The sequence below is a fragment of the Mesorhizobium sp. M0045 genome (genome assembly GCF_040323385.1).
Lineage (GTDB): Bacteria > Pseudomonadota > Alphaproteobacteria > Rhizobiales > Rhizobiaceae > Mesorhizobium.
Genome location: NZ_JAMYUY010000008.1, coordinates 164,425 through 219,696, shown reverse-complemented (window position 1 = coordinate 219,696; position 55,272 = coordinate 164,425). Strand labels below are relative to the sequence as shown.

Genomic DNA, 55,272 nt, shown 5'->3' with positions numbered 1-55,272 from the left:
GGACCATTGTGGGCGCCGGAGTTGGGGTTGCCTTGCTCGCCGCCGTCGCCGGCTCTGCTTTCGCCGATGACACGCTCAAACTCACCGAGCTCAGCCCCGACGGCAAGGACGCCTGCTTCGGCCGCGTCTATGATGCCGCGCATCTCAAGTCGCATCCGCAGCAGAAGGTGACGCGCATCTTCTTTTACTACGGCCGCGACCCGGTCAGCCGGCCGAACGAGGAGCCAAGCGCCGGCATCGATTCCTCTTACAATGGCTTCATGGCGACGACGGTGCGCGGCGCCGGGGCGCCGGAATGGCTCGGTGGCTGGTGCAGCCATGAGTCCGAGGACGGCAAGACCGGCCCGATCCGCTGCGGCATGGACTGCGATCGCACCATGGCTTCGCTGAAGGTCGACGACAAAGGCCGGCTGATTGTCTCGGACGTGCAGCCCGACCTCTATCTCGACGCCGGCTCGGAAGACGAGCTCGGCAAGGCGGAGTACGAAAGGCAGGCGCTGGGCAAGGACGATAACGGCTTCAGGCTCGACCCGATGCCGGCCGCGACCTGCAAGGCGGAGTTCGCGCGCATCGACCCGATCGACCCGGCCCTTGGCCCGCCATTGCGCGAGCGACTGAAGCCGGACCAGGCCTTCTGCTACGGACGCGACTACGACGCCGCGCATCTCGGCTCGCATCCCGATCAGCTGACCCAGTCGATCAGGGTTTTCCGCGGACCGGTCGAGCTGGCGTCTTTCGCCAAGGAGGGCGATCCGGCCAATTGGCCAAGCGGCGCCGACATCGCCGTTTCAGTTACCACGCGGCAGAAATCGGCCAAGGTCACGCAGGTCTACAGCTGCCAGGGCGAGGGCGACCAGTGGCGCTGCGTGGCGAGCGCGAAGACGGGTGCTGCCTCCTGCGATATCGCGCAAAAGGAGGTCTTCCTTCGCCGCGGCGCCAACGGCACGATGATGCTGGCCAACCCGAACAGCGGCCTGCCGATCGTCGACCTGTGCTCGAAGGCGGCGGCAGGCGACACAATGTCCGACGACAAGGTCTACCGGCTGGAGCCGATGCCGCAGGCTGCCTGCGGGCTTTGAGCAGTTGAGAACCGTGATGCCGGCGGGACAGCGCCCCCCTCTGTCCTGCCGGACATCTCCCCCTCAAGGGGGGAGATAGGCAGCTTCGCCGACAGCGCTTGTCGTTGGAGATTGGCGAAGCCGGAAGCGACATCCAATCTCCCCACTAGAGGGGGAGATGTCCGGCAGGACAGAGGGGGGCGCGAAGGATCACGACTGAGCGATGTTTTTTCTGCGACGCCACCTCACGCGAACGGCACGGCCGTCGTGCCCTTGGGCAGTTTCGCCTCGTCGTCGGGTTCGACATGGATGATGACCCGCACGGAAGGGATTTCGGCCTTCAGCGCGTCTTCGATGCGGTCGCAAATGACGTGGCTGGCGCCGACCGACATATCGGCGTCGACAACCAGATGGAACTCGATGAAGGTGGCGCGGCCGGCGATGCGCGTCTTCAGGTCGTGGACCTCGAGCGCGCCCTTGCAATTGGCCGAGATGATGTCGCGGATACGGATATGTTCCTGGGTATCGACGGCGCGGTCCATCAGGCCGTTCATCGACGAGCCGATGACGTGCCAGCCCTGCCACAGAATGTTGAGCGCGACGATCACGGCAAGAGCCGGATCGAGAACCTGCCAGCCGGTCAGCACGGCGCCGACCAGGCCGATGAACACACCGACCGAGGTCGCCACGTCGGTCATGATGTGCCTGCCGTCGGCGACGAGCGCCGGTGATTTTTCACGTCGTCCGGTGCGGATAAGCGTCAAGGCCCAGACGGCGTTGATGACCGTTGCGACGCCGTTGACGGCAAGGCCGGTCCATGGCTGTTCGAGCGGGGCCGGATGCTGCCACGACCACCAGACCTCGTTGAGGATGAGCAGGGCGGCAAGCACGATCAGCACGCCTTCCAGGACGGCCGAGAAATACTCGGCCTTGTGGTGGCCGAACGGATGGTCCTGGTCGGCCGGCTTGTAGCTGACCTGGATCGCCCAATAGGCGGCCGCTGAGGCAATGACGTTGACGATCGATTCCAGCGCGTCCGAATAAAGCGCAACCGAACCGGTGACGTACCAGGCCACCAGCTTCAGGCCGAGCACGACGAAGGCGACGACGATCGACCAGAAGGCGAGGCTGGCGACCTTCTGCCTGGCGGCGGCTTTGTTATCCACCGCGGTCACTGGGGAAGAAATCCCAACACTGAGCCCTCGAATTTAAGCGGCCTTTTCCTTGGCCTTGCGCGGCAGGTGCGCGACAATGTTCTCGATGATGCGCATGCCGGCATTGTGGCCGAGCGTCATGATCGATTCCGGATGGAACTGCACCGCAGCGATAGGCTCCTTGCGGTGCTCGAAGGCCATGATGATGCCGTCTTCGGTCTCGGCGGTGACGACAAAACCATCGGGCAGCCGCACCGGATCGGCGAAGATCGAATGGTAGCGGCCGACGGTCACCTCCTTGGGCAGGCCGGAGAAGATGATGCCTGGCTTCGATACGCGGATGCGCGACGGCTTGCCGTGCATCGGGATGTGCAATTGGCGCAGCTCGCCGCCATAGGCCTCGGCCAGCGCCTGCAGCCCGAGGCAGACGCCGAAGATCGGCAGGTCGCGCGCACGGGCCCGCTTGATGGTGGCGGCGCAGTCGAAGTCCTTCGGTGTGCCGGGACCGGGCGACAGCACGACCAGGTTTGGCTTCAGCCGGTCGAAGATCTCGTCCGGCACCGGCGTGCGCACCGTCGAGACATTGGCGCCGGTCTGGCGGAAATAGTTGGCCAGCGTATGGACGAAACTGTCCTCGTGGTCGACCAGCAGGATATTGACGCCGTCGCCGACACGCGCGGTGCTGCGTTCGGTGCTGGCGGCGTTGCCTGATTTGGCGTCACGGATGGCGGAGAGCATGGCGGATGCCTTCAGTTCGGTTTCGGCTTCTTCTTCCTCGGGAATGCTGTCGAAGAGCAGCGTGGCGCCGGCGCGCACCTCGGCGATGCCGTCCTTGATGCGAATGGTGCGAAGCGTCAGGCCGGTGTTCATGTCACCGTTGAAATTGACCATGCCGATCGCCCCGCCATACCAGGCGCGCGGGCTCTTCTCGTTCTGCTCGATGAAGCGCATTGCCCATAATTTCGGCGCGCCAGTGACGGTGACGGCCCAGGCATGCGACAGGAACGCGTCGAAGGCGTCCATGCCTTCGCGCAGCCGCCCCTCGATGTGGTCGACGGTGTGGATCAGGCGGGAGTACATTTCGATCTGGCGGCGGCCGATGACGCGCACCGAGCCCGGCTCGCAGACCCTCGACTTGTCGTTGCGGTCGACGTCCGAGCACATGGTGAGTTCGGATTCATCCTTCTTCGAATTGAGCAGCTTCAGGATCTGCTCGCTGTCGGAGATGGCGTCGTCGCCGCGCTTGATGGTACCGGAGATCGGGCAGGTCTCGACGCGGCGGCCGTTGACGCGCACGAACATTTCCGGTGAGGCGCCGATCAGATATTCGCCCTCGCCGAGATTGATGAAGAAGGAATAGGGCGAAGGGTTGATGCTCTTCAGCTTGCGGGAAATCTCGGAGGGCTGGGTTTCGCAGCGTTCGTAGAACATCTGCCCCGACACCACTTCGAACAGGTCGCCGCGCTCGAAGCTCTTCATCGCCTTGCGCACCAGCTTGGCATATTCGCCGGGCTCGTGGTCGCCGCGCGGCGGGATGCGGTCGGCGGTCCTGAACGGCTCGACGATTTCGTCGCGCGGCAGGCCTTCGGTCGAGAAGCCATCGCCGGAATAGTCATAGCGGTCGGTCCAGGCCTTGGTCGAATAGTGGTCGACGACGAGGATCTCGTCGGGCAGGAACAGCACGAGATCGCGCTGGCTTGGCTTGCGCTCGAGCTTGTAGTCGACCGGATCGAACTGGAAGGCGAGGTCGTAGCCGAAGGCGCCATAGAGGCCGAGATTGGCATCTTCCTCGGTCTTGAACAAGGCGGTGATGGCGCGCAGCACGGTGAAGACGGAGGGAACGCGGCTGCGTTCCTCCTCGGTGAAGACACGGCCGGGCTTGGCAACTTCGAGGCGGACGAGTTTGTTCGACGTCTCGGCGATCGTGACATCGTCAAGGCCGGCAAGCACCGTGCCGATCACCGGCAAAAGCACCTCGCCGCGGCGGTTCAGCGCCTCGATGCGCATAGCGCGGCCGCGTGCCGAGATCACCACCGGCGGATCGATGATGGCGGTGTCCCAGCGCGTATAGCGGCCGGGATATTCGTAATTCGAGGAAAACACGGCGCCGCGGCGCGAATTCAGCCCGTCGACATAGCCATCGATCGCTCCCTCATACGGCCGGTCATGGCGCTGGCGGGTAATCGCCACGCCGCCCGCGGTGACGAAGCGCTCGGCTCCATTCTCCAGTATTTTCGTCGTCATTGCCGTCTCCATCAGCGTCTTTGGGGCAACGGACCCGGGAATGGCTTGAAAAAACAAATGGCCGCCCGGACATTCCGCTGCGGCCACCCTCTATTGTCACGCGAACGCGTTCGAACAGGCCGCTGTCAGCGAGCCCACCACCACACGGTCTTGATCGAACGCATATTCATGGCGATTCCCATAGCGGCGATTGGACGGCCGCGCAACTGGATTCAAATGAGGGCCTCAGTCCTCCAGCGTTCCCGACCTTGCATCGGCGCTCGTCCCGTCGCCGACCAGCTTCAGGAGGTCTTCTCCGGCGCGGATGATGCGGCGGGAGCGCCGCGTGAGGATGAGGCCCGCCTGCGGCGCCAACACTTCCGTGCGGCCGTCGGGCTCGCCGGGCGCGTGGACGATGGTGGCAAGGCGTGCACCCTTGGTGACGCGGTCGCCCGGCTTCACGTCGTAGAGGATCGCGCCCGAGCGGGGCGCCGGCATCATCTCGATGTTTTCGAGCGGCGCGACAATACCGGTAAAAAAACTGGGCCCAACGAAGCTGCCAAGCGCGGGCAGCGCCTGATCCTGGATGACGCCGCGCGCCACAAGCAGCCGGTAGAGCCCTTCGGCATCGGCGCCGGCCAGGGCGCGGTCGACATCGAGTATGCCGCGATATTCAACCGTGGTGGCGACACGCCGGTCCAGGCGCGCCACGTCGGCTGGAACGTTCTGATACGGCATGATCGAGGCGCCTTCGAAGGTGCCGTCGGGATCTTCGTGCCACAGCATCACCGCATCGACGCCCATGGCCGCTGCACAATCCGCCATGGCCGGCCACAGGCTGGTGTGGACGTAAAGATAGGCGAGGCCCTCATCGTCGCAATGCAGGTCGAGCACAATGTCGTGGCCGATGGAGAGCTGCAGCAGCCGCGTTTTCAGCCGCTGGTCGACCGTGCCGTGCATCGGCAGCAGGGCGACGTCGGGCGCGGCGAGCCGCGGAAAGCCGCGATTGAAATTGGTGCGCGTGCCCAGATGGAAGCGGCCCTGATGGTCGCCGTAAAGATATTGCGCGCGGCCGATCGGATTGGCCCAGGGCACGATGGTCATATTGCCGGTGATGCGGCCTTCGGCTTCCGCCTTGCTGAGCATCGGCATCAGCGTGTCGATGGCGACGACGCCCGGCAATTCGCCTGCATGAAGCGCCGCCTGCAGATAGGCGGAAGGCGCCGTCTTGTCCGACCCGGCGAAGCGGAAGACGGGGAATTCGTAGGAAACGCCTTCGCTGTCGCCGGCGATGCGTTCGATGGACTTCTGCATGCTGTCCTCCGTCAAGAGTTCGGAAGACATGCCCGTCGCCGGCGCGCTTGTCGATTGGTCCAGCCAGCGGCGCTATGGGCGCAATGAGCTTACTCGGCGGGATGCGCGAGGGGTCGCGCGATACGCCCGGTTCACACCAGCGGCTTCAATTCCTGGGCGATGGTCGGCAGAAGCTCCGAGACGTTCGGGTGGATGTGGACGGCGCGCGCCAGCGTGCTGACCGGCGCCTTGGCATACATCAGGTCGAGGACGCAGTGCACCGCCTCGTCGCCGCCCGGGCCGAGCACCGAACAGCCGAGGATCTCCCTGGTGTCGGCATCGACCAGGATCTTCATGAAGCCTTGCGTCTCACCTTTTTCGACTGCACGGCTGACGCGGGTCATTGGCCGCTGGCCGACCAGGGCGCGGCGGCCGGATTTCCTTACCGCTGTCTCGGTCATGCCGCAGCGGCCGAGTGGTGGGTCGATGTAGAGCGCATAGGCCTCGATGCGGTCGCTGACCTTGCGCGGATCGTTGTCGAGCAGGTTGGCGGCGACGATCTCGTAATCGTTGTACGAGGTGTGGGTGAAGGCGCCCTTGCCGTTGCAGTCGCCCATCGCCCAGATGCCGGGCACGCTGGTGCGCAACTGGTCGTCGACGACGATGAAGCCGCGTTTGTCGACCTCGACGCCGGCTTTGTCGAGGCCGAGATCGTCGGTGTTTGGCGTGCGGCCGAGCGCCAGCAGCACATGCGAGCCGACCGCAGCCGCCTTGCCTGGCGCGAAGGTCACGGCGATTTCGTTGCCTCGCCTGGCGAAGCGGATGTCGTCGGCGCCGAGATGGACGGCAATGGCTTCGTTTTCGAGGATCGACAAAATGGCGTCCGAGACGTCCTCGTCCTCGCGGCCGATCAGACGCGGGCTTTTTTCGATGACCGTGACTTCGGAACCGAAGCGGCGGAACATCTGCGCGAATTCGAGCGAGACATAGCTGCCGCCGATGACGATAAGATGGCGCGGCAGCTCGTCGAGATCCATCATCGACGAGTTGGTCAGGTAAGAAATGCCGTCGATGCCGGGCAGGTCGGGCACGGAGGCGCGCCCGCCGGTGTTGAGGAATATCTTTTCGGCGCTCAGCAGATCGTCGCCGACGCGCACCGTGTTGGCGCTTACGAAGCGCGCATGGCCGCGATAGAGCGTGCATTTGTCCATGCCGGCAATCCAGTCTTCGAGATTGCCGCGGGCGTCGTTGGAGACCTTGTCCTTGCGCGCCTTGATCGCCTTGTAGTTTACCCCGACGGGACCGGAGAGCGTCACCCCGTAATCCGCGGCGGAGCGGGCGAGATGCGCGGCATAGGCGCTTGCCACCATCGTTTTGGTCGGCGTGCAGCCGGTGTTGACGCAAGTGCCGCCGACCAGCTTTCGCTCGATCAGCGCCACGCTCATGCCGGCCGCATTCAGCCGGCCGGCGAGCGGTGGGCCGGCCTGCCCGGCACCGATGATGATGGCGTCGAATGCCTTTGCCATCATGCCACCGCCGCCACGATCAGAAGCCCGCCGGCGATCGCCACCGCGTCCTCGATGAAGGCGGCGGGCGGGTCCTTACCGAAGGCGGTGGCCAGGCGTTTGCGCGCCTCGGCGCCGCCCAGCGTGCCGATCACAGCACCAACGGCGCCGGCGATCAGGCCGCCTATGGTGGCGCCGCCGGTGGCGCCGATCACCGCGCCGGTGAAAGCGCCCAGGACGATGCGCGTGCCGAATTGCTGCGGCACCTTGCGGCTCGGCGTCGATGGCAGCTGGTCGGTGACCAGTTCGGCGATGGCCAGGATGGTGAAGATGCCGACGGCGATCCAGTGGCCCATGAAGCTCGCCCAGGTGCCGGCGACCGGCAACCAGCCAAGCCAAGCGCCCCAGGCGACCGCGGCGGGCGCAGTCATGGCGCGAAGCCCGGCAACGACGCCAATCAGGAGTGCAAGAATGTACAGCATGATCGATCCCCTCGATGGCCGGCTTGGGACAGGTCCGAGAGGGCAAGCTACCATAGGTCGGGTATTTGACCAGAGGTGGTGTCGCCGCCGGCGCTTCCGAATTTGCACCACTTGTGCTTTGGCAGAGATTGAAACTGGAGTTGCGGCCATGACGGCGAGCGAACGCACGAAAATGGCGGCGGGCGAGTGGTATCGCTGCCTCGATCCGGAACTGGAGGCGCTGCGCATTACGTCGCGCGACGCGGTGTTCGAGCACAACAGCCTACCACCGCGGCAGCGTGGCGATATCGGGCCTGGATTGCGGACGCTGCTCGGCGCTGCGGGCGAGGGCGCGCGGATCGAAGCGCAGTTCCACTGTGCCTATGGCTTCAACATCTTTCTCGGCGACCGCGTCTTCCTCAATGCCGGCTGCACCATCCTCGACACGGCGCCAGTGCGCATCGGCAAGGGAACGCTGCTCGGCCCCAATGTGCAGATCTATTGCGCCGAGCACCACAAGGAGACTGCTGGGCGGCAGGCAGGGCTGGAAATCGCCAGGCCCGTCGAGATCGGCGACAATGCCTGGATCGGCGGCAGTGCCATCATCCTCGGCGGGGTCAGGATAGGCGACGGCGCCATCGTCGGCGCCGGTGCCGTGGTGACGCGCGACGTGACGGCGAACACCACGGTGGTTGGTAATCCGGCACGGATAATCAGCAACGGCTGAGCACCTGTGCTTCTGTCGCCGGTCATGGCCTCGTTCTGATGGACATGGGCGGCCGTGTCACTTGGCCGGAGGTGGATGCAACCGTGTGTCGAGCGCAAACGCCTCCTGCGTCTTCATGGCGTATGCCCCTCTGGCGCGGCCCGCGTCGAAGATCAGGTTCCAGCTATGCTGTGATACGGCGCTCGGAATCACAACGAACCGGTGCCGTTGCAGAAGATCGTCGCCAAACGCCTGTTGTCCGGGGCTCGGAATGCCCGGGCGCAACCAGTTGAGGTTGGGCACGGCCGCGGGGTCGACGATATGCACATCCGCGACATCGCTGACGATCGCTGCCGTCATGACATGCGCTATCGTGTCGAGCGCCCTGAAGCCCTTATGGACCGCAACTTCGAGGATCGCAGTCGACGGATCGATCGAGCAGTAGACGGCTCGCACGCCCTTGCTGTTCCAGCGTCCGCCCACCCTGTATGCGCCGTCGCCACTATCCCATGCAGGCGCAAACGCGGCTTGATCGAGGCGCCATCCGATGAGGTCGGAGCCACCAAGCGCCGCCGGCAGAGGCGTCATACATAAACGCCATATTCAAGCCGTTCCAGATAGTCTTCTACAAGCTCGATCCCCGCCGGTGTCGCCAGAAGGTCGATTGGACGACGCTGGTCGAGCCCAATCGCCGGGCGCTCCAGCCATTGCTCTGCCTGCACCTGCGAACCGAACACGTCGGTCGCTTTCGACAGGATCTCCGCGAACTTCCAGGTTCGTCCGCTCTGGTCCTGACTGAGAGGCTTGGAAGGAGCATCCTTGCGGCGCTGGTAGGTGCGCAGGCTCATGCCGACGGCCTTCTCCAGCGAATCAGTCTTCTGGATGAAGACGAGTTGCCCGATAAGATGGTCCAGAGCTGAAGCCGGCAGGCCGTGCAGAAGCAACTCGTGGGCATCCAAAGCGCTGCTGAGGCGCCTTGCCAGAATGCGGCTGCCGCCTAGCAATTTCACCACCTTCTGAAGTTCATTGTTTTTTGCTGCTGGCGCAGCCTTTTCCAATGCCATCGCCACGGCGAGCCCTCTTCGCGTCATCTGTCGCTTTAATATATGACAGATGACGCAGAGCCTTTCAAGCACGACAGGATCGAGAGCAGGGCAATCGCTTCGAGAAAAAAGATAGCCTGCTCGGGCCAGATGGCAGTCCAACATCGGCAACTGAAGCGATTGCCCTGGAATCGAGCGCGAGCCGAATTTCACCTCGGCATGTGCGCCACGCGCTCCTCCTGAGCACCCTTCGAGAATTCGCGCCGGTACTGCGCCGGCGAGGTTCTGAGCCGCGCCGCGAAATGCTGGCGCAGCGAGGTGGCGCTGCCGAAACCGGCCTCGAAGGCAACCGTGTCCATCGATTTTTCCGTTGCTTCCAGCAGCCGCTGCGCCAGCTGGACGCGCTGGTCGGTCAGCCAGTCACCGAAACTGGTGCCGATCGTTTTCTGGAAACGGCGCGTGAACGTCCGGCGGGTGAGGCCGGCGTGACCGGCAACGCTGTCCAGACTGTGCGGCTCACCCAGGGTTTTGCGCACCGCTTCGAGAGCCTGAGTGAAGCGGTCCGCATTGCCGGTCCTGGCGATGGGACGTTCGATGAATTGAGCCTGCCCGCCCTGCCTATGCGGAGAAAGCACGATCTGCCGGGCCAGGCGAAGTGCCGCCTCCGCGCCGTAACGAGCCCCTACGACGTGCAAGCAGCAGTCGAGCCCGGCGGCGACGCCGGCGGATGTCACGACGTCGCCATTGTCGATGTAGAGCACTTCCGGTTCGACGAGAATGTCGGGATAGAGTTCCTGCAGCTGATCCGCGTAGGCCCAGTGCGTCGCCGCTCGCCGCCCCGAAAGCAGTCCGGTCGCCGCAACAGCGAACGTTCCCAAGCACAGCCCGACGATCAGCGCGCCGCGCTCGTGCGCGCCAAGCAACGCGTCGATCAATGCGGCTGGAGGCGAGCTCCCGAGATCCTTCCAGCTTGGCACGATGACGATGTCGGCGTCATCGAGCGCGGAAAGCCCGTGCGGGACGCTGATGGTCAGCCCGGCATCGGTGCGGATCGGCCCGTCCTCAATCACGCAGACCCGAAAGTCGAAGCGCGGCAGGCCGAGCTCCGTGCGATCCGCGCCGAACACGAGACACGGCACGGAGAGATGAAACGGGCTGATGCCATCGAAGGCGATGGCGGCAACGGCAGGATCGGTCATGGGAGCACCAACAGGAGTAACAGCCAATTGTCCCAATTCTTTCGAATAATGTCAATCGGGACACTTTTTGCAATCCGGTGCCGAGCTTATCGTCCACCCATCACTGTCCAACGGGAAAGGAAAACCCCATGTCGCAACCAGCCACAGGCAAAGCTCCACGCCGCGCCCTCATCGTCATCGATGTTCAAAACGACTATGACGGCGGCAACCTCGCCATCCAGCATCCGCCCTTCCGCGACAGCGTCGTCAATGTGGCGCGAGCGATGGATGCGGCCACCGAGGCAGGCGTCAAGGTGGTGGTCATCAAACAGTTGGCGCCGGAAACTTCACCGGTCTTCGCCAAGGGCAGCCATGGCGCCGAGTTGCACCCGGAAATCGCCAGGCGAAACCGCGACCACTACATCGAAAAGAACTTGCCCAGCGCCTTCACCGGCACCGACCTCGAGGAGTGGCTGCGCGCCAACTCTATCGATACGATCACGGTCATCGGCTACATGACGCATAATTGCGATCTGTCGACGGTCATCCACGCCGTGCATATGGGCTTCGAGGTGGAGTTCCTGTCGGACGCAACGGGGTCATTGCCCTACGCCAACAGCGCCGGCTACGCGTCGGGGGAGGAAATCCATCGCGTCATGACGATCGTCCTGCAATCGCGCTTCGCGGCCGTTCTCAAAACCGCCGAATGGATCGAGTGCCTGAAGACCGGCGTGGTACCCCAGCACGACACACCCTATGCCTCCAACCAGCGCGCGCTGGCGCGGAGCGCAGCGTAGGAGACCATTGCGGACAGGCAGAAGGGCGCCGCAGCGTTGCGGCGCCCTTTGCCGTACGAGCACTGATTATCCCTAAAACAGGCCTTCGATCTGACCGATTTCGTTCAGGAAGATCTTTTCCGACGATGGCGCTTTGGGCAGACCGGGCATGGTCATGACCTCGCCGCAGATGATGACGACGAAGCCGGCGCCGGCAGACAGCCTGACCTCGCGCACCGGTACGGTGTGGCCGGTCGGCGCGCCGCGCAGATTCGGATCGGTCGAGAAGGAATATTGCGTCTTGGCCATGCAGACCGGCAGGTGGCCGTAGCCGGCGTGCTCCCAGGCATGGAGCTGATCGCGCACCGACTTGTCGGCGATCGCTTCGGAACCGCGATAGATGCGCTGGACGATGGTGTTGATCTTCTCGAACAGCGGCATGGCGTCGGGATAGAGCGGGGCAAATTGCGACGCGCCGGATTCCGCCAATGCCACGACCCTTTTGGCGAGTTCCTCGATGCCGGCCGATCCCTGGGCCCAGTGCTTGCACAGGATCGCCTCTTCGCCCATCGAGGCGACGTAGTCCTTCATCGCCTGGATCTCGGCCTCTGTGTCGGAGTAGAAATGGTTGATGGCGACCACAGCCGGCACACCGAACTGGCGGATGTTCTCGATGTGGCGGCCGAGATTCGCACATCCCTTCCTGACCGCCTCGACGTTCTCCTTGCCGAGGTCCTCCTTCTTGACGCCGCCATTCATCTTCATGGCGCGAACCGTGGCGACGATGACCGCCGCTGCCGGCCTCAGGCCGGCCTTGCGGCATTTGATGTCGAAGAACTTTTCGGCACCGAGATCGGCGCCAAAACCGGCTTCGGTGACGACGTAATCGGCTAGCTTCAGCGCCGTCGTGGTGGCAACGACGGAGTTGCAGCCATGGGCGATGTTGGCGAAGGGGCCGCCATGGACGAAAGCCGGGTTGTTCTCCAGCGTCTGCACGAGATTGGGCTGCATGGCGTCCTTCAGGAGTACGGCCATCGCGCCGTCGGCCTTGAGGTCGCGGGCATAGACGGCCGACTTGTCGCGCCGATAGGCGACGATGATGTCGCCGAGGCGCTTTTCCAGGTCCTTCAGGTCGGTCGACAGGCACAGGATCGCCATAACTTCCGAGGCGACTGTGATGTCGAAACCGGCCTCGCGTGGGAAACCGTTGGCGACGCCGCCGAGCGAACAGATGATCTCGCGCAGCGACCGGTCGTTCATGTCCATGACGCGGCGCCAGACGACACGGCGGGTGTCGATGCCGAGCTCGTTGCCCCAATAGATGTGGTTGTCGATCAGCGCCGACAGCAGATTATGCGCGGTGGTGATGGCATGGAAATCGCCGGTGAAGTGGAGGTTCATGTCCTCCATCGGCACGACCTGCGCGTAGCCGCCGCCAGCGGCACCGCCCTTGACGCCGAAATTCGGTCCGAGCGAAGCCTCGCGGATGCATACGATGGCCTTCTTCCCGATGCGGTTGAGGCCATCGCCCAAGCCCACCGTCGTCGTCGTCTTGCCTTCGCCGGCTGGTGTCGGGTTGATGGCGGTGACGAGGATCAGCTTGCCGTCCTTGTTGCTCTTCACCGATTTGATGAACTCGGCCGAGATCTTCGCCTTGTCGTGGCCGTAGGGCAGAAGATGTTCGCTCGGAATGCCGATCTTCTGGCCGATCTCCTGGATCTGCTTCTTCCTGGCGCCGCGCGCGATCTCGATGTCGGACTTCACTTCGGCCATGACGGCTTCCCTCTGGATTGGACGGATTTGACTAGTGTGGTCGCAAGAACAGCCCGACATTGCAGGCGCGAGCATGTTCTACCCTTGTCGCTGCCGCGGCGTCAACTTTCATGCAACTATGTTTCCTGCGAAGAAAATACCTCTGCCGCCGGCCGCTCTGCTACAGGTTCTTTTTTGCGCCGGTTGCAGCGCCGTATAGAAGCCAGAGCAGGGGCGCTTCCGCCGTCTCAAAACAGCCGCCTAATACGCGAAAAGCGACAGAAGCAACGGCGCAAATTCACCAGCGCCGGCTGTGCGGAACGATCGGCTACTGCGTCAGCACGTTGCTGATCTCGACCATGTTCGAGCGCACCCTGAGTATGTAAAAACCCATCGTCGTCAGATGTGTCGGCAACAGCCAGCCGTCCTCGCGGCCATTGGCGATGATGAAGGGCTGGATGCGCAGCGCCGAGACGAATTGCGCGTCCATCGTATCCCACAGGTTCTGCAGGTGCTTTTCCTTGATGACGTCCTCGAAGTCGGCCTGTGCGCCCTTCATCAGCCCGTAATAGGCATAGAGCTGGCCATAGGCGAACCAGAAGCGATCGTCGGCGCGCGTGTCGAACCAGCCATTATTGTGGTTTTCGGCGCGCTCCTTGAGGATCGCCGAGGTCGAACCGATATCGGACGAGATGCGGTCGATATATTGCTTGAGATTGTCGGCGCGGGCATCGAACGTCGCCTGGCAGGCTGCGAGGCGGGCGTTGAAGGAGCGCAGCTTGCGCACCGCGTCGCGATAGTAGCTCGGCGTTGGCGTCTTGGGGCCGAACGGGTTCAGGCCGAAATACCAGGTTTCCTCGTCGAACTGCAGATTGCCGCGGGCGTCCTGCAGGTCGGCGTCGATCTGCGAGGTGGTGCGGACGCGGCCGAGATTATCGGCAAGCTCGGTCGCCGTACGCCGCACCGCCTGGTTGATGCCGCGCTGGAACGAAGCCTTGTTGTCCATGAACGGCGTGTGGTCCCAGTCGATGCCGAACAGGCCGAGCTTGTAGAGGATCATCGACGACACCCAGGCATTCTGGTTGACGTTGAAGTCGGTCAGGTCGGCAGCAACCTGGGCAATGGCTGAATTTCCGCAGGTCTTGGCCGTGTCGGTGCCGGCGCCGGCGGAAACCTGTTCACCGGCGGAGCTGTTGCGTTTTTCGAAAGTGTATTTGTCGACGTAATTCGGGTCGAAATTGTTCCACCACTGCGTGGCATAGAAGAAATTGACATAGAGGCCGATCAGCACGAGCACAGCCAGGCCGAGCACCGCCTTCAGGATCCAGCCGCGTTGCGTGTACCAGCGCCCCGCCCACAGGAACGGCCATAGAATCGCGCCGATGAGCAGGCCGATGCTGCGGCCAATCCACTGGAAAATCCGGGTGAAGAAATTCACGATCGGATCAAGCATGGCGATGTCACCCCCTCAGTCAGTCAAGCCGTAGAGGCGTGTGCGAAACGCCACCTTGTCCTTCAAATATGTGGTTTTCAGAACGTCCACAACATGCGATCGCCAGGCGTCGCTGAAGCCGTCATAATCCCTGTAGAAGCCCGGCTTGTTGAAGACGTAACGCGAGACGAAGTCCTGCGGCACGAAGTCCGAGATCAGCTGGTTGGTCAGCCAGGCGTCGGGATGGTCCGGCTTGGCGCGGATGACTAGAAAGCGCTGCTGCGGGAACACATCCTCGATCTTGAGATGGCCGAGCTGGGCGATCTCGCGCTTGGCGGCGTTGAGGAAGGGAAAATTGCCGTCCCTGGTGATCAGATCGGCATGGCCGTGGATCCAGGTCTGCAGCCAGACCTTGTCGACATCGGTCAGATTGCGGTCGGGCTCGGCGTCGCGGATCAGCGCGCGCACCACCATTTCGGCGCGATGCTCGAGATAGCCGGAGGTTTCGATCCATGAGGCGCGCGGCAGCTCGATGCGGCCGGTCGAGGCGAGGAACTTGAACACCTTGTCGGCATCGTGGATCGAAAGGTAACTCACCTGCCACGGCCGCGAGCGGCGGAAACCGGGCGCTGCCGGGTCGCTGATCACCGTCGTCACGTCGGGATCGACGAACACATAGAGCCCGCCGAAATGGCTGGTCCAATAGGCATTGTGACGGAAGATCACCTGGTCCGGCACCAGCGCATTCTCGCGGATGTCGCCGCAGATCTTCGCCAGCTCGACCATGTGGGCCAGCATGGCGTTGTCGCGCCAGGCATCCGGCTCCTGCTTCAGCCGGTCGACCAGCTTGCCGAGTTCGGCCGCCTTACCGAGCACATCCTCGGCCGAGAGCACCTTGAATTCCACCTGGTTGATAGACAGCAGGTCCTCGATGTCGTCGACCTTGGGGACCGAGTCCTCGATCTCGCCGTAGATGACGTCCTTGATCGTCAGCGCATCGATGGCGCGCTGGTTCTTCGACATGAATTCGTACATCAGCAGCGAGGTGTTGGAGAATGCCGTGTGCACCACCGGCAGGTCGATCTGCGACGGCGTCAGGATGATGAAGCGGCGGTTGACCTCGTTCGGATCGAGGTAGCTGTAGTCGCCGCATTCCTCGGCGACCTGCGGCGAGAAGCCGGTGCGATCGATCTCGAAGCTTTTCAACTTGGTCGGCTTCAAGCCGAAGGCCACCATCGCCTTGTTGTAGCGCTGGATGAGATGCGGCTCGTCGATCGTCAGCAGCCGGCCGTAGATCAGCTCGTTGTCGCGCAACAGATCGGGCTTCTTGGCGGGACTCATGCTTTCTTCTTCCCGTTCACGGGGAGAAGGTGTCCGAACGGCGGATGAGGAGCGCGAACGCTCCCTCTTCCCTTGTGGGAGAAGGTGGCCGAGCGAAGCTCGGTCGGATGAGGGGTGTTCCAGCTTGACGAATACCCCTCATCCGTCGCCTTCGGCGACACCTTCTCCCACAAGGGGAGAAGGGGGCGTCGGCGCATCTCACGCATTCCACAGCCCCTTCTTCTTCATCTCCTCGATCTCGCGGACGGCACGCTCCCGCAGGCGGGTGTCGCGGATCATCTTGGTCACCGCCGCATCGTCGGACTTGTCGGAATAGCGGAATTCGGAATCCGCATAGCGATTGATCTCCTGCATGACCATGTCCATCGAGAATGGCCCGCGCAGGTCCTCGATCATGGCTTTCTTGTCGTCGTAACCCTTGTGCATGAAGGCTTCCGGCTTTTCGAACCACTCGTCGGGCAATTCGATGTCCATGGCGCGCATCTTGATGGCATCGGTGACGTTCTTGATGGCGCGGCCGGTAAAGCGCGGTTCGGCATCCTTGATCATGTGCAGATAAGTGCCGATGTCGGCCATCGTCTTCGGTGCGCCGTTCTCCTTCATATAGCGCTCGTAGACCTTCATCAGCCCGTCTTCGTGCGGCTTTTCATGCTCCTCATAGGCTTCCATCACCGCGCGCTGGATCTCTTGCGCCGCATAGAGCTTGTGATCGCCGAGCGGGATCTTGTGGTTCTTCCCGGCGAGCAGGACGAAAATGTCGATGTAGTCGTCGCGGCTCTGCGGGCCATCGACCAGCCAGCGCGCGCCGGCGCGCTGGCGCAATGCGTCGTCGACGTTCTCGGGATAGTTGGAAAACATGCCGAACGAGCAGTTGCCGCGCACCACGGTGCCGGCACCCCCGAACGCGTCCATCAGGACGCCGGTGATTTCCTGCTGGCCGGCCGAGGCGCGATCGTCGGAGCGGCGTGCGGCGACCTGGTCGATATCGTCGATGGTGCCGAAGCCGATGACGCGCGGGTTCAGCACATTGTTGATGAACTGACGGCAGTTCTGGCCGGACTTGCCCTGGTAGGAGGAGATCTGGTCGACGCCGAAATTCTCGTAGGCGAAGGGATAGCCGGCGACCTGGCAGTAGCCGTTGAGAAGGCCGGCGATCATCTGGATCAGCGTCGTCTTGCCGGTGCCGGGCGCGCCGTCACCGATGAAGGTGAACAGGAAGCCGCCGAGCTCGACGAATGGGTTCAGCTCGCGCTCGAAGTCGTAAGCCATCAGCATCTTGGCGAGCTTGACCGACTGGTATTTGGCGATGTGGTTGCCGACGACCTCTTCCGGTTTTTTGAAGGTCATGACCAACGGTTTTGCCCGCTTGCCCGGCGCGACGTCGAAACCATCGAGCGTGAAATCGTCGACGTCGATGCGGATATGCGCGTTCTCGAACGGGCCGATGCCGTCGAAGCGGCCTTTTCGCGCCAAAAGCCCATCGATGGCAATGCGGGCAAAGGCACGCGCCCGGGTCATCAGGTCGGCGTCGTCCTTCGCGCCTGATATCGCCCTGTCGAGGCCGGCCACGATCGATTTCACCGCGTCCTGGGGCGTGTCGAACAGAAAGTCCGGCTCGGGCGTGTCGTTCGGCGCCTCGCCGTCGCTATCGATCAGCTGGAACAGATAGGAGGCGAAGCTGAAGGCGGAAACATAGGCCGAAGCCGACAGCAGCTTTTTGAATGTGGCGGCCTCGTCGCCTTCGAGCGGCGCGCGGGTGTTTTTCGCCTGCAGGCTTTCGAGGTCAGAGCCTTCGGCGAAGACATCGGATATTGCCAACGCAATGGCCAGCCCACGCCGGGCGCGAAACAGCAGCGTGTGCTGGGGGATGGTCAGCAGTTGGTCGTCGGGATGGACGGCGGCGACGGTTTTGGCGAGCTCGACCTCGCGCGTGCGGCGAACCGAGCCGACCGAAACGGTCGAGACGAAACGGCGGTTGGTGCCGGCAAGCGCGGTACCGGATTCGCGCGATGGGTCTTCCAGCACGACGATGCGGGTGATGAAACTTTGCGCAGTGGCGCGGTGCTTTTCGATTGCCGCTTCCGGGATGGTGGTCAGACCGGTGTCCATGGAGGATGCTCCGCGATTTGATGGTCAGACGTCGCTGATGACCTGCCCTTTGGACAGGATATGGACCTTGTAGCCCGAAAAGATCTTCTGCGCCTCGCCGGCGGCGTAAAGCGACTGATATGCCTCATGCGGAATCAGCGCGTGGTTCTCGTAGCTCGACACGCCCTGGCGTGCGGCCTCGAGATCGTCGGTGTCGATGAAGAATTCCTGCGTCGTCTTCTCGCTCGAAAACAGCCCCTTGCGGCCGGGTTTCTCGGCCTTGGAAAAGACCTCCTGGATGGTCCAGGTCAGCAGCCAGGCGTTTTCCGGCTTGCGCACTTTGGCCAGCACTTCGTTCACGGTCGAATTGTTGTCGGTAATGCCGGCAGAATAGAATGGGCCGAGCACGACGCGGCGCAGCTGCTTGGGATGCAGCGTCTCGAAATCCTTGTCGAGGTTTACCGCGATCGTCGCCGGTGACAGCGTGTAGGCGGAATTCTTCTCGGTGAAATCGTCGAAACGGTGGGCGAGTTCGGGATTGAGCAAGCCGTCGACCGGCAGCGGAATGTCGACCCTCTCATTAAGCTTGCCGCTGCTATCGACCAGCTGCCGGATCATGTCGTCGGAGGAATCCTCGACCGTCGCCATGTAGACCAGCGGCAGGTTGGCGCTGCCGTCGAAGCAGGCCCAGTGGACCAGATAATAGGGCCGCAGCGTCTTCGGGTTGACCGAAACCTTGGCCGTCTGCGCCAGCGTGAACGGGCCGAAGGTGGTCCCGCTCTTGACGTCTTCGAGGTAAAGCCGCTCGGCCATCGACTTCTGCAACGCTTCGGGAAATTCCTTGTGGCGCAGAATGAAGTCGGCCATTTCCTCGCGCAGCTCGCTGGCCGAAGGGATGACGGCGAGACGGCTGTCGGCCTGGAGGCGGTCGTTTTCCAGCTCGAGCAGGTTCTGGAAAACCGGAAAACCGCTTTCGGCGCGCGAGATGCGGAACGTCTCGGTGAAACCCAGCCGGTTGCGCCAGCACGAGAACGACTTGTCGAGCCGCGCAATATATTCGGCGACGACCTTGGCGACGATGCCGTGCCGATAGAGCGGCGAGCGATCGTCGCGCATGAACACTTCGAGGCCGCCAAGTGCCGCCGCGATCGCCGAGAAATAGCGCGCCGCGGCTTCGTTTTCGGGGGTCATGCTGCCAGCCCTTGGGAGCAGTGCACGTGCAGCAATTACGACTGCACGTAATTTGCCGAATTGTGCTTCTTCATCACATCGTCGAAGCGGCGGGCGAAGGCATCGTCGGCGAGCTTCTTGCGGCGCTGGATGTCGGCGGTGGCGACCATGTTCTTCTCGTGCATTTCAAGCAGATCGCCGATGTGCTTTTGCGAGGCGGCACCAATGCCGGCCATGGTCTCCTCGGCGGTGTTGTCGACCTGGCTGCCCAGCGTGTTGATCTTGTGGGCGACATCCTGCTGGGCGGCGGTCTTCAGCGAATCTTCCAGCGCCTTGTACAGCACGATGCGCTGCTCGGTGTCGATGGTCAGCTTGTTGATCAGCGTCGATTGCGCCGCGATCTGATTGTTGAGCGAATCGACGAAGGTCTGGAACATCGAGGTGTAGCGCTCCAGCGTCTGGCTTTCGGCCAGCAATTCCTGCTCCTTGGCCTGCTTTTCGTTGTATTCCGTGGCCAGTTTCGAGCGTTCGCCTTCAAGCTGCGTGCGCTCCTTCTGGCTGGTCGAGGCGGCGATCTTGTTCTCGATGTCGAGCAGCATCGGGTTGAGTTCCTCGATGCGCTTCTGCACGGTCTCGAGATTGGACATGGTTGTCTTGCGGCGCTCGATCACCTGCGACAGGCTGGCCTCGGAGGTCTTGTAGCGCGTGTCGAGAACCTGCTTCTGCGCCTTGAGGATGCCGACGATGGTGTCGGATTTCGCCAACAGCTCCTGCAAATTGCCGGCCAGCGACATGTTGCGGACGCGGTCGGTGCGCATGCGCTGTTTGCGCTGGCTGGAGAAGACGCCGACGAAATTCTCCCAGCCGGTGTAGTTCTTCATGCTCTCGAATTCGGCGCCGAAGACGTTGGTGGCGTCCTCCAGGCCGATGATCAGGTCGGCGATATTGCCTTCCATCACCTTCTGCTGCTTCAGCACGTCCTCGATGCGGGCATTCTCGATGTCGAAATTGGCGTCGCCGATCTTCTTGTCGGCGGTGGCGAGCGTGTCGAGCACGCTACCGGACTGCTCGATCTTGGTGCGCATGTCCTCTACGACCTGCTTGGTCTTGGCAATCTCGGCATCGAAATTCTGCAATGTCGCCATTGGGGCCTCCCGCTTCGGCATCGGTTTTCGTGTCGCAAACCGCCGTGACTATATGTGCCGGGTTTGGCGAATGAAAGACGGAAGACGGGCGACACCAGGAAACGAGGCAACTGGGGTCACGCTCAGGGCCTGGGATCGGCCTTGAGGTAGGCGATGACATTGGCGATGTCCTCGTCGCTGGCCAGGCCGGAGAAGGCCATTTTATTGCCGTGGACCTTCTGCCGCGGCGCGCGCAGGTATTCGGCAAGGTTTATTTCGTCCCAGACCAGGCCGGCGGCGCCGGCGTCCTTCATCCCCTGCGAGTAGCGGCTGAGATAACTGTCCGCGGTGCCGGCGGTGCGACCGACGACACCCAGCAGATGCGGGCCGACCTTGTCGCGTTCGCTCGTTGCCTCGTGACAGGCCATGCATCTGTTGAAGACCTTCTTGCCGAGAGCGGCATCGCCGTCGGCATGCGCGGCAAGAGCGCCGACGAAGAGGAAAGCAGTTGCAGATGAGATGGCTCGAAGCATGGGAACTCCCCGACGGCTCTGGCTGAGAGGTTTTGAAAATAGGAAGCAGGCCTTAACAAGCGCCGCACGATGACGCGATTGCCGAACGAATGTTGGCTGGGCGGTCGGATGGACGCAACGCGCTGGTCAGGTTTTGATGAAGCCGATGAAATCGTCGGGCAAGACGCGGCCCATTTCCTCTTCCCAATGGCGGCGGCAGAGTGAGACATAGACGTCCTTGCCGATCGCCACCTGTTCACCCTGTTTCGCCACCTTGCCGTCGGCCCCTAGGCGTACCACCATCGTCGCCTTGCGGCCGCAACGGCAGATTGTGCGCACCTCGCGCAGCTCGTCTGATATCGCCAGCAGGGCGCGCGAGCCGGAAAACAGCTTGCCCTGGAAATCGGTGCGCAGGCCATAGCACATGACCGGAATGTTCAGCCGGTCGGCGATGCGGGCGAGTTGCCAGACCTGATCCTCTTCGAGGAACTGCGCCTCGTCGACGAAGACGCAATGCACCGTGGCGTGGTCATGATGCTCGGCGACCCGGGCAAACAGATCGTCGCCGTCGCGGAACATCTCGGCCTCCGTCTCCAGGCCGATGCGCGACGAGATCAGCCCGGTATCGCCCTTGCGGTAGTGGCCGGCGATGAACAGCATCGTCGTCATGCCGCGCTCGCGGTAATTGTAAGAGGCCTGCAACAGCATCGTCGTCTTGCCGGCATTCATCGTCGCATAATGGAAGTACAGCTTGGCCATGCCGTCCTTTTAAGCCGAGTTGCAACAAAGCGGGGAGGGGGAGCGCCTACATTCCACCGGGAAAAGACGACTTCCATCCGTAAAGCGGCGGGCGTGTCGCCGATCGGCCAGTCTGCGCCGTTGTTCGTGATTGCCTTAGTGCTTGAAACCGCAGCAGAATGGTGTTTGGCTGACGGAACAAAGGTGGAGATAAAACCACCACTTCGCTTCACCGAGAACTGAAATGGGAGAATTTCTATGTCGCGCATGAGTTCATTCGTCGCCGGCCTCGGCCTGGCGGCTTTTCTATCCACGACTGGGGCCTTCGCCGGTGATGCGGAAAGCTGCAAGACGGTGCGGCTGTCCGATGTCGGCTGGACCGACATCCAGGCGACTACCGGCGTCGCCTCGGTACTGCTCACGGCGCTCGGTTACGAGCCGCAGGTGATCCAGCTTTCGGTGCCGGTGACCTATGCGTCGCTGAAGAACAAAGACCTCGACGTGTTCCTTGGAAACTGGATGCCGTCGATGACCAACGACATCAAGGACTATACCGCCGAAGGCTCGGTCGAGACCGTCAGCGAAAATCTCAGCGGTGCCGGCTATGGCATCGTCGTTCCGACTTATGTCGCCGATGCCGGTGTCAAGACGCTGACCGACCTCGGCAAGTTCAAGGACAAGTTCGACGGCAAGATCTATGGTATTGAGGCCGGCAATGACGGCAACCGCATCATCCTCGATATGATCAAGGACCCGAAGACCAATCTCGAAGGCTTCGAATTGGTCGAGTCTTCCGAGGCCGGCATGCTCACCCAGGCCGAGCAGTCGATGAAGAACAATGAATGGATCGCCTTCCTCGGCTGGACGCCGCATCCGGTGATGGGCGCCATGAAGATCACCTATCTCGAGGGGATGGGAGATAGCGGCTTTGGTGCTGCCACCGTGCATACCAATGTACGCAAGGGCTACATGAGCGAATGCCCGAACGCCGGCAAGTTCATCGCCAATCTGAAGTTCAACCTGGACATGGAAGGCGAGATGATGGACGCGATCCTGAAGGGCGCCGACGCCAATACCGCCGCCAGCGACTGGCTGAAGAAACACCCTGACGCGATCACCCCCTGGATTGCCGGCGTCACCACCTTCGACGGCGGCGATGCGGCGGCTGCGGTGAAAACGGCGCTCGGAAGCTGACCCGACCATCTGGCATGACGAGACAAGGGGCAGCCACGGTGGAAATGGCTGCCCTTTTTCATATCCTGTGACAAGATGACCGTGCGGCGAAGGACGGCGCCGGCAGAAGAGGGGCTAGATGGATCCGATCTCCAAATTCCTGGTCAGTTACAAGATTCCCATCGGGGCATGGGGGAAGGCGTTTTTCGGCTTTCTCACCGACAATTTCGACACCATCTTCAGGGCTTTTTCCAACAGCCTCAACTTCCTGCTCGACGGCATCGTCGACGGGCTGCTGTTGCTGCCGCCGGTTCTGCTTATCGCGCTGATCGCTCTGCTCGCCTATTTCCTGCAGCGCTCGAAAGGCCTGGCTTTGGCGGTATTCATTGGATTGCTGTTCATCCTCAACCAGAACCTGTGGAAGCAGACGGTGGAGACGCTGGTGCTGGTGGTCGCCGCCGCCGCCGTGTCGATGTCCATCGGCGTGCCGCTCGGCATCTGGGCCGCGCACAAGCCGAAGGTGTATCGCGTCATGCTGCCGGTGCTCGACCTGATGCAGACGCTACCGACCTTCGTCTACCTGATCCCGGTGCTGACCCTGTTCGGCCTCGGCAATGCGCCCGGCCTCATCGTCACCATCATCTTCGTCATTCCGACCTCGGTTCGGCTCACCCATCTCGGCGTCACCTCGGTGCCGAAATCGATCGTCGAGGCGGGCGAGGCGTTCGGCGCCACCAAACGCCAGCTGCTGTGGAAGGTCGAGCTGCCTTCGGCGCTGCCGACCATCATGGCGGGGCTGACCCAGTCGATTATGCTGTCGCTGTCGATGGTGGTGTTCGCCGCCCTTATCGGCGCCGGCGGCCTCGGCACCGAGATCAACCGCGCGCTCGGTTCGCGCCGGATCGACCTAGGGCTTGAGGCAGGGCTGGCCATCGTCGTGCTTGCCATCGTGCTCGACCGAATGACGCGCATCGGCGTGGGAGGCAAGAAATGACCGTCGCCGTCGATTTCAGAAATGTCGACATCGTCTTCGGCGCCGACCAGGCAGGCTCGCTGGCGCTGATCGACAGCGGCGCCACCCGCGCCGAGATCCTCGAACAGACCGGCAACGTACTGGGCTGCGCCGGCGCCAGCCTCACCGTGAACGAGGGCGAGATCTCGGTGCTGATGGGGCTTTCCGGCTCCGGCAAATCGACGCTGCTCAGGGCCGTCAACCGGCTGAACGTCGTCTCGCGCGGCCAGGTGCTGGTCAAGGACGGCGACGGCACGGTCGACGTCGTCACCTGCGACGAGGCGACGCTTCGGCGGTTGCGGCAGAAACAGGTGGCGATGGTGTTTCAGCAGTTCGGCCTGCTGCCGTGGCGCACGGTGGAGGAAAATGTCGGCCTCGGCCTCGAGCTCGCCGGCGTGCCTGAAGCCGAGCGCAAGGAGCGGGTGAACAAGCAACTGAAGCTGGTTCATCTCGACCAGTGGTCGAAGAAATACGCGCACGAGCTTTCCGGCGGCATGCAGCAGCGTGTCGGCCTGGCGCGCGCCTTCGCCACCGAGGCGCCGATCCTGCTCATGGACGAGCCGTTCTCGGCACTCGACCCACTGATCCGGACCAAGCTGCAGGACGAGCTGCTGCAGCTTCAGGCCGAGCTGAAGAAGACCATCATCTTCGTCAGCCACGACCTCGAGGAGGCGCTGAAGATCGGCACCCACATCACTATCATGGAGGGCGGGCGCATCGTGCAGACCGGTGCGCCGGAAGACATCGTGCTGCGGCCCGCCAACGACTATGTCCGCGACTTCATCGCCAATGTGAACCCTCTGTCGGTGTTGACCGCGTGGAACGTCATGCGCGACCGCCGCGACCTCGAACATGGCGAGAACGGCTGGGTGTGGCTCGACCGGCGCAAGACGACGCGCTTCAAGATCGACGAGCATGGGCTGGTGGCGGCGGCCGAGCGCGACGGCAAGCCGGCGGTATGGGTGTCCTGCGCCGATGTCGAAGCCCAGCCGGAGGAGACGGCGCAGGTGTTCTGGGCCAATCCCGGCACCTCGCTGAAGACCGTGATGCTGGCCATGCATCGCTCGCAGACCGCACCGGTGGCGCTGTTCGACGACCAGTCGCGCTTCGTCGGCGCCATCGGCGTCAGGGATGTGCTGAGCGCGGTGCTGCGAAGATAATTTCTCTCCTTGGCGAGAACCGAGACCAAACGCCGGCGCGAAGGAACGCCGGCTTAGCCCGATACCGCAAGCTAAACCGCCAGCGGCAATCTCAGTTCCGTCAACAGGCCGCCATCGGGGTGATTGGACAGGATGACCTCGCCGCCGGCGCCGCGGGCGATGTTGCGGGCGATGGTCAGGCCGAGGCCGAGGCCGCCGGTCTGACGGTTGCGCGACTGTTCCAGGCGCACGAACGAGCCGAACACGGCGTCGAGCTCGGCTTGCGGTATGCCCGGCCCTTCGTCATGGATCGCCAGCGTGATTGTCTTGCCTGACTGACGCAGGCTGAGATGCGCCCTCTTGCCATAGGTCACCGCGTTCTGGACGAGGTTGGTGACGCAGCGCCGGAGCGCGACCGGCCGCGCCATGCAGATCAGGCCGCGCGAGCGCCCGTCTTCATTCTCGAAGGAGACCTCGTCGAAGCCGTCGGCGATCGATGCTACCAGCGACCAGAAATCGATCCTCTCGCTCTTCTCCTCGGTCACCTCGAAAGTGGCGAAGTCGATGACCGAGCTGGCAATGCCTTCGATGTCGGCGAGGTCGTGCGCCAGTGCGGCGCGCACGGACGAATTCCTCAGCAGTTCGAGGCGCAGCCGCATCCTGGTCAGCGGCGTGCGCAGGTCGTGCGCCAGTGCGGCCGCAAGATGCTCTCGGTCCTCGACGTAGGCGCGCAGCCTCGCCTGCATGGCATTGACCGCCTTTGCCGCGGTACGCACCTCGCGGCTGCCGCTCTCAGCGATCGGCGGGCTTTTCAGGTCCTCGCCGATCCGCTTCACCGCGGTCTCCATCATCCGGTAGGGCGCCGTCAGCCGGCGCAGCGACCAGATCGAGGAAGCCACCACCAGCCCGGCGATCAAGGCATAGAGCGGCAGGCTATCGAAGCTCAGTATCGGCCCGGCCGGCGTGTTCGGCTCGGTGAAGTTCAGCCATTGGCCGTCGGCAAAGCGAAGCGAAGCCGTCAGCTTGTCGCTCTGGGCGAAATCGGCCGCCAGCACCAGCAGGTCGCGCTCGACCTGGCCGATATCGGGACCGGCGACCGTCCCACCGGGAGCGTCGGCTTCGTGCGTTGCCGGGTCGCGGCGGACCCGTGCATCGGTGATGCCGAACTTCGACAGCCGACCGACCAATATGTCTTCCAATTCGGCCAGCTCGTCGTCGCCCGCTATCGACGAGGTGACGGCGGGCGTGTCGGAGACGGTGAGCGCATAGGTGGCGTTGAACAGCCCGGAGGCCGTCGCCTTGCGCTGTTCTGGGGTGGCATCATGCATCAGCTGCACCAGGGAGAAGGCGCGGTCGTTCAGCCGATAGAGATCGACGACGTCATTGGCGGCGGCACGGTCGCGCGAAACGATGTAAAGGGTCGCGATCTGGCTGATCAGCAGGCCGGCGATGACGATGAGCAGCACCCAGACCGGCAGCGTTTGCGGCAGGATGCGTCTCATTCGGAGGTCGTCTCAGGCAGGAACTGGTAGCCGCCGCTGCGCACAGTCAGGATCAGTTTCGGCGTTTTCGGGTCGTCCTCCATCTTGCGCCGCAGCCGGCTGACCAGAATGTCGACGCTGCGGTCGAAGCTGTAGCCGCTGTCGCCGCCGGACAGCTCGATCAGCTGCTCGCGGCTCAGTACGCGCTGCGCGCTCTTGACGAAGGTCTGCAGGAGATTGAATTCGGCCATCGTCAGCTCGATCCTGACGTCGCCGGGCGCCATCAGCCGGCGGCGCGAACAGTCCATCGTCCAGCCGGCGAAATGGTAGATCTGCCGCGAGGCGGCGCGTCGCGGCTCGGCGGCGCCATTGCGTCTCAAGACGGCACGAATGCGGGCGAGCAGCTCGCGCGGATCGAAGGGTTTCGGCACGTAGTCGTCCGCGCCCATCTCCAGCCCAACCACGCGGTCGGTTGTCTCGGTAACCGCGGTCAGCATGATGATCGGCGTCGAATAATTGGCGCGCAACTCGCGGCAGAGCTCCAGCCCGCTCTTGCCGGGCAGCATGACGTCCAGGACGATCAGGTCGACCTGGGCGCGGCGCAGGATGGTCTCCATCTCGGTGCCGTCGGCGGCGACCGATGTATGCAGCCCTCGCTTCTGGAAGAATTCCTGAAGCAGGTCACGAATGCCCTTGTCGTCGTCGACGATCAGTATGTGGGGGTCGGATTTCACAGGAAACCTGTCATTTGTGGATCGCCCAAGCGGTGCTTCGGCCGTCAGCCAGACGATAGAATTCAGGCCATAAGTTGGCCAGTGAAGATCGGCGGCCCGATCCGGGCTGCCCAGAAACAATCCAGAAACAAAATTCTACAATCCGGAAAAACTGCCGAAAAAAATCAAGGTCATAAGTGGTGCCGTGGCGGTCAGGTCATCGGCTGCGACACGCGTTACGGGATTACGGATAGACCAATGCAAAGGTTCTCGATCAGTCTGATGGGTGCGTTGCTTTCCATTTCGCTCGTCACGGCTGCGGTTGAACAAGCCGATGCAAAACTGGCCGATGCAAAGGTGGCCAATGCAAAGGCGGCCGATGCAAAGGTGGCGACCACCCGCAGCGAGCGTTGCATCGATCTGAACCGCCAGTTTGACGAAGCCCTCGAAACCCATGCCGCGGCAACGCAGGTCACCGCGGCGAAAGCACTTCAAAGAAAGGGAAACCGGTTCTGCGCCAACAAGAAACAGGCACAGGGAATCCGGATGCTCGCGAACGCTTTGAAGCTGCTTGGAGTGACACCGATCGATCCCGTTCAGTGACACTCAATCCGATCTGCACAAAAAGGAAGTGAAGCCATGAAAAAGTCTCTCCTCTCCGCCCTCGGTCTTGCCATCGCGCTGGCCGTCTCGATGCCGGTTCTCGGCGCCAGCAGCGCCAATGCCGCGACCACCACCCCGGCTGCGACGACAACGACGACCGCTGCGCCGGCCAAGGCCGTGAAGAAGGTCGCTGCCAAGAAGACCGTCAAGAAGCACAAGAAGCACGCGGTCAAGGCAGCTCCGAAGGCCTGATCAAGCGACAGCTTTCTACCCTATGAGAAGACCGCTCCAGTTGCGATTTGCCTGGAGCGGTCGTCTTTTTTGTTGCGTGCAGACAATGGGGGCAGTCCCGGCCCACACCCCCGTTGAACGCCAGACGGCAGTTCCCACATAGGCACGGACTTTTGAACTGCGCCCGCCGGGAAGCCGCTCGCGCGCGGTTGAATGGACGACCGCTTTTGCCCATGTCAAAATGACCGCAAAGCCGTCGTACGCAATTGCCGGTCCAATGCCTGAAATCACGACAAAACCCCGTACCAGCACGAAGCCGAAAGTCGAACGGCCGAAGCTCTACAAGGTTATCCTGGTCAATGACGATTTCACGCCGCGCGAGTTCGTCGTGACTGTGCTGAAGGCCGAGTTCAAGCTCAGCGAAGACCAGGCGCATAGGATAATGATCACTGCGCACCGGCGCGGCGTCTGCGTTGTCGCCGTCTTCACCAGGGATGTCGCCGAGACCAAGGCGGCGCGGGCGACCGATGCCGGCAAGGCCAAGGGTTACCCGCTGATGTGCACGACGGAGCCGGAGGAGTAGGGCTCCTTTTCCCTTCTCCCCTTGCGGGAGAAGGTGGGCGAGCGAAGCTCGGTCGGATGAGGGGTGTTCCAGGGAACGCCGACGCCTCATTTCTTCCGGCACCCCTCATCCGTCTTGGCGCTTCGCGCCAATCCACCTTCTCCCACAAGGGGAGAAGGAAGGACGGTGCCGCTACCGCCCTTCGCGGTACCACATCGAGCCCATCGTCAGAAGCAGCAGGCCGAGGCCGAGGAAGCCGCCGAACAGCGGCACGCGCGAGACGGCCTTGAGCACGCTGTCGTCGGTGGTGCGCAGGCCGATCCAGTCATTGCCGGAGGCCGCGCCCGACGAACGGACTGGAACGATCGAGGGCAGCGTGACCGTGCTGGTGAGATTGCCAAGTGGCGAGGCCGGAGCCAGCCGGCGAACGCTGCCGCCGGTTGCCTCAGCCGGTGGTTTCAGCCGGTTCTCGGTGGAGACGACATCGGTGAATTCCGGGGCGTTGACCGGCCCGACATGGGCCAATGCCGTCAGGTCGCCATTGCCGACCTGGTAGAGACCGATTTCGCTGGTCTCGACGCTGCCGAGGAAGACACCTGGTTCGGATTTCTCGAGCCTGACGATCAGTGCCTTGCCGGATGGCGTGATGACTTGCGCCGGGCCGGGGTCGTCGCTCATCGTCTGGCGGCGGATTTCAAGCACCATGCCGCGGCCGTCGGCGGTCAGCCGCTCTTCCTCGAGTTCGGGCTCCTTCATCAGCCAGTGGGCGATGCGCCGGTAGAGTTGGACGTGGGGCCCACCGCCCTCGAAGCCGCGCGCCCACAGCCAGCCTTGGTCGGACAGAAGCATGCCGACGCGGCCTTCGCCCTTGCGATCGAGCAGCAGCAGCGGCCGGTTGTCGGCGCCCTTCATCACCACCTCGCCCTCGGGGTTCTCGACTCCGATGGTGCGGAACCAGCGGCTCCAGTGCGGCGGCTCGGTCGCGGAGCCGTCGAGCCCACGCGTTACCGGATGACGCTGGCCTGTATCGGTGAGGCGCGGGTAGAAGGCCTTGTCGATGACCTCGCCGGTCGGCATTGCCGGCAGCGCCGACATCAGCGGCGTGCGGGCGATCGAGCTTTCGCCGGCATATTCGGGGCCTGCCGCGATCAGCAGCGCGCCGCCCTTTTCGACATATTCGGAGATATAGTCGTAATAGAGGATCGGCAGGACGTCGCGGTGCTGATAGCGGTCGAAGATGATCAGGTCGAAATCCTTGATCTTCTCAACAAACAGCTCGCGCGTCGGGAAGGCGATCAGCGACAATTCGTTGATCGGCGTGCCGTCCTGCTTTTCCGGCGGGCGCAGGATGGTGAAGTGCACGAGGTCCACCGAAGCGTCGGATTTCAGCAAATTGCGCCAGGTGCGCTCGCCCGCATGCGGTTCACCGGAAACGAGCAGTACCCGCAGATTTTCGCGAATACCGTCGATCAGCGCGATGGCGCGGTTGTTGGTGTCGGTGAGTTCGCCCGGCTCGTGGTTGATGGCGAGTTCGACAATGTTGCGCCCGGCGCTGGGAATAGTCACCTGCAGCGGCATCGCCTGGCCGATGTTAGCGTGCTCGACCGATACCTGCTCGCCATTGACCGATACGCGGACATCGACCGGGCCGGTGTCGTTGTTGGTGGCGATGACGCGATAGGTCATGTCGAGCGGCTTGCCGACGAGGCCGAAGCGCGGCGCATTCTCGAAGCGAATGCGACGGTCCTTTTCATGCTCGTTGCCGGTAATCAGCGCATGCAGCGGGGCATTGAAGTCGGGTGTGCCGGACGGTGCGTCATGCACCTCGCCATCGGTGATCATGATGGCGCCGCCGATGCGCGATGGCGGCACGTCGCGGAAAGCATTTTCGAGCGAGGAAAACAACCGCGTCTCGGTGCGCTCGTCGGCGGCTTCGGCCTTGCCGGCTTCGACGACACGAACGTCGAACTGCTTGAAGCGGCCGAGACGCTGCTGAAGCCCGGCTAACGCCGCGTCGGTCTGCTTGGTGCGGTCGCCGATATCCTGGCTCTGGCTGCGGTCGACGACGACGGCGACGATGCTTTTCAGCGGCTCGCGCTCTTCGTCGAGGAACACCGGATTGAGCAGCGCCGCAGCCAGGGCAATCAGGGCTGCCAGGCGGAAAATCGCACCGCGCTGGCGAAACCAAAGGCCGGCCAGCGCCAGCAGCAGCAGCGGCACCAGGACCACTGCGAGCAGCGGCCAGGTGATGAGCGGTTCGAAGGAGAGCGACCAGTTCATGGTCTACTGCCCCAGCCGTTCGAGCAGCACAGGGACGTGCACCTGATCGGACTTGTAGTTGCCGGTCAGCATGTACATCATGATGTTGACGCCGGCGCGCAGCGCATAGATGCGCTGCATCGGATCCGAAGGCACCGTCGGCAATAGCGGGTCGCCATTCTCGTCGACCGCCCAGGCGCCGGCGAAATCATTCGCGGTGATCATGATTGGCGAAACGCCGTCGCCGGTGCGCACCGGGCGGTTCTCGGTGTTGCTGGCTTCGAGCGATGCCTCGACCCAAAGCGGGCTGCCGGCAAAACGGCCAGGAAACTCCGGAAGAATGTAGAAGGATTTGGTCAGCACGTGGTCCGACGGCACCGGTTCCAGCGGTGGCACGTTGAGGTTGCCGAGGATGTCGCGCAGCCGCTCCGTAGCCGGGCTGGTCGAATCCGCACCAATGCCATTGGCGAACTGGTCACGGGTGTCGAACAAGACCGTTCCGCCCTGCTGCATATAGGCGTCGATGCGGGCGATGGCGGCCTCGCTCGGCATCGGGGCCGAGGGATCGATCGGCCAGTAGATCAGCGGGTAGAAGGACAGTCCGTCCTTCGAGATGTCGACGCCGGCGGGTGCTCCGGGTTCGAGCGCGGTTTTTTCGATAAGAAAGCGGGTCAGCCCTTCGAGCCCGGCGCGGCTGATCGAATCGACACCCGGTTCGCCGGTCAGCACGTAGGCGATCCGGGTCTTTGAAATGTCCCCGATCGCCTCTGTATCTCCCGGTTTGGCGTCGTCGGCACGCGCGACGTCCGCTTGGCCAATCAAGGCGCCGAGCGCCATCAGCAGGACGGCTGCCGTCGCCGCAGCGCCGGCACGGCGCGGCCGGCGCGACAACAGGCCGCCCATCCAGAATACGGCAAGCGTGTCGAGCACCATCAGCACCAGGGCGGTGGTGACAAGCGGACCTTTGAGGTTGCGCTGCTCGTCGAAGGCATACTGGATGGTGGTGACCGGCACCGTGATTTCAGGCCGGGCCAGCGGCGTGAATGCGCTGTCGCCACCGAGCAGATTGTGAGCGAACACTCCCGTTTCCGAGCCGTAGAGGCCGGGCGGGTTTTCCAGCGTCACCGCCAGCGGGCCGGCGCCGGGCACCAGAGGCCTGGCATCCGGTGTTGGCGGCACCAGCGTGCCGTCGGCAGCGATCATGCGATAGGGTGCCAGCGACGTGGCGGCTGCCTCGGCATTGGCCACCGCCGAGCCCTGGTTGCGCGACAATTGCACGATGCGCCGCAGCATCTCGACGAAGCTGCCGGAGATCGGCAGGTTGGACCACGTCGCCTCGGGGGTGACGTGGAACAGTACGAGGGTGCCCTTGTCCTTCTTCATCCCGGTCACCAGCGGCGTGCCGTCGGCAAGCGTGGCCCAGGTGCGCTCGACAATGTCGGGCGTCGGCTCGGCCAGCACCTGCCTGGTAACGGTGACCTCGGTTGGCGGCGCGAGGTCGGCGAAGGGACCGGTCTTCGGGAATTCGGTGACCGGCTGCGGCGCCGTCCATGACAGCGCGCCGCCAAGCGATCGCTCGCCGGTGCGCAGCCGGACCGGCAGCAGATCGTCGTCATTGCCGGCAGCGGCCAGCCGCGAACCGGCAAAACGCACCAGTGTGCCGCCCTTGTCGACCCAGTCGACCAGCCTCTGCCGCGCCTGTTCCGGAATGGTGCCGACATCCGCCATGACGATCATCGCCGGTTTCTGGTCGAGCAGTTGCGGAATGGCGTCGGCGAGATCGACGCTCGACGGCTCGACGAGATCGGCGAAGGGCTGCAGGGCGCGGCGGATGTAGTAGAGCGGCGACAGCAGCGGTTGCGCCTGATCGGCCTCGGACTGCGACAGCAGCCCGACGCGGCGGCGTTTTGAGCTCTCATCGAGCACGCGGACGGCACCGGCCTGGCGCTCGCCATCGAGCGCGATGTAGGCGAAGTCGTTGCGCAGTTCGAACGGCACCGCCATCGTGCCGGTTGCGGTGGTTCCGCCCGGGGCAAAGGTCAGCGTCGCGTCGGCAATGCGGCGGCCCTTGTCGTCGAACGCGCCGGCCGTCACCTGTGCAGGTGCCGGGTCGCCCGGTGCGCGGATGGCTGTCAGGGCGAAGCCGTCGACCTGGTTGTCGGCGCCGGTCAGGCCGGTCAGCGACAGCCGGTCGGAAACGGCCCAGACAATACGTGCCGCGTTCTTTGACAACAACGTGTTGAAGGCGGCTTCGTCGCCTTGCGCCGCCAAGCCATCGGCGAGCACTGCGACGCTGGCGCCCGGCAGCGAGTCCAGGGCTGATGCGACGCGGGCGTAGACGGCGGGGCGGTCGGTCGGGATCGGCCGCGGCTTTGCCGCGCGCAGCCGGTCGAGCGCGGCAGCGGCATCGAAGGGACCGATCTCGGCATTCGGCTTCTCGGCGGTGAAAGCGATGAGCACCGGCACGCCATTCGAATTGGCATCGGCGATCAGCCGCTCGGCGGTGGCGACCCGCTTGCCCCAGTCGGCGGCACTTGCCCAGTCATTGTCGATCACCAGCGCCAGGGCGGCGCCCTCGGCGGGCAGCTTTTCGCGCGGGTTGAAGACGGGTTCGGCAAGTGCCGCCACGACAAGCGCGGCCATCAGCAGCCTGAGCAGCGTCAGCCACCAAGGGCTCTGCTGCGGCGTTTCTTCGCGCCTCAACACGCGGGCGAGAATCCTGAGCGGCGGAAACACCTCGGTTTGCGGCCTGGGCGGGGTCAGCCGCAGAAGCCACCAGATCACCGGCAGCGCCAGCAGGCCCCACAGCACCATCGGCGCCCCGAAGGAGAGCGGCAGCCAACTCATGCGCGGGCCCTCCCGGCAAAGCTGCCCTCGGCGGTCATCGCCATATGGATGCGCACCAGCGCCTCGGAGGCAAGGCGATCGGTATGGTTGACGGTAAAGCTCCAGCCAAGCCGTTTGCACCAGGCGGCCAGTTCCTGGCGGCGGGCGGCATAAAGCAGGCGATATTCCTCGCCCAGCATTTCGGCGCGGCCGGCGGTCAGCTTGTCGCCGGTCTCAGGATCGGTGAATTCGGTGCGCCCGGCATAGGGGAAGCTTTCCTCGGCCGGATCGGCGACCTCGATCAGATGTGCGCGCACGCCGTGGCGGGCGAGCACGTCCAGCCAGGCCATGGTGTCCTCGACCGGGTCGAGGAAATCGCTGACGAGGACGATGTCGCAGAAGCGGCGAATGCCGGACAGGTCGGGCTTTGCCGGCAGGTCGCCGGCGTGCATCAGTTGCGCCGCGATGCGCTCGGCGCCATTGCGGGCGGTGAACGGGTCGGTCAGGCCGGGCCAGGCAATGCGCTCGCCGCTGCGCGACAAAAGCTCGGCCATGGCCAGCGTCAGCACAAGGGCGCGCGATTCCTTGGAAACGCCGGCTCCGGTCGATTTGTAGAGCATGGAAGGCGAGGGGTCGGCCCACAGCCACACCGTGTGGGCGGCCTCCCATTCACGGTCGCGGACATAGGTGTGGTCGTCGCGGGCGGAACGGCGCCAGTCAATGCGCGAGGAATCGCCTTCGACATAGGGCCGGAACTGCCAGAAATTCTCGCCGATGCCGCGCTTGCGGCGGCCGTGCCAGCCGGCAATTACCGTGTTGACGATGCGGCGCGCCTCGACCAGCAGGTCCGGCACCAACGAAGCCCGCAACCGGCCTCTGGCGAGCGCATCGCGCGTCGCTGCCGGTGCCTGCGCTTCACCGATGCGCGCCATCAAATCCCTTTCGCGAGCTTCGCCACGACGTCGCGAACCGTGGTGCCCTCGGCGCGGGCGGCGAAGGTCAGCGCCATGCGGTGCTGCAGCACCGGCTCGGCCAGTGCGCGGACGTCGTCGACCGACGGCGCCAGCCGGCCGTCATAGAGGGCGCGGGCGCGGGTGCACAGCGTCAGCGCCTGACTGGCGCGCGGGCCTGGGCCCCAGGCGACGTGCTTGTCGGTATCGGCGTTGCCCTGGCCGGGACGCGCAGAGCGCACCAGCTTGAGGATCGCCTCGACGACGCTTTCCGGCACCGGCATGCGGCGGATGAGCGTCTGGATGTCCTTCAGCCGCGCCGGCTGCAGCACGTTTTCAGCCTTGGCATCCTCGATACCGGTGGTTTCCAGCAGGATGCGGCGCTCCGCCTCGATCTCGGGGTAGAGGATGTCGACCTGCATCAGGAAGCGGTCGAGCTGTGCCTCGGGCAGCGGATAGGTGCCTTCCTGCTCCAGCGGGTTCTGCGTCGCCAGAACATGGAACGGTGACGGCAAGTCGTGGCGCACGCCGGCAATGGTGACGTGGTATTCCTGCATCGACTGCAGCAGCGCCGACTGGGTACGCGGCGAGGCGCGGTTGATCTCGTCGGCCATCAGCAGTTGCGCGAAGATCGGCCCGGAAATGAAGCGGAACGAACGCTTGCCGAATTCATCCTGCTCCATCACCTCTGAGCCGAGAATGTCGGACGGCATCAGGTCGGGCGTGAACTGGATACGGCGCGAATCGAGGCCGAGCACGATGCCCAGCGTTTCGACCAGCTTGGTCTTGGCTAGGCCGGGCACGCCGACCAGCAGTGCATGGCCGCCGGCCAGCAATGCGACGAGCGTGCGCTCGACGACGCTTTCCTGGCCGAAGATGACCCGGCCGACGCCGTTGCGAACCCTCGAAATGTCGGCCAGCGCTTTCTCGGCCTGCGCCACCATGTCCTTTTCGCTGATCGGGCTTTCCTTGATCATCACGCTCATGCAGCATCGATCCTTCTGGTTGGAAATACCGCTTGGCACAGTGGGTGCCGCAGAATGCCGCGATTCGGCCTCGCAGGGCGCCTGTCTTTGAATTTAAATCACAGACTTAGGCTGACAAGCGGAACAACAGTGACTATTTCGTGACCATGACGGAAGCCGCAGACAATCGTGAAGAGAGCCTGACGGCCGCGACCGAGGCGCGCGGGCTGCAAGCGCTGGTCTCGCGCGCGACGCGCGCCGGCAAGGGGCCGGCGCCGGTGGAACGCTGGAATCCGGCGTTTTGCGGCGATCTCGACATGGAAATCAAGCAGGACGGCACCTGGTTCTATCTGGGAACGCCGATCGGCCGGATGCCGCTGGTGCAGCTTTTTTCCTCGGTGCTGCGTAAGGACGAGGACGGCAGGACCTACCTGGTGACGCCGGTGGAAAAGGTTGGCATCCGCGTCGCCGACGCGCCCTTCATTGCCGTCGAGATGGACGTGTCTGGCGCGGGCGACGGACAAATCATCACCTTTCGCACCAATGTCGGCGACGTGGTCGAGGCTGGGGCGGGACACCCGCTGCGCTTCGTCGATGAGGACGAGACAGGTGGCCTGAAGCCCTATGTGCTGGTGCGCGGGCGGCTGGAGGCGCTGGTGGCACGGCCGGTGATGTACGAGCTGGTCGAGCACGGCGAAGAGATCGACATCGGTGGCAAGACGATGTTTGCCGTCCGTTCCAAAGGCGAGGTCTATCCAATCATGCCGGCTGAGAAACTGAAACGGCTGAGCGCATGATGGACCGCCTATGATGGATCAGGTGACGCCGTTGGCGTTTTCCGCTGCCGAGTTTCGCCAGCGCGTCGCGGCGCAGCCGCTGGCGCATGCCGGCGACGATTTTGGCGACCACCGCTTCAATCCGGGCCATCCCAGACTGAAGCTGGCCAACGCGCTGCGCGACGCCGCCGTTCTGATCCCGGTGGTCGATCATGGCCATGAAGCCACGGTCCTTTTGACCAGGCGGGCGGAAAAGCTGCGCAACCATTCGGGGCAGGTTGCTTTCCCCGGTGGCACCGTCGATCCAACCGATGCGAGCCCGGAAGCGGCGGCGTTGCGCGAGACATTCGAGGAGATCGGTCTCGATAGGGATTACATCGAGATCATCGGCCGTCTGCCGGACTACGTTTCCGGCAGCGGCTATCGCATCGCCCCGGTGCTCGGGATTGTGCGGCCCGGTTTCAGCCTGACGCTGAATTCCGACGAAGTCGATGCTGTCTTCGAGGTGCCGCTGGGTTTTCTGATGGACCCCGCCAACCACACCAGAGACAGTCGCATGTGGAACGACCTCGAATGGTTCTTTTACGAGATGCCCTATGGCGGCCAGCGCATCTGGGGCGTCACTGCGGGCATCATCCGAACGCTCTATGAAAGGCTCTATTCGTGAGCAATCCTGTGTCGATTGCCGGCAAGGCCGGCTGGCTCGGCGAAAGCCACTTGCAGCGCCTGCTCGCCGCGCTCACCCACGGCGGCGAGGAGGCGCGTGTCGCCGGCGGTGCGGTGCGCAACGCGCTCATCGGCCAGCCGGTCGCCGACATCGACATCGCCACCACGACGGTGCCCGAGGAAACCATCCGGCGTGCCGAGGCGGCGGGCTTCAAGACGGTGCCGACCGGCATCGAGCATGGCACCGTCACCGCGGTCGCCCAGGGCAAGGCCTATGAGGTCACCACGCTGCGTGCCGATATCGAAACGGACGGCCGGCGCGCCAAAGTGTCGTTCGGCCGCGACTGGAAAGCCGACGCTGAGCGGCGCGATTTCACCATCAATGCACTCTATGCCGAAGCCGATGGAACGGTCGTCGATCTGGTCGGCGGTATCGCCGATATCGAGGCGCGGCGGCTGCGCTTCATCGGCGATCCGGAAGCGCGTATCCGCGAGGATTATCTGCGCATCCTGCGTTTCTTCCGTTTCTTCGCCTGGTATGGCGACGGCAGGCCGGATGCCGAAGGGTTAAAGGCTTGCGCCCGGCTGAAGCAGGGGCTCGACCAGCTCTCGGTCGAGCGCGTCTGGTGGGAATTGAAGAAATTGCTGTCGGCGCCGGATCCGTCGCGGGCGCTGCTGTGGATGCGCCAAGCCGGCGTTCTGACCGCCGTTTTGCCGGAAAGCGAGAAATGGGGCATCGATGCCATTCACGGGCTGATCAAGGCCGAGAAGGACCTGGCCTGGGCGCCGGACCCGCTGCTCAGGCTGGAAGCCGTCGTGCCGCCGGATGCCGCGCGCATGAAAACGCTTGCCGAGAGATTGAGGCTTTCCGTGAGCGAGGCAAGCCGCCTGCGGAATTGGGCGATCACGGCTGCCGTCGATCCGAAAACGACCGAAGGAGAGTTGGCGAAAAGGCTTTATTTTGGCGACCGCCAAGGCTTTGTCGATCGGTTGCGGCTGTTGCTTGCTTCCGCTCGAGCCCGCGCGGTCGAAGACAATGACGCACTACTCGAAGCCGGTGGCTTCTCGCGCCTGCTTGCCTTCGCCGAAAAATGGCAAAACCCTGTTTTTCCGCTCAAGGGCGCCGATCTGACGACACTTGGCGCGTCACCGGGGCCAAAGCTTGGTGCAACGTTGAAGAACCTTGAAAAGGAATGGGTCGAGTCCGGTTTTGCGCTCGATCGCGGCGCGCTGCTCAAGCGCGCCGCAGAGGCACTCGAATCCTGACCGTCACGCTGCGTCGCGGACCTTTTCGATGCGCGAGCGGATCGCCTCGATCATCGTCTCGCGAATCACCGTCTCGCCATGCGTCTCGCGCAGATGCTCGACGGCACGGCGCATGACCTCAGCCTCCTCCTCCGCGCGTGTGTGCCACTCGCAGCCGGGTACGAGCGACCCGCAATGGAATTCCTTCATCGGCTTCTCCTCATCTCCTCCTTGGAGCACCGCGCACTGACACGGAAGCTCCACACCTTTGATTGCGCGATCCGGAAACCGCGTCCGGTATCCGGGCTACACGCTGGCCAGGTTAGCATAACACGATCGAATGGTTTTGGTTGCCTTAGAGTGCCGTGCGTCCAAGCCGACACGCGGTGATCGGATTGCGAAAAGGCGGAGCATCGCTGCTCCGCCCTCTTACGCTACCTAGGAGTAAGACCTCGTCTTGCTCCAGCGGGCAGGACATCACTTCACGATCTTGACTGCCTCGGCAATTTTATCCTTGCCGCTCATATCCCACGTGACGCGGACCTTTTCGCCGACCTTCAGGCCAGGATCCTTGAAGGTCTGGGGCAACGTAAAGGTGGCTCCGTTATCCAGAACCAGGCTCATCGCCGTTCCATCAAAGCTTTTGATCGTGCCGGTGGTGTGCTTGACCGCAGCGAATGCGGCAGTACCAGAGGCGAGAACGGCAGCGGCGGCTGCGGTCATAATAAGCTTGCGCATGGCATGCTCTCCTGGAAAATGCGGGCACTGCTTGGGAAAGGTGCCCCATTCAATCATGGGCCGTCCGGTCACGTCGGGTCGCGGCTCTCGGGAGTAAAGAACCGCCGGCGTTTCCCGGCCCGACGCGACAAATAGCCCAATCTTTACAATGGTATATTAGACGAAAAAGATATTTTTTGGCGCGCCTTGCGCCACATTCGCTGTCAAATTCCGGGGATTTGGACCCGATTGCGGCTCACGTCGTGCTCACCGAGATTTTACGGCCATTTCGCTTCTGGCGGCAGGCTGGACAGGATCGAGGCGACATTGCCGCCGGTCTTCAGCCCAAAGATGGTGCCGCGATCGTGAAGCAAGTTGAATTCGACATAACGGCCGCGGCGGATGAGCTGCTCGTCACGGTCGCCATCGGTCCAGTTGTCATTGAAGTTGGCGCGCACCAGATGCCCGTAGACGACGAGAAAAGATCGCCCGACGTCCTGGACGAAGTTGAAATCGGCGTCCCAGCCGCCTTTGTCCTCATCCGAATGCAGCCAGTCGAAGAAGATACCGCCGGTACCGCGCGGCTCGTTGCGGTGCGGCAGATAGAAGTACTCGTCGCACCAGGCTTTGAATTTCACGTGGTCGGCGATCGCCGCGTTCTTCTCGCAGGCAAATTGCATAGCCCTGTGGAAGGCGACCGTGTCGGGGTCGTCCTGGCTGCGGCGGCGGTCGAGCACCGGTGTCAGGTCGGCGCCGCCGCCGAACCACTGGCGTGAGGTGACGACCATGCGCGTGTTCATATGCACGGCCGGCACGTTGGGGTTCCACGGATGGGCGATCAGCGAAATGCCGCTCGCCCAGAAGGACGGGTCCTCTTCGGCGCCCGGCATCTGCTTCCTGAATTCGGGGGAGAACTCGCCATGAACGGTCGAGGTGTGGACGCCGACCTTCTCGAAGACGCGGCCATGCATCATCGACATGATGCCGCCGCCGCCCTTGCCGGCATCGCGTTGCCACGGCGTCTTTTCGAAGCGACCGGGCGACCAGCTGGCCTGCGGCCCCCGCAGGTCCTGCTCGATCTGCTCGAAGCTGGCGCAGATACGCTCGCGCAACGTCTCGAACCACAGCCGCGCCTTCGTCTTCTTCTGTTCGATGTCGGCTGGCAGCCCCGCCGGTATCTCGGGTCGTTGCAAATCCTGTCTCCGGTTGCGGGGCGTACCCCGACAAATGACTCGTCTTTTCCGGCCGCGATCCCTAATCTCTTAGGTGCAAGGGTCAAGTGTGAATGGAGTTGTTTCGTGCGCACCCCGGCAAGACCGCCGCTGGATGGCCTGAAGAAGAGGCTCGACCGTTCACGCGCCGAGAACGCGCGCATGCCGCGCGACGGCTTCCTGCGCGAGACCTTCGTGCTGCCGCGCTCCGACGCTCGTCTCAAGGCGAAGGAATGGTTCGAGCGCTTTCCCAAGCAGGCCTATTGGACCGAGATCGAGAGCTGGTTCGAGCGGCCGGGCGACGTCATCGAATTCACGATCAGGCGGCTGCCGGCGGCGGATTAACGCTCGATCAGCAAGCGTCTCGCGCCCGGCCCTCGGATGCTCAGCCGGTCGCCCTTATTCCGCAGCGGACATTTGTCGATCGACATGCAGCCGCAGCCGATACAGTCGGTCAACCCGTCGCGCAGCTTCTTGAGCTGACTAATCTTCTGGTCGAGCTCGTCGCGCCAAGCCGTCGAAAGCAGGTTCCAATCCTCGCGGGTCGGCGTTCGTCCTTCGGGCAGCGATCGAAGGGCTGTGCCGATCTCGGCCAGCGAAATGCCGACCTCCTGCGCTACCTTGATGATCGCCACACGTCGCAGCACGTCGCGGCCGTAACGCCGTTGGTTGCCTGATGTGCGGTGGCTGCGGATCAGCCCGCGCGCTTCATAGAAATGCAGCGCCGACACCGCCACGCCACTGCGCGTCGCCACCTGGCCGACCGTCAATTCCGTTGCCGCAGCCATCTCCGATTTTCCGCTTGACCTCAAGTTAAGTTGAGCTTGTAGCGAAGAAGCCTCGAAGATGCAAACGGCAGGAGATGGCGATGGGCGTCTGGATGAGAATGACCGGAGAGGACGCAGTGTTGCGTGAGGACGATGCCTTGGTCGCTGCGGCCGGCGATCGCGTACACGTCCTAGCGAAGCTGCCGGATCGCCTCGCCCGCCACCATCGCAACGGAAAGCGCGACGTTGATGCTGCGCGCTCCGGGCTGCATCGGGATGGTCAGGCGCGCATCCGCCGCCTCGTGGACGGCATCCGGCACGCCTGCGGATTCGCGGCCGAACAGGAGAATGTCGTCGCCGGCAAAGGCGAAATCCGTGTAGGCGGCAGCTGCTTTGGTCGACAGCAGCACCAGCCGCCGCTTGGCAAGCTTGCGCCAGTCCTCGAAGGCGTGCCAGTCGACATGCCGGGTGAGCGCCGCCATTTCGAGGTAGTCCATGCCGGCCCGTTTCAGCGCCCGGTCACCGAGCGGGAAGCCTGCCGGTTCGATGATGTCGACGCCGAGACCGAGGCAAGCGGCGAAGCGCAGGATTGTCCCGGTGTTGCCGGCGATATCAGGCTGGTAGAGCGCGATGCGGAGACGGTCGTTCATTTCCGCGTCTTTCTAATAAGTGGCAGATCAGCCACAGAGCTCTCGCGGTTTTGGAAATTCCTGGACTGGCGGGTGGTCATTTTCTGCGAAGTCGGTTATACGGCCAGCATTGTCAACCCGAACCGATGGAGGGGTAATTCATGATGGCCATGCACATCCACCACCTCTCTCGTGGGCTTACCAGCCCGACGGCGGTTTCGGTACGACGATTCTCCTGACCTTCTAGACTTCATCGCACCGATTCCCGCCGAAACCTTTTTCGGCCCTTGAAGGAATCCTGCGATGTTTTTCAAGCTGTGGAAGGGGCTGAACGCCCCACCTGAACGCGCTTCGACCGACGCCACCTTTGCCGCGCCGCGCATGCCCGCCGCCTGGGTTGGTTCACCCTTCTACCTGCATCTTCAACTGGAGGACGGACCGATGTTCGATCCCTGTAAAATACCCGGCTCAAGAAGCCTGCACGAGCGCAAGACCGCGACCTGGGCGCTTTTGATCGGCGAGACCCACTCGTCGGCGGTTCACGCCGAGACCCGCCGGCGTCCGCATCGCGGCATGCTGCCGGACGTCGATTTCTCGCGCGCCGTTCCGGACCATAGCCGGCCGTCGCTGGTGCGCCGGATCATCAGGCTGATCCGACCTGGTGCAAAAACCGGCGCGAAAATCCGGATCGTCAAAACGTCATCAGCATCGTCAACCGAGACTGTCGGCGAAAGGCCCGCGACAACCTATATAGCGCGAAGCAGGGCCGGCGAGGCGGACGATACCGTATCGCCGGTCCTTGACGCCCTGCGGTCTGGGCACCTCGTCCGTTCGCGTGCCGCGTGAGCGGGAAATTGTGAGCATCACTATGTTTAGCTGGTTTGAAAAAAGGCTCGATCCGTTCCCTGCCAAGGAGCCGGTCGAGCCGCCGCGGACACTGATCGCCTTCTGCGTGCATTACACGCGCGGCGCATGGCCCTACATCGCTCTCGATGCGGTACTGGTGACGGCCATCGCCCTTGCCGAGGTGTGGATGTTCGGCTTCATGGGCCGGATCGTCGACTGGCTGTCCGGACAGAATCGCGAGACGTTCCTGCAGACCGAAGGCTTGAAGCTGGCCGGCATGGCCTTCATCGTGGTTTTCGCGCTGCCGGCAACGGTCTGGTTCCATTCGCTGCTCAACCAGCAGACGCTGATGGGTAATTATCCGATGCGTATCCGCTGGCAGGTGCATCGGTACCTGCTCAAGCAGTCGATGAGCTTCTATCAGGACGAGTTTGCCGGGCGCATCGCGACCAAGCTGATGCAGACAGCGCTCGCCGTGCGCGAGTGCGTGATCAAGCTCATCGATGTGCTCAATTATATCGTCGTCTATTTTCTCGGCATGCTGTTCATTGTCGGCTCGGCAGACTGGCGGCTGGCTGCGCCGCTTGCCGTCTGGCTTGCCGGCTATGTCCTGCTGTTGCGCTATTTCATCCCGCGACTGGGCAAGGTCGGCGAGGAGCAGGCCAATGCGCGCTCGACCATGACTGGCCGTGTCGTCGACAGCTACTCCAATATTCAGACGGTCAAGCTGTTCTCGCATGCGCGGCGCGAAGCATCCTTCGCCAAGGACGGTATGGCCGGCTTTCTCGACACCGTTTACCGATCGATGCGGTTGGTGACGCAACTCTACGGCCTGCTCTATGTCCTGAATTCGCTGCTGTTGTTTTCGGTCGCCTCGATCTCGCTGTGGCTGTGGCTCGGCCAAGCCGTGACGATCGGCGCTGTCGCCCTGGTCATCGGCCTCGTGCTGCGGCTCTGGGGCATGTCGCAATGGATCATGTGGGAGATGTCCACGCTGTTCGAAAATATCGGCACGGTGCAGGACGGCATCGCCTCGATCTCGCTACCGCGCCTCGTCGAAGACCGGCCTGGTGCCAAGGATATTGCCGTGACCAAGGGCGAGATCCGTTTTGAGGACATCCGCTTCCACTACGGCAAGCAGAAGGGTGTGATCGAAAGCTTGTCGCTGACGGTGAAGCCGGGCGAGAAGGTCGGCATTGTCGGTCGATCGGGTGCCGGCAAGTCGACGCTGGTCAATCTTCTATTGCGCTTCTACGACCTCGAAAGCGGCAAGGTCCTGATCGACGGCCAGGACATTGCGGCAGTGACGCAGGACTCGCTGCGGGCCCAGATCGGCATGGTCACGCAGGACACCTCGCTGCTGCATCGCTCGGTACGCGAGAACATCCTCTATGGCAGGCCGGACGCCAGCAACGAGATGCTGATCGAGGCGGCGCGGCGCGCCGAGGCGCTGGATTTCATTGCCGGCTTGTCGGATTCGAACGGCCGCAAGGGTTTCGACGCGCATGTCGGCGATCGCGGCGTCAAATTGTCCGGCGGCCAGCGGCAACGCATAGCCATAGCCCGTGTCATGCTGAAGGACGCGCCGATCCTCATTCTCGACGAGGCGACCTCCGCCCTCGATTCCGAGGCCGAGGCGGCCATCCAGGAGAATCTCTACAAACTGATGCAAGGCAAGACCGTCATCGCCATTGCGCACCGGCTGTCGACGATCGCGGCCATGGACCGGCTCGTGGTCATGGACAAGGGCCGAGTCATCGAGGAAGGTTCGCATGAGGAACTCGTTGCCAAAGGCGGGCTCTACGCCCAGCTCTGGCAACGTCAGTCGGGCGGATTCCTGCTCGACGACGCGCCTTCTGCCAACGATGCGGCCGCCAACGATGCAATCGCCAAGGGTGAAGCCGCCGAATGATGACTGCCATCTACCGCTGGTTCGAGAACTGGGTCTATCCATTCCGGGAGCCCGCGGACCTTCGGCCACCTGCCGGCGTCAGGGGTTTCCTCTGGCATTATGTCGGGCAGGCGAAGATCGCCTTCTTCGCCATGCTGGTGATCGGCGGCATCGCACCGCTGGTCGAAGCCGGACTGTTCTATTTCGTCGGGCGGCTGGTCGACATTCTCGACCAGCTTCCCGGCGAACGCAGCTGGCACGCGCTGTGGACTGCCGCCGGCCCGGAACTTGTCTTCATGATCGCGGTGGTGCTGGTCATCCGCACCATTGTCGTCGGTCTGTCGGCGCTGGTCGACGAGCAGACGATCACGCCGGGTTTCTATAATCTGGTGCGCTGGCAGGCGCATCGCCATGTCTCGCGCCAATCCTACGCCTTCTTCCAGAACGACTTTGCCGGGCGTATCGCGACCAAGGTCTGGCAGGCGGGACAGGCGACCGGCGATCTGATGGAAAGCTTCATCGAGGTCGTCTGGTTCATGGTCGTCTATACGGTGACGACGCTGGCGCTGGTCGCCGGGCTCGATCTCCGGCTGGCGGTGCTGGTGGTGATCTGGATTACCGCCTTCGGCTTGCTGGCCAGGCGCTATTTGCCGGCAATCCGCAAACATGCCGAAGCGACCGCCGAAGCCGGCTCGATGATCACCGGCCGCCTTGTCGATTCCTATTCGAACGTACAGACGCTGAAACTGTTCTCGGCCGATGGCGACGACCACTACATCAGGAACGGCTTCGACATCTATCTCGACGCGCTGCGCCCGTTCACCCGCCGGCTGACAGGCGTGCGCATGGCGCTGACGATGCTGTCGGGCATCATGATCACGGCGATCGCCTGCTTCGCCGTTTATCTCTGGGTCGAGGGTTCGATCACAGTCGGCGCCGTGGCCTTCACGCTGTCTTTGGTGCTGCGGCTGAACATGCTGCTCGGCCGGCTGATGATGCAGCTCAACGGCATCTTGCGTAACCTCGGCGTGCTGGAAAACTCCAAGGCGCTGATCTCGCAGCCGCTCGGCCTGACCGATGCGCCGGACGCGAAAGAGCTTGTCGTCGGCGGCGGGCGCATCGACGTCAGCAATGTCGAGTTCCACTACGGCAAGGGGTCCGGCGTGCTCAACGGCATCGACCTCGTCGTGCGGCCGGGCGAAAAGGTCGGCCTGGTCGGCCCGTCCGGCGCCGGCAAGACGACCTTGGTCAATCTGATCCTGCGCCTCTACGACCTCGAGAGCGGCAAGATCACCATTGACGGGCAGGACGTCTCCAGGGTCACGCAGAATTCGCTGCGCGCCAATATCGGCGTCGTCAGCCAGGATACGGGACTTTTCCACCGCTCGCTGCGCGACAATATCAAGCTCGGCATGCCGGAAGCGACCGACGCCGAGGTGGTCGCGGCAGCGAAGAAGGCCGAGGCGCACGAGTTCATCCTCGGTCTGCGCGACAATCGTGATCGTATCGGCTACGAGGCCTATGTCGGCGAGCGCGGCGTCAAGCTCTCCGGCGGCCAGCGCCAGCGCGTGGCGATCGCCCGCGTCTTCCTCAAGGATGCACCGATCCTGGTGCTCGATGAGGCCACCTCGGCGCTCGATTCCGACGTCGAGGCGGCGATCCAGGAAAATCTGGCAAGGCTGATGGAAGGCAAGACGGTCATCGCCATCGCGCATCGGCTGTCGACCATTGCGGCACTCGACCGGCTTGTGGTGCTCGACGAGGGCCGCATCGTCGAGCAAGGCACGCATGACGAGCTGGTCGGGCTCGACGGGCTCTATGCCAGGCTGTGGAAGCGGCAGTCCGGCGGCTTCCTGTTCAACGAGGAGAGCGCGCTGGCCGAGACCCGGCCGGCGGAGTAGTTTCTAAAAACCGGAGTAGACCATGGCGGTGAGAATGCCATCGAATTTCGGACGGTCCGGCGCGCAGGAGAGCGCGTTGGACCTGCTTGGCCATGAAATCCTCGGCGAGAAGGCGGCCGCGCTCGGCCGCGCCGGCCGGCGCGTCGAGGAAACATTGACCAGGCTGCGCGAGAATTGCGACAGTGTCGACCGTGCCCGGCTGCTCAGGGATGCAGCCGAAGCGGTGCACGGGTATTTCATCCAGCGCGAACTCTGCGGCCTGCGCAAGCACGACGCGGTGATCCGGGAATACAACATTCCCAAGGCCGTGCTGGCCAGGCTCGGCGCCAGCGGATGACCCGAACCGGAACTGGTTCGGGAAGCGTTATTCCAGCCACTCGGTGATGAAGCTGCCGTTCTCGTGTATGTCGGTGGTTTCCAGCGGGCCTGGCCCGAGATTGGTGAATTTGTGCGGCGTGTTCGGCGGCACGACCAGGATCTGGCCGGCTGTGGCCTCGATCTGCCGGTCGCCGACGGTGAACAGACCGGTCCCGGTTCGGATGATGAAAATCTCGCAATAGGGATGGCTGTGCAGCCTCGGGCCGCCGCCGGTCTCCGGCAGGTAGTTAAAGATCAGGCAACTGCTGGAACCGTAAGGCCCGCATTGCAACTCGCCTTGCCAGTGGTCGGGCAACTGGTCGGGCGCTTTGGCCCATTTGTCGCGGTCGATGACATGCGCCATGGGGCGAGGATAAACCGGGCGAGCGTCCGCTGTCGAGGTGAACGCAGCCATTTGGTTTTGCTGCTGTTTTCCAATCGTTCAGCTGGGCAAATTATGCCCCCGCGACAATCTGCCCTTGTGCCTTCGCCCGTCTGGACAAAAACAGGCTTCACGCATAAACCCAAGTCCCAAATGCCGGAGGAATTCGCTAGCCTGTTCGCCATGCGCTGTCGGGCCGGCGCGATTGAGCAGGGAACAAGCTCGGCCGCCGGTACGGAAGAGGCGAAAGGATCAGGCACCGTGAGCGCAACCGACACCCAGGATCCCAACCGTCGTGATTTTCTCTACGTCGCCACCGGCATGGCCGCGGTGGTCGGCGCGGGCGCCGTTGCTTGGCCGTTCATCGACCAGATGCGTCCGGATGCCTCGACGCTGGCGCTTGCCTCGGTCGAGGTCGACGTCTCGTCGTTGACGCCAGGAATGTCGCTCGTCGTGAAGTGGCGCGGCAAGCCGGTAGTCGTGCGCAACCGCACCGAAAAAGAGATGAAGGACGCCGAGGCGGTCAATCTCGCCGAGCTCAAGGACCCAATCGCCCGCAATGCCAACCTGCCGGCCGACGCGCCGGCGACCGACGCCAATCGAACCACGCCGGGCAAGGAAGCCTGGATGGTGATGGTCCAGGTCTGCACCCATCTCGGCTGCATCCCGCTCGGCCAGGAAGGCGATTTCGGCGGCTGGTTCTGCCCATGCCACGGTTCCGTATACGATACCGCCGGCCGCATCCGGAAGGGGCCGGCACCCGAGAACATGGCAGTACCGGTGTTCCAATTCGTTTCCGACACCAAGATCCGTATCGGCTGAGGCAGGGGATATTTCCATGAGCGAGGGACACTCGACCTATACGCCCAAGTCCGGCATCGGACGCTGGTTCGATTCGCGCATGCCGCTGCCGCGGCTGGTCTATGACAGCTTCATCGCCTATCCGGTGCCGCGCAACCTGAACTATGCCTGGACCTTCGGCGGCATCCTTGCGCTTATGCTGGCGGCGCAGATCCTGACCGGTATCGTGCTGGCCATGCACTATGCGGCCGACAGCACTCTCGCCTTCGATTCGGTCGAGAAGATCATGCGCGACGTGAATTCGGGCTGGCTGCTGCGCTATCTCCATTCCAACGGCGCGTCGTTCTTCTTCGTCGCCGTCTACATCCATATCTTCCGTGGCCTCTACTACGGCTCCTACAAGGCGCCGCGTGAGCTGCTGTGGATCCTCGGCTGCATCATCTACCTGCTGATGATGGCGACCGGGTTCATGGGCTATGTGCTGCCCTGGGGCCAGATGAGCTTCTGGGGCGCCACCGTCATCACCGGCTTCTTCACCGCCATTCCGCTGGTCGGCGACTGGATCCAGCAGCTTTTGCTCGGCGGCTTCGCGGTCGACAATCCGACGCTGAACCGCTTCTTTGCGCTGCACTACCTTTTGCCGTTCATGATTGCCGGCGTCGTCGTGCTGCACATCTGGGCGCTTCACGTCGTCGGCCAGAACAATCCGACCGGCATCGAGGTCAAATCGAAGACCGACACGCTCGCCTTCACGCCTTACGCAACCATAAAGGACGGGTTCGGCATGATCGTGTTCCTGTTCGTCTTCGCCTATTTTGTGTTCTACCTGCCGAATTATCTCGGCCATCCCGACAATTACACCGTGGCCAACCCGCTGAAGACGCCGGCCCACATCGTGCCGGAATGGTACTTCCTGCCGTTCTACGCGATCCTGCGCGCCATCACCTTCAATATCGGGCCCATCAACTCCAAGCTCGGGGGCGTGCTCTGCATGTTCGGCGCGATTGTCATGCTGTTCCTGGTGCCGTGGCTCGACACCTCGAAGGTGCGCTCGGCAGTCTACCGGCCCTGGTACAAGCTGTTCTTCTGGCTGTTCGTGGCCGACGCCGTCCTGCTCGGCTGGCTGGGCTCGCAGCCGGCCGAGGGCAGCTATGTATTCATGGCGCAGATGGCGACGCTGTTCTATTTCGCCTTCTTCCTGGTAGCGCTGCCGGTGCTCGGGCTGATCGAAAAGCCGCGACGGCTGCCGAATTCGATCACCGAGGCGGTGCTCGAGAAGAACAAGGGCGGCGGCGGACATCCTGCCGGTGCCACGACCGCGCCGGAAACCAAGGGCTGAGCATGATCCCGAAAAGTGGAAACCGGTACTCGGACAAGGTCATGCTCGAGACGATGACAGCGCGTCAGAGAATCTCAAGGGGAATTGGCATGAAAAAGATTCTCTCCTCGCTGGCGCTGCTTGGCCTTGTGGCCGCGGGCATGGGTGCCGCAAGCACTGGAGCCAGCGCCCAGGAAGAGGCGCACAATGAGGCGGCGCCGACGCATTTCCCGATACACGAACCGAAGGAAATGGACTGGAGCTTCGCCGGGCCATTCGGCACGTACGACAAGGCCCAGCTGCAGCGCGGGCTGAAGGTCTACAAGGAAGTCTGCTCGGCCTGCCATTCGATGAATTTGGTGGCGTTCCGTACGCTGGAAGGCCTTGGCTATTCGGATGCGCAGATCAAGACGCTGGCGGCCGAATATACGATCCATGACGGCCCGAACGATGCCGGCGACATGTTCGACCGTCCCGGCAAGCCGTCCGACCATTTCCCGGCGCCATTCCCCAATGTCGAAGCGGCAGCGGCGGCAAATGGCGGCGCAGCACCGCCCGACATGTCGCTGCTGGCCAAGGCGCGCGGGGTCGAGCGCGGCTTCCCGCGCTTCGTGTTCGACATCTTTACGCAATATGCGCAGGGCGGCCCCGACTACATCCACTCGCTGCTGACCGGCTACGACCAGCAGCCGCCGGCTGGCATGGTCATACCGGAAGGCACGCACTACAATCCGTACTTCCTGTCCGGCGTGTCGCTGAAGATGCCGAAGCCGCTCTCCGACGGCCAGGTTACCTATGATGACGGCGCGCCGCAGACTGTCGACCAGTACTCGCGCGACGTGTCGGCCTTCCTGATGTGGGCGGCCGAGCCGCACCTCGAGGACCGCAAGAAGACCGGCTTTCGCGTGCTGGTCTTCCTGCTGCTGTTCGGTGCGCTGGTCTACCTGACCAAGCGCAAGGTGTGGGCCGGCGTGGCGCACTGAGCCCTGCGATATACGAGAATGCGAGGGCGTCGAAAGGCGCCCTTTTCATTGCAGGCATGTCGATTGATCGCAGCCGACGCTGAGCAAGGCCCTTTGCCGGACAATTTTCCGTCAGGTATCACATGGCGGTAGCCGGACTTGGCGGCGCCGGGTTACGATTGGCCCATTCCTTTCACGCCTTCAGCCGAATCTGAATAGCCCGGAGAGCCGCTCGATGAAATCCTCGCTCGAAGAGACGCTGCTTGCCGCGATCCGCACCATTCCGGATTATCCCAAACCCGGCATCCTGTTTCGCGACATCACCACGCTGCTCGGCAATGCGCGGGCCTTCCGCCGCGCCATCGACGAACTGGTGCATCCCTATGCCGGCCTGAAGATCGACAAGATCGCCGGCATCGAGGCGCGCGGCTTCATCCTCGGCGGCGCCATCGCCCACCAGCTCTCGGCCGGCTTCGTGCCGATCCGTAAGAAAGGCAAGCTGCCTTACGAGACGGTGCGCGTCGCCTACAGCCTGGAATACGGGCTGGACGAGATGGAGATGCACAAGGACGGCGTTTCTCCAGGCGAGAAGGTAATCCTCGTCGATGATTTGATCGCCACCGGCGGCACGGCCGAGGCGGCCGTCAAGCTATTGCGGCAGATCGGCGCCGATATCCTCGCCGCCTGCTTCGTCATCGACCTGCCGGACCTTGGCGGCCGAGAGAGGTTAGAGGCGCTCGGCGTACCGGTGAGGACGCTGATCGGGTTTGAGGGGCATTGAGCGTTTCTTCCTTCTTTCCTGTGGGAGAGGGGAAGAACTCCGCTCACTCCACCTTCACCAGCACGGCACTTTCGAATTCGATGACCTTGTCGCCGGTCGAATCGAAGGCCTCTGAGCGGAGCGTCAGCAGCCGCCAGCCCGGTCGCGAGGCGATGGGGCGATGGGCCAGCGCGGTGCGGGTGAAAGTCACGGTTTCCCCGGCATAGACAGGTTTGGGCCATTTGAGGTTCTTGAAGCCGGGCGAGGGACCGAATTCCGGCACCGGCCCGGGGCCGGGCCAGCGGGCGACCTCTGCCTCCATGCCAGCCTGGAGGTTCAATTTCATCCAGGTGGCGGCGGTGTGCCAGCCCGAGGCGCAGAGCCCGCCGAATATGCTGTTCCTCGCCGCCTCTTCGTCTATATGGAATATCTGCGGGTCGTATTTGCGGGCGAACGCCTTGATCGCCTCCGGTTCGAATCGATGTGAACCGAGCGTGACGGTGATACCGATGCAGAAGAATTCGTCGAGGCTCACGCACTGCCCTCGCGGGTGAGGAACATGACGGTGTTTTCGAGCTCGAAAACACCTTCGCCGCGCTGGTTGAACAACTCGCTGCGCATAGTCACCAGGCCAAGGCGGGGCTTCGATCTGGACAGTCGCTTGGCAAGGACGGTGGTGCTGCCGCTCAACAGGTCACCGGCCAGGACCGGCCGTTTCCATTTGACCTGGTCGACGCCTGGCGCGCCCTGGGAGGTCGAGTCGAGCAGGAAGGCATCGCACAGCATGCGCATGAACATGGCGCAGGTGTGCCAGCCCGAAGCCGCCAGCCCGCCGAGGATGCTGGCCTTGCCCGCGGCCTCGTCGAGATGCATCGGCTGGGCATCGAACTCGTCGGCGAATTCTATGATTTCAGCGGCGCTTACCAGCTTGGTGCCGAGGTCGAGCGAAGCGCCCTCGACAAAATCCTCATAAGCCCAGGTCTTTGTGGTCATGGTCTGGAATCCTGTTCAGGATTGTACAATCGCTACGCGTCGGGTCCCGGATGCAGGCAGGGCGGCATTTGGTCAAGCAATTTCTGGTGCGCCAGCCTGCTGTGCCCAAGCCGTAGCGCGCATTGACGACCCTATAGCCAGCCGCGACGGCGGAAATACCAGAAGGGCAGGATTGCCGAAAGCACCATCATGCCGATGGCGAAGGGATAGCCAAAGTGCCATTTGAGCTCAGGGATGATGTCGAAATTCATGCCGTAGATTGAAGCGACAAGCGTCGGCGGCAGGAAGATGACAGCGGCGACGGAGAAGATCTTGATGATGGCGTTCTGCTCGATCGAGATCATGCCCAGCGTCGCGTCGAGCAGGAAGCTGATCTTCTGCGACAGGAAGGTGGCGTGGTCGGCAAGCGACAGCACGTCGCGCGACAACGTTTTGATGCGGGCGCGGGTATCCTTGCTCATCTTGGTCTGAGTGGAGGCATGGGCGAGGAAGCCGGCAAGGCGCTGCAGCGAGATCAGGCTGTCGCGGACCGAGGAGGCGAGGTCCTCCTTGCGGCCAATGCCTTTCAACAGTTCCTGGAAGTCACGGTTGCGCTTGGAAACTTTGGTCGAGCGTGCCTCGAATATATCGCGCGAGATCGCCTCGACGTCGCGGCCGGCGCGCTCCAGAATGTCGGCGAGGCGGTCGACGATCGCCTCCAGCAGGCCAATCAGGATGGTGTCGCCGCTGGTGCAGCCGGTCGCCACCTTCTCGGCGCGCAGCGGAAAGGTCTTGAACGCCTTCGGCTCGTGGTAACGCACGGTGATCAGCCTGCTGCCGGCGAGCACGAAGGTGACCGGTGACATCAAGGGATCATCCAGTTCGGTCTGAGCCGGCAGAATGGCAGTCATGAAGTAGGCGCCGTCCTCGACGTAGAGACGGCTCGAGATCTCGATCTCCTCCATCTCTTCCCGGGTCGGAACGGCAATGCCGAGCCAGGTCTCGATCGTGGTCTCTTCTTCCTTTGTCGGGCTGAGAAGGTCGACCCAGACGACAGCATCGCTGTTTTGCAGGAGATCATCGACAAGGCGCAGGCGATCATTGTCGACGACGAAGGCCTTGATCATCGCCGGTCTCCCTTGCTGTTGCTAAAGAGGGTTTCGTTCGGAAGGGGCGCGTCACTCAGATCGCACTGACATGGCCATGTGAGGCTCGAGACCAGCGCAGAGGCCCCTTAGACCGGGCGTGACGTGCCGTCAAGCAGCGGCAAGACGCCGCCGCGATGCCTGTTATGAAGTTGTGACCGAGCAGCAGCCATTGTGGAGGCCGGGCGGTTCTCGCCGGGTCAGGTGTTGAACTTGAACAGCATGATGTCGCCGTCCTGGACGACATACTCCTTGCCTTCGTCGCGCGCCTTGCCGGCCTCCTTGGCCGCTACTTCGCCGCCTAGCCTGACGAAGTCGTCATAGGCGATGGTCTGGGCGCGGATGAAGCCGCGCTCGAAATCGGTGTGGATGACGCCTGCCGCTTGCGGCGCCTTGGCACCCTTGTGCACGGTCCAGGCGCGCGTCTCCTTGGGGCCGACGGTGAAATAGGTGATGAGCTGCAAAAGCTCGTAGCCGGCGCGGATCACCTTGTTCAGGCCGGGTTCGTCCAGGCCGAGCGTTGCCAGGAATTCCATTTCCTCTTCGTCCGAGAGCTGGGCGACTTCGGCCTCGATCGCCGCTGAAATCACGACAGTGCGGGCACCTTGCGCGGCGGCCATCTTCTCGACCACCCTGGTATGCGCGTTGGCGGTGGCGGCGTCGGCTTCCGCGACGTTGCAGACGTAAAGCACCGGGTGTGAGGTCAAGAGATTCAGCCCCTGCAGGATGCGCAGATCCTCACCCGAGATGCCGTTGAGCAGGATGCGGGCGGGCTTGCCGGCCTGCAGCAGTTCGAGCGCCGCTTCCATCATCGGAAGTACGGTCGCTGCTTCCTTGTCTTTGCCGGCGGCACGCTTGCGGATCTGCACGATGCGGCGCTCGAGGCTGTCGAGATCGGCAAGCATCAATTCGGTCTCGACGGTCTCGGCATCGGCGACAGGATCGATGCGGCCCTCGACATGGGTAATGTCGTCATCCTCGAAGCAGCGCAACACATGGACGATGGCGTCGACCTCACGGATGTTGGCGAGGAATTGGTTGCCAAGCCCTTCGCCTTTCGAGGCGCCACGCACCAGGCCGGCAATGTCGACGAACGAGATGCGGGTCGGGATGATCTCCTTCGACTTGCCGATCGCGGCGATCTTCTGCAGGCGCGGGTCGGGCACCGCCACCTCGCCGGTGTTCGGTTCGATGGTGCAGAACGGATAATTGGCGGCCTGTGCCGCCGCCGTTCTCGTCAACGCATTGAAGAGCGTCGACTTGCCGACATTGGGCAAGCCAACGATGCCGCATTTGAAACCCATTTTTGTCTGGTCCTATCGGGAAATCGAATTTGATCAGGGCTATGGGCGAAAGCGCCGATGATCGTCAAGCCCTGAGCACTTATGCCCGCGGCGCTGACGGCGCCATGGCTTAGTCCTTGCCGCCAAAAAGCTTCTTCAGCATGGCCGCCATCGGGCCGGTTTCGGGCAGCTTGGCCGTCGGCTGCTGCGGCCGCGCCTGGCGGACGTGGCTTTGTGCCTTTGGCGCCTTGGGCGGCAGGCGGTCGTCGTCGCCCGTCGGCGTGAGCTTGTCGCGCAGGGCCAGCGTCACGCGGTTCATGAAGGAATTGTCGTCGCCCTCGGCAAGCAATCCGGCACCGTCGGCGATTGCGTCGAGCAGCACGTCCAGCCATTCGCGGTCGGCCTTGGCGAAATCGCCGAGCACATGGCCATGCACCATTTCCTTGACGCCGGGGTGGCCGACGCCGATGCGCACACGGCGAAAATCCTTGCCGACGTGCTGGTCGAGCGAGCGGATGCCGTTGTGGCCGCCGGAACCGCCACCGACCTTGACGCGCACCTTGCCGGCAGCAAGGTCGATCTCGTCATAAAAGACAGTCAGCGCCGAAGGGCCGAGCTTATAGAAGCGCAAGGCTTCGCCGACCGACTGGCCGGACAGGTTCATGAAGGTCTGCGGCTTGATCAGGATCACCTTTTCGCCGGCAAGCGTGCCTTCGGCGATCAGACCCTGGAATTTCTTCGACCAGGGCGAAAAGGAATGGCGGCGGGCGATCGCGTCCGCCGCCATGAAGCCGACATTGTGCCGGTTGCTGGCGTATTTCGCGCCCGGATTGCCGAGGCCTGCAAAGACAAGCATCGTCGCCTCCGGGCGGGAAGGGGTTACTTCTCTTCGGCGGCAGGAGCCGCTTCGGGCGCAGCCGCTTCAGTCGTCTCTTCTACCGCCTCCGGCTTCATCGCCGAGGAGCCGGCAATGGTCGCGATGGTGAAGTCGCGGTCGGAGATCACCGGCTTGACGCCGGCCGGCAAGGTGACGGCCGAAATGTGGATCGAATCGCCGATATCGGTGCCGGTGAGATCGATGGTGATGAAATCCGGGATCGCATTCGCCGGGCAATGGAACTCGACCTCGTGGCGCACGATGTTGAGCACGCCGCCGCGCTTGATGCCGGGCGACT

55 protein-coding genes (2 of these 55 cut by a window edge) are annotated in these 55,272 nt (G+C 63.2%); 21 read left to right on the top strand and 34 right to left on the bottom strand.

Features of this window, described 5'->3' with window-relative positions; all coding sequences use genetic code 11:
- On the top strand, positions 1–1,079 hold the 3' portion of the coding sequence (locus tag NKJ72_RS15830) for a hypothetical protein (protein WP_352478041.1). The gene continues 22 nt to the left of window position 1, outside the view; the window shows 1,079 of its 1,101 coding nt (coding positions 23–1,101); its start codon lies off the left edge, out of view; it ends in the stop codon at positions 1,077–1,079.
- 224 nt (positions 1,080–1,303) lie between these two features.
- Here the strand turns inward: NKJ72_RS15830 and NKJ72_RS15825 are convergent, their stop codons facing one another.
- From NKJ72_RS15825 to NKJ72_RS15805, 5 genes are all read right to left on the bottom strand, one after another.
- Positions 1,304–2,233 (bottom strand): cation diffusion facilitator family transporter, encoded by a 930-nt coding sequence (locus tag NKJ72_RS15825; protein ID WP_502901849.1) that lies wholly within the window; start codon positions 2,231–2,233, stop codon positions 1,304–1,306.
- A 33-nt stretch (positions 2,234–2,266) separates the two neighbouring features.
- Positions 2,267–4,456, bottom strand: coding sequence for an anthranilate synthase (locus tag NKJ72_RS15820; protein ID WP_352478040.1), 2,190 nt, complete (start codon positions 4,454–4,456; stop codon positions 2,267–2,269).
- 225 nt (positions 4,457–4,681) lie between these two features.
- On the bottom strand, positions 4,682–5,749 hold the full coding sequence (locus NKJ72_RS15815; RefSeq protein WP_254819141.1) for a M14 family metallopeptidase: 1,068 nt from the start codon (positions 5,747–5,749) through the stop codon (positions 4,682–4,684).
- Positions 5,750–5,880: 131 nt separating this feature from the next.
- Complete coding sequence (locus tag NKJ72_RS15810) at positions 5,881–7,257, bottom strand: FAD-containing oxidoreductase (RefSeq protein WP_352478038.1); 1,377 nt, start codon at positions 7,255–7,257, stop codon at positions 5,881–5,883.
- On the bottom strand, positions 7,254–7,715 hold the full coding sequence (locus NKJ72_RS15805) for a DUF4126 domain-containing protein (RefSeq protein ID WP_352478036.1): 462 nt from the start codon (positions 7,713–7,715) through the stop codon (positions 7,254–7,256). The genes NKJ72_RS15810 and NKJ72_RS15805 overlap by 4 nt, the downstream gene beginning before the upstream one ends.
- 148 nt (positions 7,716–7,863) lie before the next feature.
- On the opposite strand from NKJ72_RS15805, the gene NKJ72_RS15800 reads away from it, so the two are divergent.
- Entirely contained in the window at positions 7,864–8,421 is a 558-nt protein-coding gene (locus NKJ72_RS15800; RefSeq protein WP_254819144.1) for a sugar O-acetyltransferase, read from the top strand.
- Between the two features lie 57 nt (positions 8,422–8,478).
- Here the strand turns inward: NKJ72_RS15800 and NKJ72_RS15795 are convergent, their stop codons facing one another.
- The 3 genes from NKJ72_RS15795 to NKJ72_RS15785 form a co-directional block, all read right to left on the bottom strand.
- Positions 8,479–8,988, bottom strand: a complete 510-nt coding sequence (locus tag NKJ72_RS15795) for an RES family NAD+ phosphorylase (RefSeq protein ID WP_352478033.1) — start codon at positions 8,986–8,988, stop codon at positions 8,479–8,481.
- The gene (parS, locus tag NKJ72_RS15790; RefSeq protein ID WP_502901850.1) at positions 8,985–9,464 is read right to left on the bottom strand and encodes a type II RES/Xre toxin-antitoxin system antitoxin; all 480 of its coding nucleotides are present in this window, start codon (positions 9,462–9,464) and stop codon (positions 8,985–8,987) included. Before parS ends, NKJ72_RS15795 begins: the two co-directional genes overlap by 4 nt.
- Before the next feature lie 188 nt (positions 9,465–9,652).
- On the bottom strand, positions 9,653–10,642 hold the full coding sequence (locus NKJ72_RS15785; protein WP_352478029.1) for a helix-turn-helix domain-containing protein: 990 nt from the start codon (positions 10,640–10,642) through the stop codon (positions 9,653–9,655).
- A 128-nt stretch (positions 10,643–10,770) separates the two neighbouring features.
- On the opposite strand from NKJ72_RS15785, the gene NKJ72_RS15780 reads away from it, so the two are divergent.
- A complete protein-coding gene (locus tag NKJ72_RS15780; protein WP_352478027.1) occupies positions 10,771–11,418 on the top strand; it encodes a cysteine hydrolase family protein in 648 nt (215 codons plus the stop codon).
- 72 nt (positions 11,419–11,490) lie between these two features.
- Here NKJ72_RS15780 and NKJ72_RS15775 read toward each other — a convergent pair whose 3' ends face one another.
- From NKJ72_RS15775 to NKJ72_RS15740, 8 genes are all read right to left on the bottom strand, one after another.
- On the bottom strand, positions 11,491–13,170 hold the full coding sequence (locus tag NKJ72_RS15775) for a formate--tetrahydrofolate ligase (RefSeq protein WP_352478025.1): 1,680 nt from the start codon (positions 13,168–13,170) through the stop codon (positions 11,491–11,493).
- Between the two features lie 307 nt (positions 13,171–13,477).
- Entirely contained in the window at positions 13,478–14,602 is a 1,125-nt protein-coding gene (locus NKJ72_RS15770) for a DUF2333 family protein (RefSeq protein WP_352478023.1), read from the bottom strand.
- 15 nt (positions 14,603–14,617) lie between these two features.
- Positions 14,618–15,922 carry a DUF6638 family protein gene (locus NKJ72_RS15765; RefSeq protein ID WP_352478021.1) on the bottom strand — a complete coding sequence of 435 codons (1,305 nt, stop codon included), beginning with the start codon at positions 15,920–15,922 and terminating at the stop codon, positions 14,618–14,620.
- A 198-nt stretch (positions 15,923–16,120) separates the two neighbouring features.
- The gene (locus NKJ72_RS15760) at positions 16,121–18,031 is read right to left on the bottom strand and encodes an AAA family ATPase (protein ID WP_352478019.1); all 1,911 of its coding nucleotides are present in this window, start codon (positions 18,029–18,031) and stop codon (positions 16,121–16,123) included.
- A 24-nt stretch (positions 18,032–18,055) separates the two neighbouring features.
- Complete coding sequence (locus NKJ72_RS15755) at positions 18,056–19,201, bottom strand: hypothetical protein (RefSeq protein ID WP_352478017.1); 1,146 nt, start codon at positions 19,199–19,201, stop codon at positions 18,056–18,058.
- A gap of 35 nt (positions 19,202–19,236) precedes the next feature.
- Positions 19,237–20,325 (bottom strand): hypothetical protein, encoded by a 1,089-nt coding sequence (locus tag NKJ72_RS15750; RefSeq protein WP_352478015.1) that lies wholly within the window; start codon positions 20,323–20,325, stop codon positions 19,237–19,239.
- 122 nt (positions 20,326–20,447) lie between these two features.
- Positions 20,448–20,837 (bottom strand): c-type cytochrome, encoded by a 390-nt coding sequence (locus tag NKJ72_RS15745; RefSeq protein ID WP_352478013.1) that lies wholly within the window; start codon positions 20,835–20,837, stop codon positions 20,448–20,450.
- A 126-nt stretch (positions 20,838–20,963) separates the two neighbouring features.
- Positions 20,964–21,575, bottom strand: a complete 612-nt coding sequence (locus tag NKJ72_RS15740) for a thymidine kinase (protein WP_352478012.1) — start codon at positions 21,573–21,575, stop codon at positions 20,964–20,966.
- Positions 21,576–21,812: 237 nt separating this feature from the next.
- Here NKJ72_RS15740 and NKJ72_RS15735 point away from each other — a divergent pair, with 237 nt between their 5' ends.
- From NKJ72_RS15735 to choV, 3 genes are all read left to right on the top strand, one after another.
- Positions 21,813–22,748 carry a choline ABC transporter substrate-binding protein gene (locus NKJ72_RS15735; protein WP_352478010.1) on the top strand — a complete coding sequence of 312 codons (936 nt, stop codon included), beginning with the start codon at positions 21,813–21,815 and terminating at the stop codon, positions 22,746–22,748.
- Positions 22,749–22,866: 118 nt separating this feature from the next.
- Positions 22,867–23,721: a choline ABC transporter permease subunit gene (gene choW, locus NKJ72_RS15730; RefSeq protein WP_352478008.1), complete on the top strand. Its 855-nt coding sequence runs from the start codon at positions 22,867–22,869 to the stop codon at positions 23,719–23,721.
- Complete coding sequence (gene choV / locus NKJ72_RS15725; protein WP_254819159.1) at positions 23,718–24,899, top strand: choline ABC transporter ATP-binding protein; 1,182 nt, start codon at positions 23,718–23,720, stop codon at positions 24,897–24,899. Before choW ends, choV begins: the two co-directional genes overlap by 4 nt.
- A 71-nt stretch (positions 24,900–24,970) precedes the next feature.
- Here choV and NKJ72_RS15720 read toward each other — a convergent pair whose 3' ends face one another.
- Together NKJ72_RS15720 and NKJ72_RS15715 are read right to left on the bottom strand one after the other, a co-directional pair.
- Positions 24,971–26,380, bottom strand: coding sequence for an ATP-binding protein (locus NKJ72_RS15720; RefSeq protein WP_352478006.1), 1,410 nt, complete (start codon positions 26,378–26,380; stop codon positions 24,971–24,973).
- Positions 26,377–27,093, bottom strand: coding sequence for a response regulator (locus tag NKJ72_RS15715; RefSeq protein WP_352478004.1), 717 nt, complete (start codon positions 27,091–27,093; stop codon positions 26,377–26,379). The genes NKJ72_RS15720 and NKJ72_RS15715 overlap by 4 nt, the downstream gene beginning before the upstream one ends.
- Before the next feature lie 237 nt (positions 27,094–27,330).
- Here NKJ72_RS15715 and NKJ72_RS15710 point away from each other — a divergent pair, with 237 nt between their 5' ends.
- The 3 genes from NKJ72_RS15710 to clpS all read left to right on the top strand — a co-directional run bounded on the left by NKJ72_RS15710 (position 27,331) and on the right by clpS (position 28,489).
- Positions 27,331–27,675 carry a hypothetical protein gene (locus NKJ72_RS15710; RefSeq protein ID WP_292665026.1) on the top strand — a complete coding sequence of 115 codons (345 nt, stop codon included), beginning with the start codon at positions 27,331–27,333 and terminating at the stop codon, positions 27,673–27,675.
- 36 nt (positions 27,676–27,711) lie between these two features.
- Entirely contained in the window at positions 27,712–27,927 is a 216-nt protein-coding gene (locus tag NKJ72_RS15705; protein ID WP_352450529.1) for a hypothetical protein, read from the top strand.
- 256 nt (positions 27,928–28,183) lie between these two features.
- Positions 28,184–28,489 carry an ATP-dependent Clp protease adapter ClpS gene (clpS, locus tag NKJ72_RS15700; RefSeq protein WP_352478002.1) on the top strand — a complete coding sequence of 102 codons (306 nt, stop codon included), beginning with the start codon at positions 28,184–28,186 and terminating at the stop codon, positions 28,487–28,489.
- A gap of 171 nt (positions 28,490–28,660) precedes the next feature.
- Here clpS and NKJ72_RS15695 read toward each other — a convergent pair whose 3' ends face one another.
- The 4 genes from NKJ72_RS15695 to NKJ72_RS15680 are packed head-to-tail and all read right to left on the bottom strand — an operon-like array spanning position 28,661 to position 35,489.
- Complete coding sequence (locus NKJ72_RS15695; RefSeq protein WP_352478001.1) at positions 28,661–30,748, bottom strand: hypothetical protein; 2,088 nt, start codon at positions 30,746–30,748, stop codon at positions 28,661–28,663.
- Positions 30,749–30,751: 3 nt separating this feature from the next.
- Positions 30,752–33,574, bottom strand: coding sequence for a DUF4159 domain-containing protein (locus NKJ72_RS15690; protein ID WP_352477999.1), 2,823 nt, complete (start codon positions 33,572–33,574; stop codon positions 30,752–30,754).
- Positions 33,571–34,485: a DUF58 domain-containing protein gene (locus NKJ72_RS15685; RefSeq protein ID WP_352477997.1), complete on the bottom strand. Its 915-nt coding sequence runs from the start codon at positions 34,483–34,485 to the stop codon at positions 33,571–33,573. Before NKJ72_RS15685 ends, NKJ72_RS15690 begins: the two co-directional genes overlap by 4 nt.
- Positions 34,485–35,489: an AAA family ATPase gene (locus tag NKJ72_RS15680; RefSeq protein WP_254819166.1), complete on the bottom strand. Its 1,005-nt coding sequence runs from the start codon at positions 35,487–35,489 to the stop codon at positions 34,485–34,487. The genes NKJ72_RS15685 and NKJ72_RS15680 overlap by 1 nt, the downstream gene beginning before the upstream one ends.
- 146 nt (positions 35,490–35,635) lie before the next feature.
- Between NKJ72_RS15680 and NKJ72_RS15675 the strand changes: the two genes are divergently transcribed.
- From NKJ72_RS15675 to NKJ72_RS15665, 3 genes are read left to right on the top strand one after another with little or no spacing between them, the layout of a single operon-like run.
- Positions 35,636–36,265: a DUF1285 domain-containing protein gene (locus NKJ72_RS15675; RefSeq protein ID WP_352477995.1), complete on the top strand. Its 630-nt coding sequence runs from the start codon at positions 35,636–35,638 to the stop codon at positions 36,263–36,265.
- Between the two features lie 13 nt (positions 36,266–36,278).
- A complete protein-coding gene (locus NKJ72_RS15670; protein WP_352478099.1) occupies positions 36,279–36,911 on the top strand; it encodes a CoA pyrophosphatase in 633 nt (210 codons plus the stop codon).
- Positions 36,908–38,176, top strand: coding sequence for a CCA tRNA nucleotidyltransferase (locus NKJ72_RS15665; protein ID WP_352477993.1), 1,269 nt, complete (start codon positions 36,908–36,910; stop codon positions 38,174–38,176). The genes NKJ72_RS15670 and NKJ72_RS15665 overlap by 4 nt, the downstream gene beginning before the upstream one ends.
- A gap of 3 nt (positions 38,177–38,179) precedes the next feature.
- Here NKJ72_RS15665 and NKJ72_RS15660 read toward each other — a convergent pair whose 3' ends face one another.
- From NKJ72_RS15660 to hemF, 3 genes are all read right to left on the bottom strand, one after another.
- Entirely contained in the window at positions 38,180–38,365 is a 186-nt protein-coding gene (locus tag NKJ72_RS15660) for a DUF1059 domain-containing protein (protein ID WP_023679490.1), read from the bottom strand.
- 267 nt (positions 38,366–38,632) lie between these two features.
- Complete coding sequence (locus NKJ72_RS15655) at positions 38,633–38,893, bottom strand: DUF1344 domain-containing protein (protein WP_023679489.1); 261 nt, start codon at positions 38,891–38,893, stop codon at positions 38,633–38,635.
- A 257-nt stretch (positions 38,894–39,150) separates the two neighbouring features.
- Positions 39,151–40,065, bottom strand: a complete 915-nt coding sequence (gene hemF, locus NKJ72_RS15650; protein WP_352477992.1) for an oxygen-dependent coproporphyrinogen oxidase — start codon at positions 40,063–40,065, stop codon at positions 39,151–39,153.
- Between the two features lie 105 nt (positions 40,066–40,170).
- Here hemF and NKJ72_RS15645 point away from each other — a divergent pair, with 105 nt between their 5' ends.
- Entirely contained in the window at positions 40,171–40,428 is a 258-nt protein-coding gene (locus NKJ72_RS15645; protein WP_023679487.1) for a hypothetical protein, read from the top strand.
- Here NKJ72_RS15645 and soxR read toward each other — a convergent pair.
- Both soxR and NKJ72_RS15635 read right to left on the bottom strand, forming a co-directional pair.
- Positions 40,425–40,871, bottom strand: a complete 447-nt coding sequence (gene soxR / locus NKJ72_RS15640; RefSeq protein WP_352477990.1) for a redox-sensitive transcriptional activator SoxR — start codon at positions 40,869–40,871, stop codon at positions 40,425–40,427. The genes NKJ72_RS15645 and soxR overlap by 4 nt on opposite strands.
- A gap of 170 nt (positions 40,872–41,041) precedes the next feature.
- Positions 41,042–41,500 (bottom strand): tRNA (cytidine(34)-2'-O)-methyltransferase, encoded by a 459-nt coding sequence (locus NKJ72_RS15635; RefSeq protein WP_352477988.1) that lies wholly within the window; start codon positions 41,498–41,500, stop codon positions 41,042–41,044.
- A 282-nt stretch (positions 41,501–41,782) separates the two neighbouring features.
- Here NKJ72_RS15635 and NKJ72_RS15630 point away from each other — a divergent pair, with 282 nt between their 5' ends.
- Genes NKJ72_RS15630 through NKJ72_RS15615 form a run of 4 tightly spaced genes read left to right on the top strand, consistent with a single transcriptional unit; the run spans position 41,783 to position 46,454 of the window.
- A complete protein-coding gene (locus NKJ72_RS15630; RefSeq protein ID WP_352477986.1) occupies positions 41,783–42,325 on the top strand; it encodes a hypothetical protein in 543 nt (180 codons plus the stop codon).
- A gap of 22 nt (positions 42,326–42,347) precedes the next feature.
- Positions 42,348–44,237 (top strand): ABC transporter ATP-binding protein, encoded by a 1,890-nt coding sequence (locus tag NKJ72_RS15625; RefSeq protein ID WP_352477984.1) that lies wholly within the window; start codon positions 42,348–42,350, stop codon positions 44,235–44,237.
- On the top strand, positions 44,234–46,117 hold the full coding sequence (locus tag NKJ72_RS15620; protein ID WP_352477982.1) for an ABC transporter ATP-binding protein: 1,884 nt from the start codon (positions 44,234–44,236) through the stop codon (positions 46,115–46,117). Before NKJ72_RS15625 ends, NKJ72_RS15620 begins: the two co-directional genes overlap by 4 nt.
- A 22-nt stretch (positions 46,118–46,139) precedes the next feature.
- Positions 46,140–46,454: a DUF6665 family protein gene (locus NKJ72_RS15615; protein ID WP_254819177.1), complete on the top strand. Its 315-nt coding sequence runs from the start codon at positions 46,140–46,142 to the stop codon at positions 46,452–46,454.
- A 27-nt stretch (positions 46,455–46,481) separates the two neighbouring features.
- On the opposite strand, the gene NKJ72_RS15610 is transcribed toward NKJ72_RS15615, so the two are convergent.
- Complete coding sequence (locus NKJ72_RS15610) at positions 46,482–46,838, bottom strand: cupin domain-containing protein (RefSeq protein WP_254819178.1); 357 nt, start codon at positions 46,836–46,838, stop codon at positions 46,482–46,484.
- 279 nt (positions 46,839–47,117) lie between these two features.
- Here NKJ72_RS15610 and petA point away from each other — a divergent pair, with 279 nt between their 5' ends.
- The 4 genes from petA (at position 47,118) to NKJ72_RS15590 (ending at position 50,718) form a co-directional block, all read left to right on the top strand.
- Positions 47,118–47,678 carry a ubiquinol-cytochrome c reductase iron-sulfur subunit gene (gene petA / locus NKJ72_RS15605; protein WP_352477980.1) on the top strand — a complete coding sequence of 187 codons (561 nt, stop codon included), beginning with the start codon at positions 47,118–47,120 and terminating at the stop codon, positions 47,676–47,678.
- 16 nt (positions 47,679–47,694) lie between these two features.
- Positions 47,695–48,996 carry a cytochrome b gene (locus NKJ72_RS15600; RefSeq protein WP_352477978.1) on the top strand — a complete coding sequence of 434 codons (1,302 nt, stop codon included), beginning with the start codon at positions 47,695–47,697 and terminating at the stop codon, positions 48,994–48,996.
- Positions 48,997–49,085: 89 nt separating this feature from the next.
- On the top strand, positions 49,086–49,958 hold the full coding sequence (locus NKJ72_RS15595; RefSeq protein WP_352477976.1) for a cytochrome c1: 873 nt from the start codon (positions 49,086–49,088) through the stop codon (positions 49,956–49,958).
- A 214-nt stretch (positions 49,959–50,172) separates the two neighbouring features.
- Entirely contained in the window at positions 50,173–50,718 is a 546-nt protein-coding gene (locus NKJ72_RS15590; protein ID WP_254819181.1) for an adenine phosphoribosyltransferase, read from the top strand.
- A 43-nt stretch (positions 50,719–50,761) separates the two neighbouring features.
- Here NKJ72_RS15590 and NKJ72_RS15585 read toward each other — a convergent pair whose 3' ends face one another.
- The 6 genes from NKJ72_RS15585 to NKJ72_RS15560 form a co-directional block, all read right to left on the bottom strand.
- Positions 50,762–51,232 carry a MaoC family dehydratase gene (locus NKJ72_RS15585; protein ID WP_352477975.1) on the bottom strand — a complete coding sequence of 157 codons (471 nt, stop codon included), beginning with the start codon at positions 51,230–51,232 and terminating at the stop codon, positions 50,762–50,764.
- Positions 51,229–51,690 carry a MaoC family dehydratase gene (locus NKJ72_RS15580; protein ID WP_352477973.1) on the bottom strand — a complete coding sequence of 154 codons (462 nt, stop codon included), beginning with the start codon at positions 51,688–51,690 and terminating at the stop codon, positions 51,229–51,231. The genes NKJ72_RS15585 and NKJ72_RS15580 overlap by 4 nt, the downstream gene beginning before the upstream one ends.
- A 131-nt stretch (positions 51,691–51,821) precedes the next feature.
- A complete protein-coding gene (gene corA, locus NKJ72_RS15575) occupies positions 51,822–52,796 on the bottom strand; it encodes a magnesium/cobalt transporter CorA (RefSeq protein WP_352477971.1) in 975 nt (324 codons plus the stop codon).
- A gap of 218 nt (positions 52,797–53,014) precedes the next feature.
- Positions 53,015–54,118, bottom strand: a complete 1,104-nt coding sequence (gene ychF, locus NKJ72_RS15570) for a redox-regulated ATPase YchF (protein ID WP_352477969.1) — start codon at positions 54,116–54,118, stop codon at positions 53,015–53,017.
- A 109-nt stretch (positions 54,119–54,227) separates the two neighbouring features.
- Positions 54,228–54,953 (bottom strand): aminoacyl-tRNA hydrolase, encoded by a 726-nt coding sequence (gene pth, locus NKJ72_RS15565; RefSeq protein WP_352477967.1) that lies wholly within the window; start codon positions 54,951–54,953, stop codon positions 54,228–54,230.
- A gap of 23 nt (positions 54,954–54,976) precedes the next feature.
- On the bottom strand, positions 54,977–55,272 hold the 3' end of the coding sequence (locus NKJ72_RS15560) for a 50S ribosomal protein L25/general stress protein Ctc (RefSeq protein ID WP_023719196.1). Its footprint extends 349 nt past the window's final position; the window shows 296 of its 645 coding nt (coding positions 350–645); the start codon falls outside the window, past its right edge; its stop codon occupies positions 54,977–54,979.

Coding starts and splice junctions, on each gene's coding strand:
- NKJ72_RS15630 (WP_352477986.1), top strand. CDS start 41,783: ATGTTTTTCAAGCTGTGGAAGGGGCTGAACGCCCCACCTGAACGCGCT.
- NKJ72_RS15780 (WP_352478027.1), top strand. CDS start 10,771: ATGTCGCAACCAGCCACAGGCAAAGCTCCACGCCGCGCCCTCATCGTC.
- soxR (WP_352477990.1), bottom strand. CDS start 40,871: ATGGCTGCGGCAACGGAATTGACGGTCGGCCAGGTGGCGACGCGCAGT.
- NKJ72_RS15760 (WP_352478019.1), bottom strand. CDS start 18,031: ATGGACACCGGTCTGACCACCATCCCGGAAGCGGCAATCGAAAAGCAC.
- NKJ72_RS15690 (WP_352477999.1), bottom strand. CDS start 33,574: ATGAGTTGGCTGCCGCTCTCCTTCGGGGCGCCGATGGTGCTGTGGGGC.
- NKJ72_RS15805 (WP_352478036.1), bottom strand. CDS start 7,715: ATGCTGTACATTCTTGCACTCCTGATTGGCGTCGTTGCCGGGCTTCGC.
- NKJ72_RS15795 (WP_352478033.1), bottom strand. CDS start 8,988: ATGACGCCTCTGCCGGCGGCGCTTGGTGGCTCCGACCTCATCGGATGG.
- NKJ72_RS15600 (WP_352477978.1), top strand. CDS start 47,695: ATGAGCGAGGGACACTCGACCTATACGCCCAAGTCCGGCATCGGACGC.
- NKJ72_RS15745 (WP_352478013.1), bottom strand. CDS start 20,837: ATGCTTCGAGCCATCTCATCTGCAACTGCTTTCCTCTTCGTCGGCGCT.
- NKJ72_RS15705 (WP_352450529.1), top strand. CDS start 27,712: ATGAAAAAGTCTCTCCTCTCCGCCCTCGGTCTTGCCATCGCGCTGGCC.
- NKJ72_RS15655 (WP_023679489.1), bottom strand. CDS start 38,893: ATGCGCAAGCTTATTATGACCGCAGCCGCCGCTGCCGTTCTCGCCTCT.
- NKJ72_RS15620 (WP_352477982.1), top strand. CDS start 44,234: ATGATGACTGCCATCTACCGCTGGTTCGAGAACTGGGTCTATCCATTC.
- NKJ72_RS15815 (WP_254819141.1), bottom strand. CDS start 5,749: ATGCAGAAGTCCATCGAACGCATCGCCGGCGACAGCGAAGGCGTTTCC.
- NKJ72_RS15800 (WP_254819144.1), top strand. CDS start 7,864: ATGACGGCGAGCGAACGCACGAAAATGGCGGCGGGCGAGTGGTATCGC.
- NKJ72_RS15785 (WP_352478029.1), bottom strand. CDS start 10,642: ATGACCGATCCTGCCGTTGCCGCCATCGCCTTCGATGGCATCAGCCCG.
- NKJ72_RS15580 (WP_352477973.1), bottom strand. CDS start 51,690: ATGACCACAAAGACCTGGGCTTATGAGGATTTTGTCGAGGGCGCTTCG.
- NKJ72_RS15590 (WP_254819181.1), top strand. CDS start 50,173: ATGAAATCCTCGCTCGAAGAGACGCTGCTTGCCGCGATCCGCACCATT.
- NKJ72_RS15750 (WP_352478015.1), bottom strand. CDS start 20,325: ATGGCGACATTGCAGAATTTCGATGCCGAGATTGCCAAGACCAAGCAG.
- pth (WP_352477967.1), bottom strand. CDS start 54,953: ATGCTTGTCTTTGCAGGCCTCGGCAATCCGGGCGCGAAATACGCCAGC.
- NKJ72_RS15720 (WP_352478006.1), bottom strand. CDS start 26,380: ATGAGACGCATCCTGCCGCAAACGCTGCCGGTCTGGGTGCTGCTCATC.
- NKJ72_RS15765 (WP_352478021.1), bottom strand. CDS start 15,922: ATGAGTCCCGCCAAGAAGCCCGATCTGTTGCGCGACAACGAGCTGATC.
- corA (WP_352477971.1), bottom strand. CDS start 52,796: ATGATCAAGGCCTTCGTCGTCGACAATGATCGCCTGCGCCTTGTCGAT.
- NKJ72_RS15735 (WP_352478010.1), top strand. CDS start 21,813: ATGTCGCGCATGAGTTCATTCGTCGCCGGCCTCGGCCTGGCGGCTTTT.
- NKJ72_RS15660 (WP_023679490.1), bottom strand. CDS start 38,365: ATGAAGGAATTCCATTGCGGGTCGCTCGTACCCGGCTGCGAGTGGCAC.
- choV (WP_254819159.1), top strand. CDS start 23,718: ATGACCGTCGCCGTCGATTTCAGAAATGTCGACATCGTCTTCGGCGCC.
- NKJ72_RS15755 (WP_352478017.1), bottom strand. CDS start 19,201: ATGACCCCCGAAAACGAAGCCGCGGCGCGCTATTTCTCGGCGATCGCG.
- NKJ72_RS15770 (WP_352478023.1), bottom strand. CDS start 14,602: ATGCTTGATCCGATCGTGAATTTCTTCACCCGGATTTTCCAGTGGATT.
- NKJ72_RS15740 (WP_352478012.1), bottom strand. CDS start 21,575: ATGGCCAAGCTGTACTTCCATTATGCGACGATGAATGCCGGCAAGACG.
- NKJ72_RS15595 (WP_352477976.1), top strand. CDS start 49,086: ATGAAAAAGATTCTCTCCTCGCTGGCGCTGCTTGGCCTTGTGGCCGCG.
- parS (WP_502901850.1), bottom strand. CDS start 9,464: ATGGCATTGGAAAAGGCTGCGCCAGCAGCAAAAAACAATGAACTTCAG.
- NKJ72_RS15775 (WP_352478025.1), bottom strand. CDS start 13,170: ATGGCCGAAGTGAAGTCCGACATCGAGATCGCGCGCGGCGCCAGGAAG.
- NKJ72_RS15710 (WP_292665026.1), top strand. CDS start 27,331: ATGCAAAGGTTCTCGATCAGTCTGATGGGTGCGTTGCTTTCCATTTCG.
- NKJ72_RS15685 (WP_352477997.1), bottom strand. CDS start 34,485: ATGGCGCGCATCGGTGAAGCGCAGGCACCGGCAGCGACGCGCGATGCG.
- choW (WP_352478008.1), top strand. CDS start 22,867: ATGGATCCGATCTCCAAATTCCTGGTCAGTTACAAGATTCCCATCGGG.
- NKJ72_RS15680 (WP_254819166.1), bottom strand. CDS start 35,489: ATGAGCGTGATGATCAAGGAAAGCCCGATCAGCGAAAAGGACATGGTG.
- NKJ72_RS15810 (WP_352478038.1), bottom strand. CDS start 7,257: ATGATGGCAAAGGCATTCGACGCCATCATCATCGGTGCCGGGCAGGCC.
- ychF (WP_352477969.1), bottom strand. CDS start 54,118: ATGGGTTTCAAATGCGGCATCGTTGGCTTGCCCAATGTCGGCAAGTCG.
- NKJ72_RS15615 (WP_254819177.1), top strand. CDS start 46,140: ATGGCGGTGAGAATGCCATCGAATTTCGGACGGTCCGGCGCGCAGGAG.
- NKJ72_RS15675 (WP_352477995.1), top strand. CDS start 35,636: ATGACGGAAGCCGCAGACAATCGTGAAGAGAGCCTGACGGCCGCGACC.
- NKJ72_RS15635 (WP_352477988.1), bottom strand. CDS start 41,500: ATGAACGACCGTCTCCGCATCGCGCTCTACCAGCCTGATATCGCCGGC.
- NKJ72_RS15610 (WP_254819178.1), bottom strand. CDS start 46,838: ATGGCGCATGTCATCGACCGCGACAAATGGGCCAAAGCGCCCGACCAG.
- NKJ72_RS15820 (WP_352478040.1), bottom strand. CDS start 4,456: ATGACGACGAAAATACTGGAGAATGGAGCCGAGCGCTTCGTCACCGCG.
- NKJ72_RS15625 (WP_352477984.1), top strand. CDS start 42,348: ATGTTTAGCTGGTTTGAAAAAAGGCTCGATCCGTTCCCTGCCAAGGAG.
- NKJ72_RS15670 (WP_352478099.1), top strand. CDS start 36,279: ATGGATCAGGTGACGCCGTTGGCGTTTTCCGCTGCCGAGTTTCGCCAG.
- NKJ72_RS15695 (WP_352478001.1), bottom strand. CDS start 30,748: ATGAACTGGTCGCTCTCCTTCGAACCGCTCATCACCTGGCCGCTGCTC.
- clpS (WP_352478002.1), top strand. CDS start 28,184: ATGCCTGAAATCACGACAAAACCCCGTACCAGCACGAAGCCGAAAGTC.